The organism is Actinoplanes sp. NBC_00393, assembly GCF_036053395.1.
Lineage (GTDB): Bacteria > Actinomycetota > Actinomycetes > Mycobacteriales > Micromonosporaceae > Actinoplanes.
In genome coordinates this window covers 10022357-10080027 of record NZ_CP107942.1, presented here as the reverse complement: position 1 = coordinate 10080027, position 57671 = coordinate 10022357, and the positions used below count along the sequence as shown (strand labels likewise).

The 57671-nt window shown below is 69.8% G+C and carries 50 protein-coding genes, 2 tRNA genes and 1 pseudogene (2 of these 53 running past the window's edge); 24 read left to right on the top strand and 29 right to left on the bottom strand.

Features of this window, described 5'->3' with window-relative positions; translation table 11 throughout:
- The 4 genes from OHA21_RS46815 to surE all read left to right on the top strand — a co-directional run.
- On the top strand, positions 1–268 hold the 3' end of the coding sequence (locus OHA21_RS46815; protein WP_328466645.1) for a cation diffusion facilitator family transporter. It extends 647 nt beyond the left edge of the window; the window shows 268 of its 915 coding nt (coding positions 648–915); its start codon lies off the left edge, out of view; it ends in the stop codon at positions 266–268.
- A 52-nt stretch (positions 269–320) separates the two neighbouring features.
- On the top strand, positions 321–629 hold the full coding sequence (locus tag OHA21_RS46810; RefSeq protein ID WP_328466643.1) for a hypothetical protein: 309 nt from the start codon (positions 321–323) through the stop codon (positions 627–629).
- A gap of 62 nt (positions 630–691) precedes the next feature.
- Positions 692–1624 carry a 1-phosphofructokinase family hexose kinase gene (locus OHA21_RS46805; protein ID WP_328466642.1) on the top strand — a complete coding sequence of 311 codons (933 nt, stop codon included), beginning with the start codon at positions 692–694 and terminating at the stop codon, positions 1622–1624.
- 26 nt (positions 1625–1650) lie between these two features.
- Positions 1651–2487, top strand: a complete 837-nt coding sequence (gene surE / locus OHA21_RS46800) for a 5'/3'-nucleotidase SurE (protein ID WP_328466640.1) — start codon at positions 1651–1653, stop codon at positions 2485–2487.
- Here surE and OHA21_RS46795 read toward each other — a convergent pair.
- A complete protein-coding gene (locus tag OHA21_RS46795) occupies positions 2481–2828 on the bottom strand; it encodes an STAS domain-containing protein (RefSeq protein WP_328466638.1) in 348 nt (115 codons plus the stop codon). The two genes, surE and OHA21_RS46795, sit on opposite strands and share 7 nt — an antisense overlap.
- Before the next feature lie 290 nt (positions 2829–3118).
- Here OHA21_RS46795 and OHA21_RS46790 point away from each other — a divergent pair, with 290 nt between their 5' ends.
- From OHA21_RS46790 to OHA21_RS46775, 4 genes are all read left to right on the top strand, one after another.
- Positions 3119–3556, top strand: coding sequence for a hypothetical protein (locus OHA21_RS46790; RefSeq protein WP_328466636.1), 438 nt, complete (start codon positions 3119–3121; stop codon positions 3554–3556).
- Positions 3557–3718: 162 nt separating this feature from the next.
- Entirely contained in the window at positions 3719–5155 is a 1437-nt protein-coding gene (locus OHA21_RS46785) for a serine/threonine-protein kinase (protein ID WP_328466634.1), read from the top strand.
- Positions 5156–5191: 36 nt separating this feature from the next.
- On the top strand, positions 5192–6052 hold the full coding sequence (locus tag OHA21_RS46780) for a MerR family transcriptional regulator (protein WP_328466632.1): 861 nt from the start codon (positions 5192–5194) through the stop codon (positions 6050–6052).
- 83 nt (positions 6053–6135) lie between these two features.
- The gene (locus tag OHA21_RS46775) at positions 6136–6765 is read left to right on the top strand and encodes a hypothetical protein (RefSeq protein WP_328466630.1); all 630 of its coding nucleotides are present in this window, start codon (positions 6136–6138) and stop codon (positions 6763–6765) included.
- Between the two features lie 41 nt (positions 6766–6806).
- Here the strand turns inward: OHA21_RS46775 and OHA21_RS46770 are convergent, their stop codons facing one another.
- The 3 genes from OHA21_RS46770 to OHA21_RS46760 form a co-directional block, all read right to left on the bottom strand.
- Positions 6807–8591: a bifunctional metallophosphatase/5'-nucleotidase gene (locus tag OHA21_RS46770; RefSeq protein ID WP_328466628.1), complete on the bottom strand. Its 1785-nt coding sequence runs from the start codon at positions 8589–8591 to the stop codon at positions 6807–6809.
- A gap of 71 nt (positions 8592–8662) precedes the next feature.
- On the bottom strand, positions 8663–10288 hold the full coding sequence (gene argS / locus OHA21_RS46765) for an arginine--tRNA ligase (protein ID WP_328466626.1): 1626 nt from the start codon (positions 10286–10288) through the stop codon (positions 8663–8665).
- Positions 10289–10432: 144 nt separating this feature from the next.
- The gene (locus OHA21_RS46760) at positions 10433–11647 is read right to left on the bottom strand and encodes an MFS transporter (RefSeq protein ID WP_328466624.1); all 1215 of its coding nucleotides are present in this window, start codon (positions 11645–11647) and stop codon (positions 10433–10435) included.
- A gap of 75 nt (positions 11648–11722) precedes the next feature.
- On the opposite strand from OHA21_RS46760, the gene OHA21_RS46755 reads away from it, so the two are divergent.
- From OHA21_RS46755 to OHA21_RS46745, 3 genes are all read left to right on the top strand, one after another.
- A complete protein-coding gene (locus tag OHA21_RS46755; RefSeq protein WP_328466622.1) occupies positions 11723–14002 on the top strand; it encodes a dihydroxyacetone kinase subunit DhaK in 2280 nt (759 codons plus the stop codon).
- A gap of 250 nt (positions 14003–14252) precedes the next feature.
- Complete coding sequence (locus tag OHA21_RS46750; RefSeq protein WP_328466621.1) at positions 14253–14531, top strand: hypothetical protein; 279 nt, start codon at positions 14253–14255, stop codon at positions 14529–14531.
- Between the two features lie 489 nt (positions 14532–15020).
- Positions 15021–15479, top strand: coding sequence for a protein-tyrosine phosphatase family protein (locus OHA21_RS46745; protein ID WP_328466620.1), 459 nt, complete (start codon positions 15021–15023; stop codon positions 15477–15479).
- Positions 15480–15582: 103 nt separating this feature from the next.
- Here OHA21_RS46745 and OHA21_RS52870 read toward each other — a convergent pair.
- Positions 15583–16086, bottom strand: a pseudogene (locus OHA21_RS52870) (DUF6250 domain-containing protein); the annotation flags it as partial.
- Between the two features lie 390 nt (positions 16087–16476).
- On the opposite strand from OHA21_RS52870, the gene urtA reads away from it, so the two are divergent.
- The 8 genes from urtA (at position 16477) to OHA21_RS46705 (ending at position 24242) form a co-directional block, all read left to right on the top strand.
- Complete coding sequence (urtA, locus tag OHA21_RS46740) at positions 16477–17742, top strand: urea ABC transporter substrate-binding protein (RefSeq protein WP_328466618.1); 1266 nt, start codon at positions 16477–16479, stop codon at positions 17740–17742.
- Positions 17743–17820: 78 nt separating this feature from the next.
- Entirely contained in the window at positions 17821–18705 is an 885-nt protein-coding gene (gene urtB, locus OHA21_RS46735; protein ID WP_328466617.1) for an urea ABC transporter permease subunit UrtB, read from the top strand.
- Complete coding sequence (urtC, locus tag OHA21_RS46730) at positions 18702–19805, top strand: urea ABC transporter permease subunit UrtC (RefSeq protein ID WP_328466616.1); 1104 nt, start codon at positions 18702–18704, stop codon at positions 19803–19805. Before urtB ends, urtC begins: the two co-directional genes overlap by 4 nt.
- Positions 19802–20605 (top strand): urea ABC transporter ATP-binding protein UrtD, encoded by an 804-nt coding sequence (urtD, locus tag OHA21_RS46725; protein ID WP_328466615.1) that lies wholly within the window; start codon positions 19802–19804, stop codon positions 20603–20605. The genes urtC and urtD overlap by 4 nt, the downstream gene beginning before the upstream one ends.
- A gap of 1 nt (position 20606) precedes the next feature.
- Positions 20607–21290: an ATP-binding cassette domain-containing protein gene (locus tag OHA21_RS46720; protein ID WP_328466613.1), complete on the top strand. Its 684-nt coding sequence runs from the start codon at positions 20607–20609 to the stop codon at positions 21288–21290.
- A 56-nt stretch (positions 21291–21346) separates the two neighbouring features.
- Positions 21347–23038, top strand: a complete 1692-nt coding sequence (locus tag OHA21_RS46715; RefSeq protein ID WP_328466611.1) for a purine-cytosine permease family protein — start codon at positions 21347–21349, stop codon at positions 23036–23038.
- A complete protein-coding gene (locus OHA21_RS46710) occupies positions 23038–23658 on the top strand; it encodes a TetR/AcrR family transcriptional regulator (RefSeq protein ID WP_328466610.1) in 621 nt (206 codons plus the stop codon). Before OHA21_RS46715 ends, OHA21_RS46710 begins: the two co-directional genes overlap by 1 nt.
- Positions 23655–24242 (top strand): TetR/AcrR family transcriptional regulator, encoded by a 588-nt coding sequence (locus OHA21_RS46705; RefSeq protein ID WP_328466609.1) that lies wholly within the window; start codon positions 23655–23657, stop codon positions 24240–24242. The genes OHA21_RS46710 and OHA21_RS46705 overlap by 4 nt, the downstream gene beginning before the upstream one ends.
- 20 nt (positions 24243–24262) lie before the next feature.
- On the opposite strand, the gene OHA21_RS46700 is transcribed toward OHA21_RS46705, so the two are convergent.
- Positions 24263–25123 carry a GDSL-type esterase/lipase family protein gene (locus tag OHA21_RS46700; protein ID WP_328478958.1) on the bottom strand — a complete coding sequence of 287 codons (861 nt, stop codon included), beginning with the start codon at positions 25121–25123 and terminating at the stop codon, positions 24263–24265.
- 149 nt (positions 25124–25272) lie between these two features.
- Positions 25273–26190: a glycosyl hydrolase gene (locus OHA21_RS46695; protein ID WP_328466607.1), complete on the bottom strand. Its 918-nt coding sequence runs from the start codon at positions 26188–26190 to the stop codon at positions 25273–25275.
- A gap of 74 nt (positions 26191–26264) precedes the next feature.
- Between OHA21_RS46695 and OHA21_RS46690 the strand changes: the two genes are divergently transcribed.
- Positions 26265–28349 carry a bifunctional polysaccharide deacetylase/glycosyltransferase family 2 protein gene (locus OHA21_RS46690; protein WP_328466605.1) on the top strand — a complete coding sequence of 695 codons (2085 nt, stop codon included), beginning with the start codon at positions 26265–26267 and terminating at the stop codon, positions 28347–28349.
- 52 nt (positions 28350–28401) lie between these two features.
- Here OHA21_RS46690 and OHA21_RS46685 read toward each other — a convergent pair whose 3' ends face one another.
- Both OHA21_RS46685 and OHA21_RS46680 read right to left on the bottom strand, forming a co-directional pair.
- Entirely contained in the window at positions 28402–29913 is a 1512-nt protein-coding gene (locus tag OHA21_RS46685; RefSeq protein ID WP_328466603.1) for a M1 family metallopeptidase, read from the bottom strand.
- A 90-nt stretch (positions 29914–30003) separates the two neighbouring features.
- Positions 30004–31467: a glycosyl hydrolase gene (locus tag OHA21_RS46680; protein WP_328466601.1), complete on the bottom strand. Its 1464-nt coding sequence runs from the start codon at positions 31465–31467 to the stop codon at positions 30004–30006.
- Between the two features lie 168 nt (positions 31468–31635).
- Here OHA21_RS46680 and OHA21_RS46675 point away from each other — a divergent pair, with 168 nt between their 5' ends.
- Positions 31636–32658, top strand: coding sequence for a hypothetical protein (locus OHA21_RS46675; RefSeq protein WP_328466599.1), 1023 nt, complete (start codon positions 31636–31638; stop codon positions 32656–32658).
- On the opposite strand, the gene OHA21_RS46670 is transcribed toward OHA21_RS46675, so the two are convergent.
- Both OHA21_RS46670 and OHA21_RS46665 read right to left on the bottom strand, forming a co-directional pair.
- Entirely contained in the window at positions 32642–33796 is a 1155-nt protein-coding gene (locus OHA21_RS46670; protein WP_328466597.1) for a hypothetical protein, read from the bottom strand. The genes OHA21_RS46675 and OHA21_RS46670 overlap by 17 nt on opposite strands.
- Positions 33797–33813: 17 nt before the next feature.
- Positions 33814–35826, bottom strand: coding sequence for a prolyl oligopeptidase family serine peptidase (locus OHA21_RS46665; protein WP_328466596.1), 2013 nt, complete (start codon positions 35824–35826; stop codon positions 33814–33816).
- Between the two features lie 155 nt (positions 35827–35981).
- On the opposite strand from OHA21_RS46665, the gene OHA21_RS46660 reads away from it, so the two are divergent.
- On the top strand, positions 35982–36974 hold the full coding sequence (locus tag OHA21_RS46660; RefSeq protein ID WP_328466594.1) for an endonuclease/exonuclease/phosphatase family protein: 993 nt from the start codon (positions 35982–35984) through the stop codon (positions 36972–36974).
- A 222-nt stretch (positions 36975–37196) separates the two neighbouring features.
- Here the strand turns inward: OHA21_RS46660 and OHA21_RS46655 are convergent.
- From OHA21_RS46655 to OHA21_RS46640, 4 genes are all read right to left on the bottom strand, one after another.
- A tRNA-Ile gene (locus OHA21_RS46655) sits at positions 37197–37270 on the bottom strand.
- 47 nt (positions 37271–37317) lie between these two features.
- On the bottom strand, positions 37318–37491 hold the full coding sequence (locus OHA21_RS46650; protein ID WP_328466592.1) for a hypothetical protein: 174 nt from the start codon (positions 37489–37491) through the stop codon (positions 37318–37320).
- A gap of 23 nt (positions 37492–37514) precedes the next feature.
- Positions 37515–38777 carry an NAD(P)/FAD-dependent oxidoreductase gene (locus tag OHA21_RS46645; RefSeq protein ID WP_328466590.1) on the bottom strand — a complete coding sequence of 421 codons (1263 nt, stop codon included), beginning with the start codon at positions 38775–38777 and terminating at the stop codon, positions 37515–37517.
- Positions 38778–39007: 230 nt separating this feature from the next.
- Positions 39008–39080, bottom strand: a tRNA-Asn gene (locus OHA21_RS46640).
- Between the two features lie 207 nt (positions 39081–39287).
- On the opposite strand from OHA21_RS46640, the gene OHA21_RS46635 reads away from it, so the two are divergent.
- Positions 39288–39623: a hypothetical protein gene (locus OHA21_RS46635; RefSeq protein WP_328466588.1), complete on the top strand. Its 336-nt coding sequence runs from the start codon at positions 39288–39290 to the stop codon at positions 39621–39623.
- 60 nt (positions 39624–39683) lie between these two features.
- Here the strand turns inward: OHA21_RS46635 and OHA21_RS46630 are convergent, their stop codons facing one another.
- The 14 genes from OHA21_RS46630 to OHA21_RS46565 form a co-directional block, all read right to left on the bottom strand.
- Positions 39684–40691, bottom strand: a complete 1008-nt coding sequence (locus tag OHA21_RS46630; RefSeq protein WP_328466586.1) for a sugar phosphate isomerase/epimerase family protein — start codon at positions 40689–40691, stop codon at positions 39684–39686.
- Positions 40692–40865: 174 nt separating this feature from the next.
- Positions 40866–41756: a sugar phosphate isomerase/epimerase family protein gene (locus OHA21_RS46625; RefSeq protein ID WP_328466584.1), complete on the bottom strand. Its 891-nt coding sequence runs from the start codon at positions 41754–41756 to the stop codon at positions 40866–40868.
- A gap of 559 nt (positions 41757–42315) precedes the next feature.
- Positions 42316–43509: a Gfo/Idh/MocA family protein gene (locus OHA21_RS46620; RefSeq protein WP_328466582.1), complete on the bottom strand. Its 1194-nt coding sequence runs from the start codon at positions 43507–43509 to the stop codon at positions 42316–42318.
- A 9-nt stretch (positions 43510–43518) separates the two neighbouring features.
- On the bottom strand, positions 43519–44556 hold the full coding sequence (locus OHA21_RS46615) for a substrate-binding domain-containing protein (RefSeq protein WP_328466580.1): 1038 nt from the start codon (positions 44554–44556) through the stop codon (positions 43519–43521).
- A 23-nt stretch (positions 44557–44579) separates the two neighbouring features.
- Positions 44580–45587 (bottom strand): ABC transporter permease, encoded by a 1008-nt coding sequence (locus tag OHA21_RS46610; protein WP_328466578.1) that lies wholly within the window; start codon positions 45585–45587, stop codon positions 44580–44582.
- Positions 45584–47212 (bottom strand): sugar ABC transporter ATP-binding protein, encoded by a 1629-nt coding sequence (locus OHA21_RS46605; protein ID WP_328466576.1) that lies wholly within the window; start codon positions 47210–47212, stop codon positions 45584–45586. The genes OHA21_RS46610 and OHA21_RS46605 overlap by 4 nt, the downstream gene beginning before the upstream one ends.
- Positions 47209–48441, bottom strand: a complete 1233-nt coding sequence (locus tag OHA21_RS46600; RefSeq protein WP_328466574.1) for an ROK family transcriptional regulator — start codon at positions 48439–48441, stop codon at positions 47209–47211. The genes OHA21_RS46605 and OHA21_RS46600 overlap by 4 nt, the downstream gene beginning before the upstream one ends.
- 1575 nt (positions 48442–50016) lie before the next feature.
- Positions 50017–51165, bottom strand: a complete 1149-nt coding sequence (locus OHA21_RS46595; protein WP_328466572.1) for a YihY/virulence factor BrkB family protein — start codon at positions 51163–51165, stop codon at positions 50017–50019.
- A 133-nt stretch (positions 51166–51298) separates the two neighbouring features.
- On the bottom strand, positions 51299–52108 hold the full coding sequence (locus tag OHA21_RS46590) for an ABC transporter permease (protein ID WP_328466570.1): 810 nt from the start codon (positions 52106–52108) through the stop codon (positions 51299–51301).
- 1 nt (position 52109) lies between these two features.
- Positions 52110–52865, bottom strand: a complete 756-nt coding sequence (locus OHA21_RS46585) for an ABC transporter permease (protein ID WP_328466568.1) — start codon at positions 52863–52865, stop codon at positions 52110–52112.
- Positions 52865–53788 (bottom strand): ABC transporter ATP-binding protein, encoded by a 924-nt coding sequence (locus tag OHA21_RS46580; RefSeq protein ID WP_328466565.1) that lies wholly within the window; start codon positions 53786–53788, stop codon positions 52865–52867. The genes OHA21_RS46585 and OHA21_RS46580 overlap by 1 nt, the downstream gene beginning before the upstream one ends.
- Before the next feature lie 10 nt (positions 53789–53798).
- Positions 53799–54326: a hypothetical protein gene (locus OHA21_RS46575; RefSeq protein ID WP_328466564.1), complete on the bottom strand. Its 528-nt coding sequence runs from the start codon at positions 54324–54326 to the stop codon at positions 53799–53801.
- Positions 54323–56188 (bottom strand): DNA primase, encoded by a 1866-nt coding sequence (gene dnaG, locus OHA21_RS46570; protein WP_328466562.1) that lies wholly within the window; start codon positions 56186–56188, stop codon positions 54323–54325. The genes OHA21_RS46575 and dnaG overlap by 4 nt, the downstream gene beginning before the upstream one ends.
- Positions 56189–56199: 11 nt before the next feature.
- Positions 56200–57414, bottom strand: coding sequence for a deoxyguanosinetriphosphate triphosphohydrolase (locus OHA21_RS46565; RefSeq protein WP_328466560.1), 1215 nt, complete (start codon positions 57412–57414; stop codon positions 56200–56202).
- Positions 57415–57458: 44 nt separating this feature from the next.
- Between OHA21_RS46565 and OHA21_RS46560 the strand changes: the two genes are divergently transcribed.
- On the top strand, positions 57459–57671 hold the start of the coding sequence (locus OHA21_RS46560) for a methyl-accepting chemotaxis protein (protein WP_328466558.1). It continues 1374 nt past the right edge of the window; the window shows 213 of its 1587 coding nt (coding positions 1–213); the start codon lies at positions 57459–57461; the stop codon falls past the right edge of the window.

Here is a 57671-nt window from a genome sequence, read left to right as displayed (position 1 = left end):
GGCCCCCGAGCATGTCGACATCACCGCCGTCCGGGAGCGGCTGGCCGCGGTGCCCGGTGTCTGCGACGTCCACGACCTGCACGTCTGGACGCTGACCTCGGGCATGGACGTGGCCTCGGCCCACCTGAGCCTCTCCCCCGCGGCCGAGCTGGGCGCCGTCCTGACCGTGGCCCGCGAGGCGCTGCACGAGGACTTCGCGATCGACCACGCCACGCTGCAGGTCGAGCCCGCCGGAGCCGGACGGCACTGCACACCGACCGGCTGGTGAGCCCGCCGGGCGGCTATGGCGATCATCACAGTTCCCACGAGATGATCGATCCATGTCGACAGTCATCCACCAGCCCAGGGTCATCTGGGACGGCGCACGGGCGTTCGTGCGCGCCGCCTACGCACCCGAGTTCGCCGATTTCGCCGGCCAGGTCCACGATCTGCTCGGTCCGGAGATCCATGCCGCCCTCGTCGACACCCGGACGCGGCTGCTGACCGAGTCGGCCCGCACCGGCGGCGACCGCGGCGTGTTCGACCTGGAGGCCGGCCGGTGGCGGGTGCGGCTGGAGGAACTGCTCCACGCCCGGCCGGAGTTGTCGGGAGCGGTCCAGGATCTGACTGGTCGCGGCTTCGAGCCCTAGAGGGGCCTATGTTCTTTTTGCGATCTGCCACGCCGGATGCGCAAAAAGATAACAATGCGAACATGAGTGACGGCCGGGTCATGGTCTTCGCGCCGGCCCCCCAGCTGACGGTGACCATCGAACAACACCACGACGAACCCGAACTGCACGTGCATCCGGGTGGCCAGGGCATCTGGCAGACCCGGATGATCACATCGCTCGGGGCGCAAGTGACGCTCTGCGCGGCTGCCGGGGGCGAGGTCGGCCGCGTGCTGAGCCCGCTGCTCGAGCTGCCCGGTGTCACGCTGCGGCTGGTGATGCGCGAGCACGGCAGCGGGTGGTACGTGCACGATCGGCGGGGCGGCACCCGCCAGGAGATAGCCGAACGCCCGGGCACCCCGCTGTCCCGGCACGAGCTCGACGAGCTCTACAACCTGACGCTCGCCGAGGGCCTGCGCGCCGGGATCGCCATCCTGAGCGGCCCGGCCCACCCTTCGGTGATCAAGCCCGAGGTGTACGGCCGGCTCGCCGCCGACCTGCGTGCGAACGGCTGCAAGGTGATCGCCGACCTGTGCAGCCGGCATCTCGCGGCCGTGCTGGAGGCCGGCATCTCGGTGCTGAAGATCAGCCACGAGGAGCTGATCGCCGACGGCACGGCCACCGACGGCTCCACCGAGTCGCTGGTCAAGGCGCTGCTGAAGCTGCACGACGACGGCGCCGAGTCGGTCCTGGTGTCCCGGGCCGACATGGGCGCGCTGGCGCTGTTCAACGGCGAGGTCTACGGCGTGGCGCTGCCCCGGCTCACCCCGGCCGAGCACCGGGGCGCCGGCGACTCGATGACGGCCGGTGTCGCCGCGGTCCTGGCACACGGTGGCCCGATGGAGGAGGCGGTCCGGACCGGCGCCGCCGCGGGCGCGCTGAACGTCACCCGGCACGGTCTCGGCACCGGACACGTCGACGCGGTCCGGGTTCTCACCGAACGTGTCGAGCTGACCCCCTTGAAGAAGGCATCATGAGCGCCGGAGCGGGCAACGATTCACCCATGCGAATCCTTATCACCAACGACGACGGCATCGAGGCGCCGGGCATCCGGTGGCTGGCGCGGGCGGTCGCGCACGCGGGCTACGAGGTGGTGGTGGCCGCGCCGCTGAGCGAGTCGAGCGGCAGCAGCGCGTCGATGACCGCGGTCATGCAGGACGGCAAGATCTGCTTCGAGGAACGGGAACTGGCGGGGGCCAAGAACATCCCGGCGTACGGGGTGGCCGCCTCCCCGGCGTACATCGTGCTGCTCGCGCTGCGCGAAGCCTTCGGCGAGGTGCCGGACATCGTGCTGTCCGGGATCAACCGCGGCGCGAACGCCGGGGCCGCGGTGGTGCACTCCGGCACGGTCGGGGCCACCCTGACCGCCTCGCACGCCGGGATGCACGGGCTCGCGGTCTCCCTGGACGTGCTCACCCCGGCCGCCGCGTCGGCGTCCAGCGGGGGCGCCGCGATCGCCGCCCTGGACCGGATCGACGACGAACAGCACCACTGGGCCAGCGGCGCCGAGCTGGCCGTGCGCCTGCTGCCCTCGCTGCTGCACACCCCGCCCGGGACGATCTTCAACCTGAACGTTCCGGACCTGCACCTGGACGGGATCCGCGGCCTGCGACAAGCGTCACTGGCCCGGTTCGGCCAGGTGCAGATGAGCATCGCCGAGGCGGGCGACGGGTACGTGCGTACCGCCGTCCAGGCAGCCGAGGAGGATCTGGACCCGGGCAGCGATCTGGCCGCCCTGGCCGAGAACTTCGCGGTGGTCACCCCGATCCGCGCCCCGCACGAGGACACCAGCGTGCGGATCAACGTGGAGGCGATCCGGGTGCAGAATCCCGCTTACTGAGGGACAGCCACCGCTTCCTCGTAGGGCTGCGGGTTGCCGAAGAGGCCGAGCAGGCCGGTGACCCAGAGCTGCCGGTGCGCGAAGCGGCTGGGCCGGGTGACGACGAGCTTGACGCCGCTGACCCCGGCGAGCTGGAACGCGCCCACCAGGGCGCTGATGCCGACCGAGTCGATGAAGGTCACGTGCCGCATGTCGAGCTCGATCCGGGCGGGACCGCCCTCGGCCAGCTGAGCGGCCACAGCTTCACGAATCTCGTACGCGTTCTCGACATCGATCTCGCCCCGCGGCGAGACCTCCACCGTGCCGTCGGCAAGCGTCGACGTCGTTATCGACAGCGTCACGCCTCTTCCCTCCACCCGCCCGGCGTATCCAGGCGTTGCGTCTCTGTACAGGGGCCGACCGTCACCCCGCTGAGCAGGGCGGACGGCTCCCCCGGAAGGTTCGGTGAAACTGACCGAAAGGTTAGGCGCCGAACCTGTTAGTCACCTGAGTGACCCGTGTGAACGTGGTCAACAGTACTGCGCGACGTCAAATCGTTTCTGAACCGTGATGCCGTCCACACCGGAGTTTGCCCGTACCCGGTCCGGGGAAGGCACCCTGAGGAGAGGCCCACCGCAGGAGGTAACCGACGATGTTCTCGAGCAGGAAGAATCGTGCCGAGCGGACCGCCAGTCAAGCGTGGGAGTACCTCTCCACGGCGATGGCGACCGCGGGTGAGAACGCCCGGGAGGCCGGGCGGAGCACCGCGGACACCGCCAGCGGCACCGCCTCCAAACTCGGCAGGAAAGCGAGCCGGCAAAGCCGGAAACTGGCCGGAAAGGCCGGCGATCGCGTGACCTATGTCACAGACGAAGCGTGGCAGCGGGCGAACAACGCGGCGAACGCTCTGGCCGGCCGCAAACCGGGCCGTCCCTGGGGCCTGATCCTCGGCATCGGGCTGGCCGGCGCCGCGCTCGGCTGGATCGCGGCGAGCACCGCGCGGGCGGCGGTCGAACGGCAGGCCGAGAACGAGGAACTCGAACTGGCCGAGACGGCCATCGTGGTCACCCCGACCTACGACGAGACCTGATCGGGCGGGGGCGGCCGGCCGATTGATCAGGAACTCTGCCGCCGGCGGGAGGGTGCTTCCGCTGACCTCCCGCTGACGAGCGGGGATCTGTACAGTTGAGCGGCGTTCGGCTCGCTACCGCGGTACCCCTGTCAGGGCCGCCCCGATCAGATAGGTCCGCTGGTGCTCAGTGCTGGAGATCTCCTGGACAACCGGTACCGGTTGGACGAGCGAGTCGCCACCGGCGGGATGGGTGACGTCTGGCGCGGCACCGACGTGGTGCTCGGCCGCACTGTTGCGGTAAAGGTTCTGCGCACCGCGATGCTGGAGGACCCGGAGTTCGCCACCCGGTTCTACGGCGAGGCCCGGATGATGGCCGCGTTCCGCCACCCCGGTGTCGTCGAGGTCTACGACTACGCCAGCGACGGCGACTACGAGGGGCCCGAGCAGGTCGCCTACCTGGTGATGGCGTTCGTGGAGGGCGAGCCGCTCTCCAACCGGGTCAAGGAGGGCCCGCTCGAGGTCGCCGAGACCATGTCGATCGTGGCGCAGGCGGCCGACGCGCTGCACGCCGCCCACGAGAACGGGATCGTGCACCGCGACGTCAAGCCGGGCAACCTGATCGTGAAACCGACCGGCGCGGTGATCCTGGTCGACTTCGGCGTGGCCCGGTCGAACGCGATGACCAGCGTCACCGGTCTCAACGCGATCGTCGGCACCGCCCTCTACATGGCGCCGGAGCAGGTCGCCAAGGGCAACCTGACGCCGGCCACCGACATCTACGCGCTCGGCGCGGTGGCGTACCACTGCATCGCCGGCCGTCCGCCGTTCGACGGTGACAACGCGTTGCAGGTGGCGCTGCGGCACCTGGAGGACGAGCCGGACCCGCTGCCCGACCACGTGCCGGCCGACGTCCGTGAGCTGATCGCCCGGGCGATGGCGAAGCAGCCGGCCGACCGGTTCCAGAGTGCGGCGGAGTTCGCCGAGGCCGCCTTCGCCGCGGCCGGCCCGCTGGACTGGAAACGGCTCACCGGCACCACGCTCGTCGCCCCGGTCAGCCCGGCCCGCGGCGGCAGCGGCCAGTTCCCCACCGTTCCGCTGAGCCCGGCCGCCCCGCGCGCCGTACCGATGCCGCGCAGCGCCCCACCGCCGGTGCCGGCGGCGGTCCCGGCCGGCCGTGGCTCCCAGGCGCCCGGCCAGCGTGCGCTGATGTTCGCGATCCTCGCGCTCTTCGCGGTGGCCGGCAGCCTCGGCCTGATCTTCGCGCTGCAGAACCGGGACGACGAGCCGTCCAGCAACCCCGGCGGCAAGCAGGCCGAGGTCCAGCAGACGACGGACGCGCCGGCGAGCGAGATCGTCGAGCCCTCCCTCGAGCCGAGCACCCGCGCCACCCGGGAGCCGGTCCGGCCCCGGCGGTCGTCGGTCCGGCCGTCGGCGAGCCCGTCCTCGGCCTCCCCGAGCCCGAGCACCGCGCCGTCCTCGGCCCGCCCGACCGACCCCACCACGACCGACCCGACGAACACGACGACTCCGCCCACCGATCCGGAGGAGCCCGAGGAGCCGGAGCCCACGGCCACCACCACGACCCCGCCGACGGAGGGTGGCGGCGCCGCGGGTTGACTCTGACACCGTGTCAGGGAGGACGGTGGAGCGATCATGTTGAGTATCGGAGACTTCGCCGGCCTGGGCCGGGTGTCGGTGCGCATGCTGCGCCACTACGACGCCATCGGCCTGCTGCGTCCCGCCCATGTCGACCCGCACAGCGGCTACCGCTGGTACACCGCCGACCAGTTGAGCGTCCTCAACCGGGTGCTCGCTCTCAAGGATCTCGGCTTCACCCTGCAGCAGGTGCAGGCGATGGTCGAGGAGAAGCTGGACATCGGTGAGCTGCGCGGGATGCTGCGGCTGCGACGGGCCGAACTGGCTGCCCAGGTGGAGCAGGACACGGCCCGCCTGGCCCTGGTCGACGCGCGTCTCCGGCTGATCGAGACGGAGGGACACATGGACACCGGAGACATCGTCCTGAAGCAGATCCCGGCACTGCGGGTCGCGGAGCTGTCCGCGACCGCCGCCGGGTACGACCACCCGAGCTCCATCACCGAGAACCTGAGCCCGCTCTACCCGCGGCTGATGGAGCTGATGGAGCAGGCCGGGGTGCCGATGACCGGGTCGCCGATCGCCTACTACCGGCCGGCGCCGACCGGTCCGGGCGACGAGACGATCACCGTGCACGCCGCGTTCCCGATCGGCGCCGCCGAGGTGTCCGGGGCCGGGTTCGACGTGGTGGAGCTGGAGCCGATCGAGGCCGCGACCGCGCTGCACCGGGGCTCGATGTCGGAGGCGTTCCGCACCGGGCAGGCGATCGCCACCTGGATCGACGACAACGGCTACCGGACGTCCGGGCCCGGTTTCGCCCGCGAGGTGTACCTGGACTGCCCGCCCGGCGAGTTCGACAAGTGGGTGACCGAGCTGCAGGTGCCGCTCGACAGCACCACAATCGCAACCCGCGGAAACTAATCCTCAACTCGGCGGGGACGCGGCCGATGGGCTCGGTCGGCACGGCATCACAACCGTGCCGCTACCCCCGGGAAGGTCCGCACATGACAGTCCAGACTCCACCGGAGCCGGGGCACTACCCGACCGCTCCGCCGTGGGCCAGTCCGCCGGATCCCGTCCCGGCGGAGCCGGCCGAGCCGTTGTACGGCGGACTCGTCGCGCCGTACGGCGATCCGGAGAACAAGCACGGCCAGCTGCTGGTCCGCTTTCCCGAAGAGGTGCAAGCCATGGCCCGGCCGGCAGCGCCCTCGTGGCGTCCGGTCGTGGTCCTGACGTTCTTCTTCAGCGTGCTGGGCGTGATCTCGGCGATGCGGCGCTCCGGCAAGGCACGCCGGTACGGGCGTAACCGCGCCCCGTACTGGATCGCCTTTGTCGTCACGCTGCTGGCCGGCGCCGCGTTCTGGACCGTGCTGACCTTCAACGTCGCGCTCCCGGCCTACCTGAACCACCAGGAGCAGGCGATCACGGCGAACCTGGAGAGCGGCATCCTGGTCGACCGCCGGGCCGAGGCGGCGCTGGCCGCGGACGTGTCCGCCGTGCAGTGCACCCCGGAGGGCGACCGGGGTGAGGGTGGGCTGCGGACCTACCTCTGCACGTTCAACCTGGTCGAGGGCGGGAAGACCGCGCTGCGCGTTCAGGCGGACAGCCGCGCCAACTGGGAGCTGAGCGACTGACGGGATCCGGCGGGCCGGTCGTGCCGGCCCGCCGGGACCGGTCAGAATGTGATCGGTACGCCCGCGCGCACCAGCTGCCAGTTCTTGACGAAGAAGTCGGCCGGGTCGATCTGGCCCTTGGCCTGCGCCCAGTCGATCAGCAGCTGGCGGATCTCCTGCTGCGCGTTGTAAACCTGCGGCTTCACGATGCCGGGGAAGCTGCCGCCGCCGGACCGCCGGTAGTTGTTCACCGCCACCACGAACCGCGCGGCCGGATCCACGTCGGCCCCGCCGATCTGCAGCCGGGTGATCCGGCTGCCCACCGGCTGCGAGATGTCGATGTCGTAGTCGACGCCGGAGAAGACGTCGTAGTTGTAGTCCGGCACCGCCGGGTCACTGATCGTCTCCGGGTTCACCGGGGCGTCCGGCGCGAGGGTGACGAAGTACTTCGCCGAGTACTCCAGGTACGCCTTCACCTCGGCGCCGGTCAGCACGACCGCTTCCAGGGTGTTGTCGTAGATGTAGAGCCCGGCGACGTCCTTGATCTTGACGTCGCCCTGCGGGAACACCGCGGTCCGGCTGAACGGCGCCGCGATCGACAGGACCGGCAGCGACGCATACTCGGTGCCGGCCAGCGCCGCCGTGACGGTGTCGGTCTGCACCTTGTTGATGTAGTCGAGGATCGGGGTGTCCTCGTACCGGGAGGTGGCGGCGGAGAGCGTTTCCGTCGAGGTGGCGACGACCTGGTTCACGTACGCCACGGTCTTCTCGTGCTGTTTCCGGACGACGGCGAGCACCTTCGGGTCGGCCTCGACCGTGTTGGTGTTCAGCGTCGTCGCCGCCTTGGTGGTGATCTTCCACCGGCCCTTCTCGCGGACCAGGTCGAAGTCCATCTTGGTGAGCCGCTGACCCCATCGCGACGGCTCGGAGAGCAGCACCTCCTCGCCGGTCTTCAGGTTGGTCACGAACCGCTCCGGCACCTCCCGGTGAGCGTGCCCGAACAGGATCGCGTCGATGCCCGGGACCTGCTCGGCGATCAGCGCGGTCGGGTTCTCGTTCGGCAGCTCGGGGCCGTAACTCGAGGTGCCGCTGTCGCCGCCGTGCGCGGAGATCAACACGATGTCGGCGCCGCGCGCCCGCATGATCGGCACCCACTTCGCGGCCGACGCGATCATGTCGGCGAACTCGAGCTTGCCCTCGACGTTCGCCCGGTCCCAGATCGCCGAGCCCGGGTTGGTGAGACCCAGGATGCCGACACGCAGCGCCGGCCCGCGCCGGCCCACCGAGACCTTCTTGATCACGTACGGGGTGAAGGCCGGCTTGCCGGTCTTGACGCTGATCGCGTTCGCGGCGAGAGCCGGGAACCCGAGCTGGCGGATCCACAGGTTCAGCAGCGGCAGACCGTAGTTGAACTCGTGATTGCCCAGGGTCACCGCGTCGTAGTTCAGCACGTTCATGGCACGGGCCATCGGGTGCTTCTCGCCGGTCGTGGTGATCGGCTCCTGCTTCGCGTAGTACGTCGCCAGCGGGGTGCCCTGGATCGTGTCGCCGGCGTCCAGCACCAGCACCGGGCCGGTCGCCTCGGCGCGCAGCTTGTTCACCAGGGCGGCCAGCTTGGCGACACCGACGTCGTTGTGGGCGCTGTCGTCGTACTCGGCGTCCCTGTAGTAGTCCCAGTTGTAGACGTTGCCGTGGGTGTCCGACGTGCCCAGCACGGTGAGCCGGTAACTCTCCGGAGGCTTCGGGCGGCCGGCTTGCGCCGCCTCGGTGAAGACTAACGGCGCGGCGGTGGCCGCCGCGGTGGCGGCGAGCACGCCACGCCGCGAAACGCCGGTGGGAAGGGTCATCGAGAACCTCTCAGCATCAGATTCGGCGGCGCCTCGTGAGCGCCGAAACCAGCACCATAACCGCCGGTCGATCAGATCCGCTCCGGTGCTTCGATGCCGAGCAGCGACATTCCGGTGTGGAGCGTGCGCCCGCTCAGCTCCGCGAGGGCCTTCCGGCTCGCCCGCACCCCGGGCTCCGCAGTGGCCACCGGGCACCGCTCCCAGAACGCGTTGAAGACCGCCGCCAGGTCGTGCAGGTAACCGGCGAGCCGGTGCGGCTCGCGGGCTGCGCCGGCGGCCTGCAGGGCCGGCTCGAAACCGAGCAGGACCAGGCCGAGGGCCCGCTCGGCCGGATCGGTCACCCGGATCCGGCCCGGCTCGCGGGCGGCCCTGCGGGTCAGTGAGCGGATCCGTGCGTACGCGTACTGCAGGTACGGACCGGTGTTCCCGGTCGACGCGAGCATCCGGTCCCAGTCGAAGACGTAGTCGGCGCGCCGGTCGCCGGACAGGTCGGCGTACTTGATCGCGGCGATCCCGATCTCCGGAGCGGAGGCCCGGGCGACCGCCTCGTCGAGTAGTTCGGCGAGCCGGATCGTGCCGCCGGCCCGGGTCTTGAGCATCCTGCCGTCGGTGCCGAGGATCGAGCCGAATCCGATGTGTTCAGCGCTGACCTCCGGGGGCAGCCAGCCGGCCTCCCGCGCGACCGCGAACACCATCTGGAAGTGCATCCGCTGGGGTGTCCCCACGACGTAGAGCAGCTGGGTGGCGCCGAGATTCCGCACCCGGTGGCGCAGGGCGGCGAGGTCGGTCGCGGCGTACCCGAAACCGCCGTCGCCCTTGCGGATGATCAGCGGAAGCGGACCGCCGTCCCGGCCGGTGAAACCGGACGGAAAAGCGCAGAGCGCGCCGTCGCTCTCGGTCAGCAGGCCCTTCTCCCCCAGCTCGGCGACGATGCCGGCGAGATCGTCCTGATAGCAGCTCTCCCCGGCGAAGTCGCCCGGCCCGAGCGTGATGCCGAGCCGCTGGTAGGAGTCCAGGAACGCCTGCTCGGACAGGCCGGTCAGCCACCGCCACAGCTCCCGGGTCGGCCCGTCCCCGGCCTGCAGCGCCACCACCCGCAGCCGGGCCCGGGTCCGGAAGTCCTCGTCGGTGTCGAACTTGACTCGCGCCGCCCGGTAGAAGGCCGTGAGATCGCCGAGCGAGTGGTCGCGCGCGCCGCCCTCCTCGATCAGGTGCTCGATGAGCATGCCGAACGGGGTGCCCCAGTCACCGACGTGGTTGGCCCGGTGCACGTGGTGCCCCTGCCAGTCCAGGATCCGGGCCAGCGCGTCACCGATGATCGTCGACCGCAGGTGGCCGACGTGCATCTCCTTCGCGAGGTTCGGGCTGGAGTAGTCGAGCACGATCCGTTCCGGCCGGGTCGCCGGCGCGACACCGAGCCGGGGATCACCGGCCGCCGCCTCGAGCGCCGCCGTGATCATCTCGTCGGGAAGCGTGATGTTCAGAAAGCCGGGACCGGAGACCGTGAAACCGGTCCTCGCGGCCACCTCGGCCGCGATCTCGCGCGGCGGCCGGCCCAGTCTCCGGGCCAGAGTCAGCGGAGCGGCGGACTGGAAATCGGCGAACGGCGAGACCCGGACAGCCGGATCCACCGGCTCACCGGCCACCGCCTCCAGGGCGGGCGCAAGCTGGTCGTGCAGGAGTTTCTCGAGATTCACGGTCGATCCCATCGACGTCGGCGAAGACGGGTCGGGCCGGCCACGAACCAACGCCGGCGGGAGACGACCCGCCGGCGGAAAGCACAACTTCAGCGGCGGCCCACGGGACGCCGGCGTCGCACGCTGAAGTCGAACATGGCGCGACTATAGCGTCTCGTCGTGCGCGATCCGGGTCATCTGCGGCCAGAGCAGCACCAGGAACACCACCGAACCGAGGAAGGCGAACCAGAACGGCGCGGTGATCCCGAAATGCGTGGCCAGCAACCCGCCGAACGCCGAACCCACCACCAGGCCGCCGTAGACGCAGATCGTGTTCACGCTGTCCACCCGGCCCTGCAGGTGGGCCGGCACGGCACGCTGCCGGACGGTCCGCGAGGTCGTGCCCCAGATGAACGCGTGCGCGCCGAACAGGAAGAAGGTCGGCAACGCCACCCACGGCGACGTCGTGGCGGCCAGAGCCAGGTGGGTGAGCGTCTCGATGATCAGACCGATGCGCATCAGATTGCCCAGGCTGACCCGGGCGGTGAGCCAGCCGTACAGGGCGGTCCCGAGCAGACCGCCGACCGCGGAGACCGTCGTGATGAGACCGAAACCGATCGCACCGAGGCCGAGCCGCTCACTCGCGTAGAGGACCAGCACCGACCAGGCGGCACCGAAGGTCAGATTGAAGATCAGAATCGTCAGGCAGAGCGTGCGTACGGCCGGATGCCGCACAGTCCACCGCAGTCCCTCGGAGATGTCCCGCCGCACCGAACGCTTCGGACCGGTGTCGCCGTGCGGCGGCAGCTCGACCCGGGAGACCAGCAGGATCCCGGCGCAGACCAGCACCGCCTCGGTGACCAGCGGCCAGACCCGCCCGGCCGCGAACAGGGCGGCGCCCACCGGCGGACCGGCGAGCTGGTTCAGCGTGATGAAACCCGTCTGCAGGCGGGCGTTGGCGATCAGCAGGTCGTCCCGGTTCACCAGCATCGGGGTGAGGGTCGCGGTGGCGTTGTCGGCGAACACCTGAGTGGTGGCCAGAAGACCGATTCCGATCAGCGCGGCCGGGACCGGTAGGTGGCCCGTGGCGAGCGCGGAGATCATCGCGATCAGGACGACGAGCCGGACGGCGTTGGCGATCTTGACGATTCGCCGCCGGTTGTGCCGGTCCGAGAGCGCGCCGGCGTACAGACCGCAGACCAGCGGCGGCGCCCAGCCCAGCAGGGCGGCGAGCGAGATCAGGAACGGGTCACCGGTGAGCGACGCGATCAGCAGCGGGCCGGCCGCCGCCGCGATGCCGTCACCGAGATTCGTCGTCCAGGACGAGGCGAGAAGCCACCGGAAGCCGATGCCGAGCCGGGCCGGAACGAGAGCACGCACAAGATGTGCACTCTACGTCGTGCGCTCTACGTCGAAACGTGTGTCGGTACCGGCCCGGACGGGCAAGAAGGACGGGTGCTCATCAACGACCTGGCCGACGTGGTCAGCGTGGCGCTGGACGGGGTGACCCGGACAGCGGACGGCGTGGCACGACTCGCCGGCTCACCGGCCACCGCGATCCGCAACGACGTGGCCGCGGCGCGGGCCGCCGGCCTGGTCGCCGTGATCTCCGGCGGCGGCGCCGGCCACGACCCCGCACACGCCGGCTACGTCGGCGCCGGCATGCTGACCGCGGCGGTCTCCGGCCCGCTGTTCATTCCACCCCCGGCCGAAACCGTCCTGGCCGCGATCCGGGCCAGTGCCTCTCCCGCCGGCGTGCTGCTGATCGTCCCGAACTATCCGGCGGACCGGCTGAACTTCGCCCTCGCCGCGGAACTGGCCCGGGCCGAAGGCATCCGAGTGGAGGTGGTCCCGGTCGGCGACGACGTGGCCCGCGGTCCCTCGGCCCGCCGCGGCCTGGCCGGAACCATCCTGGTCCAGAAGGTGGCCGGTGCGGCGGCCGCAGAGGGTCGCCCCCTCGCCGAGGTGGCAGCGCTGGCCCGCCGAGCCGCCGAAACGACCGGCACTATGGGCGTGGCCCTCGGCCCATGCACGGCCACCGCCGCGGGCAGCGGTCCGCCACCAGACCTCCCCGCCTCGAACGTCGCCACTCAGCCCGACGCCGCCCCCGAATCGGACCCCTCCGCCCGGCCGCGCCCTTCCCTCCCGGCAGACCACCCCACCCGGCCGGACCCTTCCGCCCAGCCAGGTCATAACGCTCAGCCAGACCTCCCCAGCCAGTCGGATTCTTCCGCCCAGCCAGGCGCTCCCATCCGGAACGACCTTGATCGCCGGCCAAGCGCTCCCAGTTCGAATGTCGGCCTCCCACCCCAAGCCGACCTCGACCACATATCAGAAATTTCCGATTCGTCGGCTGCCGCATACCTACCGGACTTCGCCGTCGCGCCGGACACCGCATTCCCACAGGACACCGCGCTCCCGCCGGACCTCGCCGCCGCGCCGGACACCGCACTTCCGCCGGACCTCGCCGCCTCCCTCGATGCGGCGTTCCTGTCGGACCTCGCCGAACTCCAGCGCCTGGATTCCGAGCTGAGCCCTGCCACCGATCCGAGCCCTTCCGATCAGCCCGCCTTCTCCCCCGCTCCGAGCACTTCCCCCGCTCCGAGCACCTCCCCCACGGAGGCGCAGCCATTCCCCACAGGGCAGCCGTTCCCGACAGGGCTCGCGTTCGCAAAAGGCGAGGCGGAGTGGGGCCCCGGCGCCAACGGCGAACCAGGAGTCGGACGCGGGCCGCTCGGCTCCCCCTTCGAGGTGGCCGCCCGCCTGATCTCAGCGATCGTCGAGGACCGCGGAATCGCCCCGAACGGCCAGGTGGCACTACTGGTCAACGGCCTCGGAGCCACCTCGCCCACGGAACTGTCCATCATGGCCGAAGGCGCCGTCCAGGCCCTGCACACCTGGGGCATGACGGCCACCCGGGTCTGGTCCGGCAACTTCCTCACCACGCTGGACATGGCCGGCGTATCCCTCACCCTGCTGCCACTCGACGACGACCTACTGGCAGCGCTGGACGCACCCACCACCGCACCAGCCTGGCCACGCAACGTCGCCCCAGCCGAGCCCGGCCTGGTCACCGCCGACCCCCACAGCAACGCAACGCAAGGCGAACTGGGACTCGATCATCCAATGCGACGCGCGCTTGAGGCGGTCGCCGAAGCCCTGATTTCCGTACGCGACGAGCTCACCACCCTCGACCGCGCAGCAGGTGACGGCGACCTGGGCGTAAGCCTGGCACTCGGCGCCGCGGCAGTCCTGGCCGAATGCCCCACCTACCCCGGCGCCGACGGGCCGGCCGCCGTCCTGCGCGCCGCTTCGGCCACAGTCCGCCGAAGCGTCACCGGCGTATCCGGCCCGCTCTACGCCATCCTGCTACTCCGCGCCGCAGCCGCCCTGCCCGCCGCTCCCGGCCCCCATGACTGGGCGGCAGCCCTCCGAGCCGGCCTCGACGGCGTCCGCGAAGCCGCCGACGCCGAACCAGGCGACCGCACCATGGTCGACGCCCTGGCCCCGGCCGCAGTAACTTTCGCCGACCACCTGGACGCCGGCCGCCCTTGGCCAGAAGCCCTGACCGCTGCAGTCGACGCCGCAACCACCGGCGCTGACGCCACCGTCGACCTGCCACCCCGCCTGGGCCGCGCCGGTCACCTGGGCATGCGAGTACTGGGCCACCCCGACCCCGGAGCCCAGGCCGTAGCAATCTGGCTACGAGCCGCGGCCACCGCCCTCCACCCGTAGCCACACCGTCGCGCCGCACGAGGGCAAACCTGGATTAGCCCGACATAACGCACTCACCAACCCACCCTCACTCGGCCGCCGACCAAATCCCCAAACGCCATGAGCCCGAACGACGGCCGCTGCCCCAACCCCCCAGCCGCCGCCCACACCCATCTTGATCGCCGTGAGGCGCCTGAGCGCCAGCGCAGCAGTCTCGGCCGGCACCCAGACATCCATCCTGGATGGCAAGAGGCACCTCAGGGGCAGCCGCGTGAAGATCGTCGATCTTGAACCCGCAACCACCTCCAAGCATGGCGAATCGCCCAAGATCGCCGCCGTGAAGCACCAGGCGCGGCGGCAGCCGCAGAGAGCTGTCAATCTTGGGCCCGCAACCACCCCCGAGCGTGGCAAATCGCCCAAGATCGCAGCGGGACGCGGCGACGGCGGTCCGGCTGGTCGTCAGTGCTGTTTGGACGCGCTGCAAACAGCACTGAGGGACAGCTGGTCAAGATCAACAGCGCCCGGCGAGCGGGACAGTGCTGCCACGTGATGCCGGGTTTGTGTTCGCGCGCGCGTCTTGGGCGGAGTGCGAGTGTCTGCAGAGGTCTTGTCGGCCGGGTCAGAGTCTGGGCCGGAGTTGGCGACAGCGCGAGCCGGCTGCCGGCTCGGGGTGCTCATCCGGATGGGCGCGGGCGACGCACGTTGACTGGCTTGGGCCGCTGGACCCGGATGGGCGCGGGGACGCACGGCGGCCCGGCTCGGGGCGCTGGTTCTGGACGGGCGGCGCACGGTGGCTGGCCGGGGTGCTGGGCTCTGGACGGGCGACGCACGGTGACTGGCCGGGGTGCTGGGCTCTGGACGGGCGACGCACGGTGGCTAGCCGGGGTGCTGGGCTCTGGACGGGCGACGCACGGTGACTGGCTCCGGGTGCTGGGTCTGGATGGGTGCGGGAGGCAGATGGCGGCTGGATCCGAGGTGGTGGATGCGGCGGGCGGTGGGTGGCGGGGTGGGAGCCGGCAGGGCGCGGGATGATCGGGTTATGGGTGAGGCGTGGAGCGAGGGTGACGCCGGGGTGGTGCGGCTGCCGTCGGGGCGGCTGGTGCGTGGGCGGGGGCTGCGGGAGGCTATGCCGTCGGGGCATCCGCCGCGGTTCGGGGTTTATCTGCTCGGGTCGGCGCCGCCTGAGTTCGGGTGGGTCAGCCGGTGGGTCAGGTGGCCGGATTTCTGGTTGCCGGCCGATTCGGCGTACGCGGAAGAGGTTTTGATCGAAGCCTGGCGGCGTGCTGAGGGTGAGCGGGTCGAGGTGGCCTGCGGGGGTGGGCGTGGGCGGACCGGGACCGCGCTGGCCTGCCTTGCCGTGCTGGATGGCGTGCCGCCGGGTGAGGCGGTGGCCTATGTTCGCCGGCATTACCACCCGCGGGCGGTGGAGACACCGTGGCAGCGGCGCTTCGTCGGGCGCTTCCCCGGGCCGATGAGCGAACCGGCCGGGGAAGCTTGACTGACCAGGGAGTGACCAGGCCGGGAACGAACCGGCCGCGCGGCGGGCCGGAGGCTCGGGCGGCGGGTGGTTTCCAGACGGTGAAGCCGGTGTGGAAGTGGCTGGCCACCGTGCGGAAGGCGAACCACCCGCTGGGATAAGGCGCCGGGTCGATGTAGTCGAAGACCAGCTGGTCGTCGCTGTAGTAGCGGATCTTCTGGCCGTCCACCGAGATGCGTACGCGGACCGGCTGGTTGGCCGCGATCAGCGGCTCTGTGTAGTCGTAGATCAAGGGCCGGTCGCCCACATAATTCCGGAAGCGCGTCGTGGTGTTGAGGCTGCGACGGTGCCGCCGCTGCGCAGTTCCACCGCCATCTGCCGCTGACGACCCGCCACAGGTTCCGGCCGTCGAGGGTGGTTGGGCTGGTCCAGGACGTACGACAGGCGGGACAGTCGCCGGGCCAGGCGTGGTGCACGTAGTAGTTCGGGGCCGGCAGCAGCGGGATGTCACCGGGCATGATCGCCGGACCGTTCGCCTTCTGCTCCTTGCCGCGAACCACCGCCCGGACGGTGTAGTCGCCGGTTTGCGCCGGCGCGGCAAGGAAGCCAGGTGAGACGGGTGCCTCATTCAGCTGCCCCGAATCGATCGACTCAACTCTCCTGAATGTCAGGAGTCTGCCATCGTCGTCGCGCCTTCACAGAAGATGGCAGAACTTTGACATCTCCCATCTCTGAAACTCCGCGCTTTTCCAGGTAATTCGCGTCCCCTCGATGCCGCGGCTACAGAGTTGGAACAGTCAGGAAATGTCAGAGTAATGACTCCAGGTCACTCTGCTTTCACCTGCAGCAGCCGGCTGCACCTTGCTAGCGAACACCCGCGGGTAGCTCGGATCGCCGGCGACTCGCCCTGGACAGCAACCTCCGCACGATCCGCGTGCCGCGCCCCCGGCGTCACGCACCTTGACCAGGAACGGAGTTCTCACATATGTCCACCACCAGCAAGCGGATACGCACGCTCATGGCTACGGGAGCCATCGGGACGACCATGGCCCTCGTGCTCGCCGGCTGTGGCGCCAAGGCCGGCGACGAAACGGCCGCCGGCGGGACTTCTCCGGCAGCCAGTTGCGTCGACACCTCCGGCAGCACCGTCAAGCTCGGCTTCCTCAACTCCCTTACCGGTGGCATGGCGATCTCCGAGAAGACCGTCTCCAACGTGCTGCACATGGCCGCCGACGAGATCAACGCCGGTGGCGGCATCCTCGGCAAGAAGATCGAGTACGTCCAGGAGGACGGCGCCACCGACTGGCCCACCTTTGCGGAGAAGACCGAGAAGCTGCTCACTCAGGACTGTGTCGCCGCAATCTTCGGCGGCTGGACCTCGTCCTCCCGCAAGGCCGTCAAGCCGGTCGTCGAGAAGAACAACGGCCTCTTCTTCTACCCGGTGCAGTACGAGGGCCTCGAATCCTCGCCGAACATCTACTACACCGGTGCGACCACCAACCAGCAGATCATCCCGGCGATGGACTTCCTCGCCTCCCAAGGGGTGAAGAAGCTGTTCCTCGCCGGCAGCGACTACGTCTTCCCGCGCACCGCGAACGCGATCATCAAGCTGTACGCGGCCAAGCTCGGTATCGAGATCGTCGGTGAGGAGTACGTACCGCTCGACAAGGACGACTGGACAAGCCAGGTGGCGAAGATCGTGGCGGCCAAGCCCGACTTCATCTTCAACACCATCAACGGATCGTCGAATGTGGGCTTCGTCAAGGCGTACTACGACGCCGGACTCACCGCCGCGACGACGCCGATCATCTCGGTGTCGATCGCCGAGGAAGAGGCGCCGGCGATGGGCCACGAGGTCACCGGCCAGTACGCGTCCTGGAACTACTTCCAGTCACTCAAGACCGACACCAACCCGAAGTTCATCGAGAGCTGGAAGGCCTACCCCAACAGCAGCGGTGTGACCTCCGACCCGATGGAGGCCGCGTACATCTCGATGTACCTCTACAAGGCCCTTGTCGAGGCGGCCGGCTCGTTCGACGTCGACGCGGTGAATGCCGCGGCGAAGAAGAACACCATCACGTTCGACGCGCCGGAGGGCAAGGTCACGCTCGACGGCGACAACCACCACATCTCCAAGCCCGGTCACATCGGCAAGATCAATTCCAGCAACCAGTTCGAGATCGTCTGGGCCTCCGACAAGTTCATCGAGCCCGACCCGTACCTCGAGGGCTACGACTGGTTCCCGGCGGACGTCCGCAAGCAGCTCGTCGACGCAGCGGGCTGATCGCCCGCAGGGGTCGCATGCCGCGGGCGGCATGCGACCCCTCCCCCTCCGTAGAGACGCTAGAGAGAGCGATTGCACGTGGACGCACTGATATCACCGCTGCTGAACGGCAGCGCACAGGGCGCGCTGCTCCTGCTCGCCGCGCTGGGCCTCTCGCTCACCTTCGGCCAGATGGGCGTGATCAACATGGCCCACGGCGAGTTCCTCATGATCGGCGCCTTCGCCGCCTACCTCGTCCAGCAGGTCATCACCGCAAGCGGCCTGTCGATCCCGGTCGCGCTGCCGGTGGCGTTCGTCGTCGCCGGCCTGTTCGGCCTCCTGCTGGAGGTCACCATCATCCAGTGGATGTACCGCAGGCCACTCGACACCCTGCTCGTCACGGTCGGCGTCGGCCTGATCCTGCAGCAGGCGGCACTGCAGATCTTCCCGTCCCAGGGCGTCCCGGTGGAGAAGCCCGGCTGGCTCGACGGGCAGATGAATGTCCTCGGCTACGACTGGCCGCTGCGGCAGGTGTTCACCATCGTGCTCGCGTCGGTCTGCGTCGCCGCGCTGTCGGCGTGGCTCAAGTACAGCCCGTTCGGCCGCCGCATCCGGGCGACAGTGCAGAACCGGGACCTCGCCGAGACCTCGGGGATCTCCACCCGCACCGTCGATCGCCTCACCTTCTTCACCGGGTCGGGCCTGGCCGGAGTCGCCGGCGTGGCCGCGTCGCTCATCGGCGGCACGAACTCCCAGATGGGCGCGCAGTACATCATCCCGGCCTTCCTCGTCGTCGCCGCCGGTGGCATCGGCCAGCTCAAGGGCACCATCATCGCCGCGTGGGCGGTGGGCGTGACCCTCTCGTTCTTCGCCTACTGGACGACCGGCAGCCTGGCGCAGGTGTTCGCCTTCATCCTCGTGATCGTCTTCCTTCAGCTGCGCCCGCAGGGCCTGTTCACGGTGCGAACCAGGAGTCTGGCATGACCAAGTCGAAGTCTTGGCTCTCTCTCAGTGGCATCGGGGTGCTCGCCCTCCTGCTCCTCGCGGTCGCTCCCCTCATGCTCACCGACCACTGGCTCAACAACCTCGGCAAGTACTGCTGCTGGGCGATCGCCGCGGTCGGCATCGGCCTGGCCTGGGGTCGGGGCGGAATGCTCGTGATGGGCCAGGGCGTGTTCTTCGCCCTCGGCGCGTACTCGATGGCCATGCACCTCACGCTGGAGACCGCCGGTGACCGGATCCCGGGGTTCATGGTGCTCTACGACCCGCTCGCGCCGCTCCCGATGTTCTGGGAGCCGTTCCGCAGCGCGGCGTTCACCCTGGCGGCGATCGTGGTGCTCCCGGTGATCGTGGCCGGCCTTCTCGGCTACGCGCTGTTCAAGCGCCGGGTGAAGGGCGCGTACTTCGCGATCCTGACGCAGGCGCTCGCCGTCGCACTGGCCGTCCTGATCAGCTCCACGATCCGCGAGACCGGCGGCGACACCGGGCTCAGCGACTTCAAGTACTTCTTCGGCTACGTGCTCAACGACCCGGCGAACAGGGTCATGGTGTACCTCATCGCGGCCGCGCTCCTCATCGTGTGCCTGCTCGCGGTCTGGCAGCTCTACCGCAGCCGCTTCGGCGAGCTCCTCGTCGCCACCCGGGACGCCGAGGAGCGCGTACGCTTCCTCGGCTACGACCCGGCCAACGTCAAGCTCGTCGCCTTCATCGTCTCCGCGCTGATGGCGAGCATCGGCGGAGCGATGTTCGTGCCGATCGTCGGCATCATCACTCCGGCCGAGATCGGCGCCGCCGCCTCGATCCTCATGATCGCGGGCGTCGCGTTCGGTGGCCGCGCGTCGCTCTTCGGCCCCGCGCTCGGCGCGATGGCCGTCGGATGGGGACAGTCGAGCCTCGGCTCGACCTGGCCCGAGGGCTGGACGTACATCCTCGGTCTGCTGTTCGTCGTCGTCATCCTCTTCCTGCCCAACGGGCTGTCGTCGCTGCCCGCCAAGTTCCTCGCAGCGCGCCGGAGCCCTGTCGAAGAGCCCGAGCCCGCACCGGCAGCCGCACCGGCGGCCGAGCTTGAGGAGGTGCGGTCGTGACCGGCGCATCGCTCGTTGTCACTGACCTCCAGGTCGAGTTCTCCGGCTTCGTCGCGGTCGGCGGCGTCTCCTTCGACGCGCATCCCGGGGAGGTCCGGTTCCTCATCGGTCCGAACGGCGCCGGCAAGACGACCTGCATCGACGCCATCACCGGGCTCACCAAGGGCACCGGGTCGGCGAAGCTCGGCGACAAGGAGCTGCTCGGCAAGCAGGTGCACAAGATCGTACGGCTCGGGGTCGGCCGTACCTTCCAGACCGCGAGCGTCTTCGACGAGCTCACGGTCCTGCAGAACCTCGACATCGCCGCCGGGCGGCACCGCCCGTCGACCTCGCTACTGCGGGCCCGGCGCGGCGTCGATCCGTCGATCGAGCAGGCGCTGGAGGAGACCGGGCTCACCGGCGAACTCGCCACGCCGGCCGGCATCCTGTCGCACGGCCAGAAGCAATGGCTGGAGATCGCGATGCTGCTCGTGCAGGACGCGAAGGTGCTGCTGCTCGACGAACCCGTCGCCGGCATGAGCCAGGACGAGCGCACCGCGACCGGCGAGCTTCTGCAGCGCATCGCGGCGAAGCGCATCGTGCTCGTGGTCGAGCACGACATGGACTTCATGCGCCGCTTCGCCACCCGCGTGACAGTGCTGCACCAGGGCAGGGTGCTCTCGCAGGGCACGGTGGCCGAGGTTCAGGCCGACCCCAAGGTGCAGCAGGTCTACCTCGGCACCGCGGGCGCCGCCACCACGGCCGCGATGTCGGTCGTGCTCGAACCGGCAGCCGTGACGCAGAACGCGAAGGAGGACTGACATGCTGCAGCTCACCGACATCGAGGCCGGCTATGGGCGCACGCGGGTGCTGCACGGCGTGACGGTGCCGACCGGCAAGGTGGTGGCCGTGCTCGGCCACAACGGCGCCGGCAAGACGACCCTGCTGCGTCTCGCGATCGGCCTCATCAAGCCGTCGAAAGGCCGGGTGCTCTTCGAGGGCGAGGACATCACGTCGCTCGCCCCCAACCAGCGCGTCGCTCGCGGCATGGCGTACGTGCCGCAGGGTCAGCAGGCGTTCAGCCAGCTCACGACGCTCGAGAATCTGCAGCTCGTCGCCGACGGGCGCCGGCGCGGCAGGGCCCTCATCGACGCGCAGCTGGCTCGCTTCCCCGCGCTGGAGAAGTTCGCCACCCGGAAGGCGGGCCTGCTCTCCGGGGGGCAGCGCCAGCAGCTCGCGATCGCCCGCGCCCTCATCACCGAGCCGAAGCTGCTCATCCTCGACGAGCCGACCGAGGGCATCCAGCCCACGATCGTCGCCGAGATCGAGCAGACCATCATGCAGCTGGCCGGCGAGGGCATCAACGTGCTGCTCGTCGAGCAGCACATCGGCTTCGCCCTGGAGGCCGCCGAGCGTTACGTCGTGCTCGCCTCGGGCTCCGTCACGCAGACCGGAGAGGGTGGCAAGGCAGCCACCTCCACCGTGCGAGCCGCCATGGCGATCTGAGCAGGCATGACTCACACTCGCAATGTCGTCGTAACACCGGACAGCAAATATGCCCTGTGTCGACGGACAACGCGCGCGCGGCCGCAGAGGACAGCCTCGAGGACTACGCCTTCCGCTATGTGCCGCGCACCTTCCGGCGATGGAGCGCGGCCTCCGTCGGTGCGACAGCCCTCGGGTCCATCGCGTTCCTCGCCGACTTCTCGATCGGCGCGAGCATCGGCATCGATCACGGCACCGCCAACGCCGTGCTCGGCATCGTGTTCGCGTCGGTCATCATCGTCATCGTGGGCGTGCCCGTCGCCTACTACGCCGCCCGCTACAACCTCGACCTCGACCTCATCGCCCGGGGCTCGGGGTTCGGCTACTACGGCTCCATCATCACGACCGTCATCTTCGCGGGCTTCACCTGCATCTTCTTCGCGCTGGAGGGCGCCATCATGGCGCAGGGGCTGCGGGTGGCGACGGGGATGCCGCTGTGGCTCGGCTATCTCATCTCGACCGTCGTCGTGATCCCGATCGTCATCTACGGCATGCGGGCGCTGGAGCGCCTGCAATTCTGGACCACGCCCCTGTGGCTCGCCCTCGCCCTGCTTCCGCTGCTGTGGATCGTCGTCTCCGACCCCGAGGCGGTGAGCGCCTTCACGTCGTTCACCGGCAACTCCGACGGCGCGGTCAGCTTCGGCGCCGTGGTCTCCAGCGCGGCCGTGTGCTTCGCCCTCACCCCGCAGCTGGCGGAGCAGATCGACTACCTCCGCGCCATGCCGCCGCGCACGCCGTCGAACGCCCGCTCATGGTGGATGTCGTTCTCGTTCGCCGGCCCGGGTTGGGTCGTCTTCAGCGGCACCAAGCAGGTGATCGGGGTGTTTCTCGCCGTGTACCTGCTCGTGCGGGTCGAACCCACGCTCGGGCATCAGGCGACCGAGCCGGTCAAGCAGTTCGTCGAGATGTACCGGACCCTCGTCCCCGACTGGCTCGCCATCGTTCTCGCCCTGGTGCTCATCGTGGTCGCGCAGGTGAAGATCAACGTGACGAACGCGTACTCGGGATCGCTCGCCTGGTCGAACGTCTTCACCCGGATGGCGAAGCACTACCCGGGCCGTACGATCTTCGTGCTGTTCAATCTCGTGATCGCCTACGTGCTCATGATGCTGGACGTCTTCACCCTCATCTCCTTCGTGTTGAGCCTCTACGCGAACGTCGTCATGGCGTGGCTGGTGACGATCGCCACCGATATCGCGATCAACAAGTGGGTGCTGCACGTCTCGCCGCGCTTTCCCGAGTTCCGCCGCGGCATGCTGCACGACTGGAACCCGGTCGGGCTCGTGTCGGTGGGGCTCGCCTCGGTGCTGTCGCTGCTCGCCTTCGCCGGGCTGTTCGGCGCCGCCGTCAAGCCGTTCTCGGTGCTCATCGCGATCGGCGTCGCGTTCGTGGCCACGCCGGTCACGGCCCTGGCCACGCGGGGGCGCTACTACCTGCGCCGCCGCTCGGACGGCATCGACTCCCCCCGGTTCGACGCGGACGGCAACCCGTCGGGCGAGCGGCTCCGCTGTCATGTCACCGGTTACACGTTCGAGCGGCCGGATATGCTGGCCTCGGCCGAGAGAGGACCGCACGGCGAGGTGCAGTACGTCTCGTCGCTGGCGCTCACGCTCGACGATTCCGATCGATACGTGCTCCCGCCGGAAGTCACCGGGCCACCGCGCTGGGCGGCCGCCCGCAGGGCATCCCGACGACGGGGGGAGACGTGATGGAGGAGCCGGTCGACACCGCGACCGCGATTCTCGCGAGCGCCGCGGTGCTGCTGCGCGAGCGCACGTTCGACGACATCTCCTATCGCGCCCTCGCTGACGAGGTCGGCATCTCGGAGCGCACGATCTACCGGCAGTACCCGACGCGTGCCCACCTGCTCGCCGCTCTCTCGAACTGGATCGAGCGGGCCTTCTTCCCGCTGCCGCCGTTCGTGACCGTGTCCGATTTCTGCGCCGCCGTGCACGAGCGCTTCCGCGCCTTCGACGCGTCGCCCGCGTTCGCGTACGTCGGCGCCCGGGCCTCCGCGATCTCGCCGACGCTCGACATCGAGCCCGCCTACATCACGCGGGCGATCGAGGCGATGCTCGACGTGGCGACGCCGACGCTCAACCGGCGGGATCGGCGGCGGGTCGCGGCGTCCCTGCGCTATTTCTCGTCGGCGATGTTCTGGGCCCGGCTGCGCACGGGCTTCGACATGGATGCCGGCGAGATCTGCGACGCGTTCGACCACGCCGTGGGCGCCGTGCTCGCCAGGCTGCCCGACGCGACGCGGGCGGAGTCTCTGCGCGACGCGACGCGGGCCGAGCCTCTGCCCGACGCGACGTGGGCGGAGCCGTGACCGGGCCGGCGGACGTCGCGGCGCTGAGCGGCACGCAGGCGGCGATCCTGGCCGCCTACGCCGAACTGATCGAGGAGCTCGGCAGCGACGACGTGTCCTACCGGGTCATCGCGCGCCGGGCGGGCATCGCCGAGCGCACCGTGTTCCGCAACTACCCCACCCGCGTCGACCTGCTGCTGGCGACCGCGGCGTGGATCGAGGCGACCCTGTTCGCCCGCGAGGAGTCGCACTCGATCTTCGACGTCCCCCTGGCGATCCGTGAGGCGATGCAGCGGTACGACGCTCGGCCGGAGCTCGCGCACGTCGTCGCCGAGACGGAGATGCGAGGCGTGAGCGGCGCGGCGCCGTCGCCCGGCCGGGCGCAGCTCGAACGGCTGCTGGACGCCGAGGTGCCGTCCCTCGACGCGGCACAGCGCAGGGCGATCATCGCGGCGCTGTCACACCTCGATTCCGTCGGGACCTGGGTGACGTTCCGCCGCGAGTTCGGTATGGATCCGCGTGACATCGCCGACGCCGCCGCGTGGGCCGCGGAGGCGGTGCTCGACGGCATCCGCGACCGCGTCACCCCGGAACGCGACGGATAGACGGTCTGGCGACCTGGCTCTCACCAGCCGAATCGGCTCGGGAAGACCACATCGGCCAGTTCGTTCTGGCCCTCGACGTTGGGGTGGAAGTAGTCGACCTGGTTCACCAGGTCCAGCGAGAAGCGGACCCGGTGCGCCCGGCCGCCGTCCCACCGGCAGCGCTTGCCGTAGGCGCGGCACGCCTTGCGCAGCTGCTCGTTGTACGCGTCGATGCGGTCCCGGACCTGCCGGCGCCGCTGCTCGTCGGCGTCCGCCGTGGAGGTCGGCGCGGCCAGCATCGACGGGCAGATCCCGCCCTGGCTCCAGACCCGGGTCGCGCGCTCGTTGTCGCGGCCCAGCTCCCACAGCCGGTAGAGGTCCGGGATGCTGACCACCAGCACCCGCGACTTGGGCAGCCCCCGCTTCAGCCGGGCCAGCCCGCGATCGACCTCCTTGCGGAACTGGGCGGCCGATGTCATGTTCCGCACCGAGCCGGCGCACGCGTCGTTCGCTCCGATCAGGACGGTCACGTACTGCGCCTTCACCTCGACCGCCCGGGTCGCCTGCCCGGCCAGGGCGTCGGCCTCGGCGCCCGGCTCGGCGAAGTTGCTCGCCTCGCCCTTGATCTTCGGGTTGTCCTCGAGAATCCGCCGGTAATGGCTGTCCACGGCGGAACTGGTCCCGGTCGACCAGGAGTTGCGGCTGCACGCGACGAAGGCGAAGCAGCTGCCGAACCCGGCGGTGATCGAGTCACCGAGGGCGGCCATCGAGGACGGCAGCGCGGTGGCCGGCCTGGTCGTCGGATCATCGGTCGGCTCCGGCGTGGCGCCGCCCGCTCCCTCGCAGGCCAGCGCGAGGACCGCGAGCAGGGCCAGGGCGACGAGGTGCCAGCGGCGGAACATCATCCTCCCGGTATGTCGGGGAGCATCGACCCCGGCACGATATGTCATCCGCTGCCCGATCGTCGAACAAATGATCACGCTGAGCGATTGTCGGCACGCTTTCCGTCATTTTTCGCACAGAGGTCACTGACTGTCGCCATAGGCCGCGCTCAGACTGCGTTCCTAGCTTTCCCGGCGTGATCCTCGAAAATGGTGAAGAGCTCCGTGAACGCGTACTCGTCCTGGCTGATGCCACTGCAGGCGCCGCTGAGCCGGCCGTCGGCGCAGTCGCCGTTGTCCCGGTTGACCGACCAGAACCGGACGAAGCCCAATCCCTGTTCCTGGGCGTAGGTGAGCACCGTCCGGGCCGCGTCCAACGTGGTCACGGGCCCGGTGTCGTTGACTCCGAGCATCGGGGTGACGCCGAGCATCGGGGCGATCTCGCGCTCGGGCCAAACTGTCGCCAGATCGGCCTGGACCGCACGGATGGCCTCGACCATCGCCGTGCCCCAGTCGCCGTCGTAGTCGAAGTTCATCGTCATCGCGTTCACCGTGACCTCCAGGCCGGCCCGCTTCGCGCTGCCCAGCAGGGCGAGGCCCGCCTCGGTGAGACCGGCGCCCTCGACCGGCAGGGTGAGGCTGATCGCGGTGTCGCGGCTCTGCTGCAGGCTCGCCAGGGCCGCGGTGACGAGGTCCGGGTCGACCTTCTGCTCGATGTCGACGTCCAGGTGGTTGCTGCCGGTGGCGTCGAGCACCTCGGCGTACGCGATGGCCAGCTCCTCCGCCGAGCAGACGCTCTCCAGGTAGGTGCCGGTGGCGCCCCCGGTGGCGACGATCACCTCGCCGCCGATCGCGGCGATGTCAGCCGGCGCCGCCGTCTCCCCCAGCCCCAGGGTCCCGCCCCACGTCGGCGTGCACGAGCCCGCGCTGTCGGCCAGGACGAAGGCGAGCGTGAAGTCGGTGAGTCCGGTTCTGCGGTGGATGTCCTGGATGTTCGCGGTGCCGCTGACAACGTCGACGTAGGGCGCGACCACCGGACTCTCGCGGGCTGTGGCGTCGGCCGTGCAGCCGCTGACGAACAAGAGCACCGCAATAACGAGACTTATCAGCTTCATTCGCGAAGAGTTGCGCTTCTTTCTGTCACGAGCCTGAAAGGCATCATGTGAAACGCTGGCTCGTCCTCGCCGTACTGATCAGCCTTTTCGCCAGCATCCTGATGGTGAACGGTCTCGTGCAGGGCGAGTTCACACAGGACGGTGCGATCGAGTCGACGTCGCAGACCAGTCAGGTGCCGGACGAGGCGCTCACTGGCGGGCCGATCATCCAGACCGACGGGAGCACGACGACCACGGTGGCGGCCGGGGACAAGCAGATCGTGCTGACCTTCGACGACGGGCCGGATCCGGAGTACACCGCGGAGATCCTGGAGGTGCTGGCGGAGTACGACGTACCGGCCACCTTCTTCATGATCGGCTCGGAGATCAGCAAGTACCCGGACCTGGTCCGCCAGGTCGTGGACGAGGGCCACGAGATCGGCATCCACACCTTCACCCATCCCGAGCTGTCCGGCCAGAGCGACTGGCGGCGCACTGTCGAGATCGAGGAGACGCAGCTGGCGCTCGCCGGCGCGGCCGGGGTGACCAGCGTGATCTTCCGGCCACCGTACTCGTCGACGGTCGCGGCGCTGGACGACACCAACTGGGCCGTGATCGAGGAGATGGGTGAGAACGGCTACCTGACCGTGGTGAACGACCTGGACAGCCGCGACTGGGAAGCCGGCGTGACGAACGAGGAGATCGTCGAGGCGGTCACCCCGGAGAACGGCGAGGGCGCGGTCCTGCTGTTCCACGACGGCGGCGGCGACCGGTCCGGCACGGCCGAAGCGCTCGCCACGGTCATTCCGGCCCTGCAGGCGCAGGGTTACACGTTCACCACGATCGCGGCGCTCACCGGTATGGAGACGGTCAACCCGGTGGCGACGACCGGGGAGCACCTGCTCGGGGCGAGCCTGGTCGGCGCGGTCCGGATCGCCCGCGACACCACGGTCTGGTTCTCGGCGCTGCTGCTGATCCTCGGCGCGCTCACCGTGGGCCGCCTGGTGTTGATGCTGGTCATGGGCCGCCGGCACGCCCGGCGGTCCCGCTCGGGGACCGGTTGGGGTACGCCGTACACGGAACCGGTGACCGTGATCGTGCCCGCCTACAACGAGAAGGAGTGCATCGCCGACACCGTGCGGTCCCTGGTGGCGAGTACCCATCCGATCCGGATCATCGTGGTCGACGACGGGTCCACCGACGGGACCGCGGAGATCGCCGAGTCGCTCGGACACCCGAACGTGACGGTGCTCCGGCAACCGAACAGCGGGAAGCCGGCGGCGCTGAACGCCGGCATCGCGGCGGCGGACACCGAGGTCGTGGTGATGATGGACGGTGACACGGTGTTCGAGCCGGACACCGTACGCCTGCTCGTGCAGCCTTTCGCCGACGCCTCGATCGGCGCCGTCGCCGGGAATGCCAAGGTGGCCAACCGTGGCGGGCTGCTCGCCGCCTGGCAGCACATCGAGTACGTCGTCGGATTCAGCATCGACCGTCGCGCGTACGACGTGATGCGCTGCATGGCCACCGTGCCCGGCGCCATCGGCGCCTTCCGCCGGGACGCGCTGCGGCAGGTCGACGGCCTCAGCGACGACACCCTGGCCGAGGACACCGACCTCACCATCGCCATCATCCGGGCCGGATGGCGGATCGTGTACGAGGAGCAGGCGCGCGCCTGGACCGAAGCGCCGACCACGATGCCGCAGCTCTGGCGCCAGCGATACCGCTGGAGCTACGGAACGATGCAGGCGATGTGGAAGCACCGCCGCGCCCTGTTCGAGAGCGGCGCCGGTGGCCGGTTCGGCCGTCGCGGCCTGCTCAACCTGGCCCTCTTCCAGACCCTGCTCCCGTTGCTCTCCCCACTGATCGACGTCTTCGCGCTTTACGGCCTGCTGTTCCTCGACCCGTTGCAGACCCTGCTCGCCTGGCTCGCGATGCTGGCCGTCCAGGTGATCAGCACCGTCTACGCGTTCCGCCTGGACAACGAGAAGTTGCGGCCGATCTGGCTGGTTCCGTTGCAGCAGTTCGTCTACCGCCAGCTGATGTATCTCGTGCTGATCCAGTCGGTGCTCACCGCGCTCGGCGGCATCCGCCTGGGCTGGCAGAAACTGCGCCGCACCGGCGGGCTGAACGCCCTGGTCGGTGACCGCTGAGCAGCACCGCCCGGTCAGCGGTGGGCGGGTTCTCCGCCCACCGCTTCCCCAGTCAGTGCCGGTGCAACAGGTCGTGCGTCTCGCTGATCTTCGCCCACGACTTCGGGGCTGCCGGAGCCGCCTTGCGGGCCAGCGTCGCGGCACCCGCCACCGCCGGCTTCGACGGGGTGAAGAGCCAGGCCTCGAAGAGCGCGTCCAGGTCCTCACCGGAGATCTTCTCGGCCAGGGCGGTGAACTCCGCGGTGGTCGCGTTGCCGTACTTCTGCTCGGCGGCCCAGGTCCGGACGATCTCGAAGAAGTCCTCGTCGCCGACGGCCACCCGCAGCTGGTGCAGGGTCATCGCGCCGCGGTCGTACACGGCGTCGCCGAACAGCTGCGGCACCCCCGGGTCGGCCGGCGCGGTGGTCCAGATCGCGGCGTCATCGGGGTACGTCGCGTACAGATAGTCGAAGATCTCCTGCGCGGTGCCCTCCTCGTTCTTCTCCGACCACAGCCACTCCGCGTAGCTGGCGAAGCCCTCGTTGAGCCAGATGTGCTTCCACTCGGCGACCGAGACCGAGTCACCGAACCACTGGTGCGCCTGCTCGTGCACGACGACCGAGGTGTTGGAGCCGCGGCGGAAGAAACCCGCCGCGTACGTCGGCCGGGTCTGGTTCTCCAGCGCGAAGCCGAGCGTGTCGGGCGGCGCGACCACTCCGCCGAGCGCCTCGAACGGGTACGGCCCGAAGACCGTCTCCTCCCACTCGGTGATCTCGGCGGTGCGCTCGACGCTGGCCTGCGCGGCGTCCCGGAAGTCCTGGCTGAGCAGCTGGGAGTAGGCGTTGTAGATCGGCAGACCGCCCTCGCTGGTGTCGGTGGTGACGTCGTACTGCCCGACGGCGAGGAACGTCAGATAGGTCGCCTGCGGTTTCACCGAACGCCAGCTCCACCGGGTGTAGCCGAGCGTCTCGCGGACCGGCGGACGCGGCATGACACCGTTGCTGATCGCCTCGAGGCCGTCCGGCACCGAGACCGAGACGTCGAAGGTGGCCTTGTCGATCGGGTGGTCGTTGCTCGGGTACCACCACCAGGCGATCTCCGGCTCGCCGATGGCGAGGGCGCCGTCCGGCGTACGGATCCAGGCGGTGTATCCGGCGCCGACCTCGGTCGACGGCGTGCCCGAATACTGCACCACGACGGTCAGGGCGCCGCCGTCAGCGACCGGGCGGGCCGGGGCGACGACCAGCTCGTGCTCGCCGACCCGGGTGAAGGTGGCGGGACGGTTGTTGACCCGCACCGACGAGACGTCGAGCAGGAAATCCAGGTTGAAGCGGCTGAGATCCTGCGTGGCGGTGGCCAGGATCGTGGTGGTGCCGGTGAGCCGGTCGGTCGCCGGGGTGTAGCGCAGGCGAATGTCGTAGTGGGAGACGTCGTACCCACTGTTGCCGTAATCCGGGTAGTACTCGTCGCCGACTCCGGGTCCGCCCGGGGCCGGCGCGGCACGGTGGTGCGGCGCGGCAACGGGAACGGGCGTGGCCTGAGCGGCCACGCCCGTTCCGGCGATGGTCAACGCTGTGGCGGTCATTGCCACGAGCAGTCTTCGCACGGTCGAACTTCCCTTCCTAGGTCGGGGTGTTCCCCGGTCAACCTATCGAAGGATGTCGAACAAGTTGTGTCAGGACATCGCCACATCGTCGAACCAGACAGTGCCGGTGTTGTCGCCGGACTTGAGGTGCAGCTGGACGCTCGTCGCACCGGCCGGGGCGGTCGCCTCGACGACCAGCTTGGTCCAGCTGGTGTTGCCGGCCGGCAGGCGGTTGGAGAGGTTCTGGCTGATCCACTTGCCGTTGACGTCGAACCAGCTCAGGGCGATCTCGGTGGTGCCGGTGGCGGCGATGCCGCGGGCGAACGCCTCGGCGCGCCACTTGTAACCGGCCTGGACCGGGGTGATCGGCGCGGTCACGACCGACGGAAGACCGGCCGAGGTGCGGGTGGTGCCGGAGAAGCGGATCGACTTGGCGCCGTTGCGCGGCATCTCGGAGGTGACCACCCCGGCGCCGGCCTGCGGCTGGTTCTCCCGCCACGGCGAGTCGATCTCGGCGGCCTCGAAGCTCAGGTTCAGGAAGCTGTTCGGCATGGTGCCGGTGGTCCAGGCGGTGCGGACGACCGAGGCGGCGAGCTTGGCGGAGCCGTCGGCCCGGTAGAGACCGAACTTGTACTGGGCCGGCATCGTCGACACGGTCGAGTTGCTGGGGATGGCGCCGTTCGCGAAGTCGTTCAGCGTCCACGGGGCCACCGAGCCGACGCCCGCCTCGGTGGCGGCGCGGAACACCCGGGCCAGGTACGCGGCCTGCTCGCCCTCGCTGACGACCGCGCTGCTGACCCCGGTCTCACCGATCACGATCGGGGACGGCGCGACCGCGGCCTGGGCCTTGCGGATCTCGGCGAGCGAGCGCTCCGAGTTGCCGTAGAAGTGGAAGTCGTAGTAGTCCAGCGGGGTCGAGGTCAGCGAGGACTTGATCTTCGCCATGCCGGCCGCGCCGGTGGCGCCGTCGACCGAGAGCGTCAGCGGCATGGTCGGGGCGGCGGCGCGGATCGCCGGGATGACCTCGCGGACCCAGGTGACGGCGGCGGTGTCGTTCGGCTGGAACTCGTTCTTCACCTCGACCGCGATCACCCGCGGGTCGTCGGCGTACGGGGCCAGCACGGCGTTCGCCCAGGCGATGCTGTTGGCCACGTCGGAGTACCCGGCCCACCAGTCGAAGAGGGTGAGCTTGACGGAGAGGCCGTTCGCCTCCGCGATGCTGACGAACTTGCGCAGCTTCTCGGTGTACTCGACCTTCGGCTGCGGGTAGCCGAAGGCCTGCGGGAAGACGATCACCCGTACGTTGTCCGCGCCGAGGGCGGCAGCCTTGGCCATGTCCTGTTCGATGCGGGTGGCGTTGAAGCCGGTCCACATGGCCGACCAGCCCGCGTCGGACGGGTAGTAGTTGAGCGACTTGGCGGCCGTGACCTCAGCCATCCGGCTCGCGATGGTCGGCTCGGCGGTGGTGGCCGCCTGTGCCTGCGAAACCGGCAGCACCATGCCCGCCAGGAAGGCGAACATCAGAACGAAGACACGAACGCGGGTGCTGCTCATGCAGGATCAGGCCAATCGCTTGGTTGCTTTTCGGGGGTGGCCTTTCATTCGGCGGGTTTCACCTGGGTTGCAGGGCTTGGCTGATGGCAAGCAGGTTGCAAAACGGGAGCGCCGCCCCTGGCACGGCCGGAGCTGAACCCGGCAGGCGGCAACGGTGTTCACCCGGATATGCACACCTACCAATGGCCGACGTACCCACCCGCCGACTACCACCAGTACGGGCCGGACGCGGCGATCGCGGTGACCATGAAGTACTCGCGGCTCGGCTTCCTACTCGGACTGTTCACCCCGGTCCTGGTGGTCGACGGCCAGCCGGTCCCGGCACACTGGCGGCAGCCGATCGTGACGCCGGTCGTCTCCGGTCAGCACCACGTGCACGCGCACGTGCCGTACCTGCTCCCCCGCCGCATCGGCCGGGCCGACCTGGTCGTCACCGCGGTGCCGGGCCAGACAGTCGAGCTGGAGTACCGCGCGCCGCTCGTCGTCTTCATGCGGGGCGCACTCGGCGCCGGCCCGCAGAAGTATCCCGGGCTGGCGCTCTCCATCGTGCTGATGGTCTTCACCCTGCTGCTGGCGCTCTGCTCGATCGGCGGCACCCTGGCGATGAACCGGTACGCCGCCGTCTCCCTCGGCACGCTGCCGTCGGACTCCGCGCGGCCCATCCCGGAGCTGCCCGGTCTGCCGCCGTCCGCGCCGGCCCTGCCCAACCTGCCGGAACCCGAGGCGGAGCAGCCTGCCCGGCGGCTCACCGGCGCCACCTTCGAGGCCGGGGACGAGACGCTCACCATGCGGTTCCAGGACTGGCCGTTCACGTTCCGGACGCCGCCCACCTGGGACTGCCTCGGCGCTCGTACCGATCTGCCGGACGCCACGGCGTACATCTGCACGGACGGCGGGAAGCGCCTCGCCGTGATGCTGCGTGCCTGCGCGGCGCCCTGCGGCGCCGCCCAGATGAAGACCCTCACCGGGAACTGGTTCCGGGCCGGCGAGAAGCCGCGCCGGTTCGACGCCACCACGAAGTACCTCGAGGCCTCCAACCGGAGCCGCTACCAGCTGGTGATGAGCCACTTCTTCGCCGAGGACCGCGGCGACCAGCCACAGTGGCAGGTCGCGCTGGACGCCACCGCGCCGGCCAAGGACCGCGCCGACGTGCAGAAGATCGTCAACGACATCCTCAGCCGGACTTCCTGACCGACCGGGCGCCGAGGAAGAAGATGCCCGGTTGCCCGGCGGTCTCGAAGCCCGCACTGCGATTGCGACGGAGCGTGGAATTGCGCACGGTCATGATGCCGGTGCGGTCGTTGCTCACGAAGAACACCGCACCGCCGCCCTCGGCCGCCCGGTTATTCTCGATCACGGTCCCGTCCAGGGTGAGCGCGAACCGGTTGCCGTCCAGGTAGATGGCGCCGCCGCTGCCCCCGCCGGGAGTGCCGGCCCGGGCCGGGTTCGCACCCGTGCCGACCGCCTCGTTGTCCTCGAAGCGGCTGTTCAGCACCGTCCAGGAGACGCCGATGCTGCTCAGCGCCCCGCCGTTCGAGCAGACCCCGCCGGTGAAGGTGCTGCCCACCACGTACACCGGGTCGTCGCCACCCTGGTCGAGCACGCGTACCGCCGCGCCGCCCAGATCGGGCCCGGCGCGATCGCACCGGTTCGCGGTGAACCGCGAGTTCAGGATCCGCAGATGCCCACCGCGTACGAAGATCGCGCCGCCGCCACCGCCCTCGGCCGCCTCCCCCGTGCTGTCCCCCTTGGTGAACGCCATGTTCTGGATCGTCAGCCGAGGCGTGTCCTGATCCTGGCAGTGCGAGGTGGTCCAGCCCTGCGCCTGGTCACACGTGTTCTGGTAGAGGATCCGATGCTTGCCGCCGCCGGACAGCGTGACCCGGCCGCCGCCGTCCAGCACGACCTTGGCGCTGGAGTTGCGTACCTTGGCGGTCCTGGTCATTTCGATGGTGACCGGATCCGGTCCGCAGTCGAAGGTGATGATGCCGCCCGCCGTGACGGCCCGGACGACCGCGGCTGAGGTGCAGCTCTGCGGACTGCCGTCGCCGACCGTCCGGGTCGGGCGGCTGGTGTCGACCGGTTTCGCGGCGGCGGGGATGGCAGCCCGGCCCTTCGGATTGCCCGGCTTCGGCAGCGTGCGTGGCGGTTTGCTGGTACTGCTCCGGACCGGCTCGCTGCTCGGTTTCGTGGTGACTTGCGCAGGCACGCTCGGCGCCGGCACGCTCGGCGCCGGCACGGCAGCGGGTTGCGGCTCGGGGCCGGCCTGGCAGCCGGCCAGCAAACCCGCGCTGAGCACGGCAGCAACAAGGGTCCGGCGACGCAGCATCGGCAGATGGTACGCGCTCAGCGCCCCAACTCGCGCCAGAGGAACTCATAGATCAGCGCCGAGATCGTCGCGCTCTGCTCGTTGTCGGCAGCCGCGCCGTGACCGCCCTCCACGTTCTCGTAGTAGGACGTCCGGTAGCCGTACTCGCGCAGCAACGCCGCCATCTTGCGGGCGTGCCCGGGATGCACGCGGTCGTCCCGGGTCGAGGTGATCAACAAAACCGGAGGGTACGGCTGACCCGGCCGAACATTCTGATAGGGCGAGAACTCGCGCAGGTACGCCCAGTCCCCCTCGACGTCCGGATCGCCGTACTCGCCGATCCACGACCGGCCGGCGAGCAGTTTCGTGTAGCGGCGCATGTCGAGCAGCGGCACCGACGCGACCACCGCCCCGAACAACTCCGGGTAACGGGTCAGCATGACGCCCATCAGCAGCCCGCCGTTGCTGCCACCGGAGATCCCGAGTTGCGCCGGCGTCGTGATCCCCCGCGCCACCAGGTCGGAGGCGACCGCCGCGAAGTCCTCGTAGGCCCGCACCCGGTTCTCCCGCAGCGCAGCCCGGTGCCACGCCGGACCGTACTCACCGCCACCACGGATGTTCGCCAGCACGTAGGTGCCGCCGCGGGCGAGCCAGCCACGCCCGAGGACGCCGTTGTAGCCGGGAGTCATCGGGACCTCGAACCCGCCGTACCCGCTGAGCAGCGTCGGCCCGTTGTCTGCTCCGCCCACCACGAAATAGGGAACACGCGTGCCGTCAGCGGAGACGGCGAAATGCTGGCGGACCGCCATGCCGTCCGTCGCGAAGAACGTGGGCGCCTGCTTGAGAACCGCGGCCGGCCCGTCGACCGTCCCGAGACTCAGGGTCGCTGGCTGCAGGAAGCCCGCCGAGGAGATCAGGTACGAGTCGTCGTTGTCCGGGTCGGTGTCGACGATCCAGGTGTGGTCCAGCTCCGCCGCCCCGGCCACCGGCCGGCTGCGCCAGCCGTCCGGACCCGGCGTGAGGGCCCGCACGGTGGTCCGGACATCAGTCATGGTGACGAGCAGCAGATGGTTGCGCGTCCAATGCCAGGAGCTCAGCGACGTACGCTCGTCCGGCTCGAACAGCACGGTGATCTCCTGCTGCCCGTCGAAATCCGTCACGAGCAGCGCCCCGGCCGGGTACGTCACCTCACCGACCGTCCACGATGACCGGAGCTGAACGAGCAGCCAGTCCCGGTGCACGTCGATCTCGGCGTCCTCCGGCACCTCGATCCGCACCAGCGCCCCGGTCGCCGTCCGCAGGAACTGCTCACCGCGGTAGAACTCGATACGCCGGACGACGAGGTCCCGCTCGTACCCCGGCGTCGACTGATGCCCCGCACTGACCAGGACGTCGTCCACGTCCCCCGCGAAAACCAGCTCGGCCTCGGACAAGGGCGTGCCACGCCGCCACCGCTTGACCACCCGCGGATAGCCGGACGAGGTCAGCGACCCCGGCCCGAAGTCGGTGGCCACGAAGATGTGGTCCACGTCGATCCAGCTGACGTCGCTCTTCGCCTCGGGCAGCGTGAACCCGTCCTCGACGAACACCCGCTCCCGCAGGTCGAACTCGCGCACCACCCGAGCGTCCGCGCCACCCCGGGACAGCTTGATCAGGCAACGGTCGTACCCCGGCTTCAGCACGGTGACGTCATGCCACGTCCAGTTCTCCCGCTCCGCCACGTTGAGCGCATCGACATCCAGCAGAACGTCCCACTCCGGCTCATCCCGCCGGAACTGCTCGAGCGTGGTCCGCCGCCAGATCCCCCGGGGATGATCAGCGTCGCGCCAGAAGTCGTAGTAGAAGCCGTCCCCACGCCACCCCGGAAACGAGATCCGGTCCTTGCTGTCGAGCACTTCCCGAACCGCATCCCTGACCCGGCCGAACCCGGGCTGAGCCGGCGCTTCCAACGTCTCGGCGTTGCGCTCGGTCACCCACCTCTGCGCCTGCGGCGCATGAAGATCCTCGAGCCAGAGGTACGGATCATCAGCTTCCCGGTCCAGCGCAGCCACCTCCGCTCGCGATCACTGCCTCGACGATGGCACCATCCCTCGGCCATTGCCACCGATTCTGCTCTCGTTGATCAGCCGTCGGCACCCGGGCGCTTGACTCCGGACCCCCCGAGATAAATTGACGCTTCGAAAATCTTGAATAACGGGGAGTTTCAATGCGTCTGAACAAACGGATCGCGGTGGCCGCCGCGACCATGCTGCTCGCGGTCGGCGCCGCCATCACGCCGGGAGCTCCGGCCTCGGCAGCAGTGAACGTCAAGTACAACGTCTGGGTGTGGAACGTCGCCGGCGCCAAGCTGCACGGCGGCAGCACCACCAACGGCCTGATCGACGCGGCCGCAAGCTCGATCAAGAACCGGGCCGCCGACTTCGTGGCGTTCAACGAGATCTGCGAAGGCCAGTACTACGCGCTCATCGCCCGCCTGCGCGAGCTGAACTACCCGACCGACGACAGCAACTTCGCGCGATTCACGCCCAGCTCGAACACGGAAGGCTGCGCACCCGGCGCGGGCAACACCCAGCCGTTCGGCAACGCCGTGTTCAGCCGGTTCCCGCTGGGCGGCGCCCAGCGCTGGACGCTGCCCTCAGACACCGGGCCCGAGGCGCTCAGCCTGACCTGTGTGGCACCGACCGCACAGCCGAAGATGCACTTCTGCACCACGCACATCTCGACGAACAACGACACGGCGCCCAACGGCAAGAAGTACAACGAGAACCAGCTCGACTTCGTGCTGAGCAAGATGGAGGCCTACAACAGCGCCGGTGACACGGCCATCATCGGCGGCGACTTCAACGCCCAGCCGAACTACGGCCGCCTCAACAACTGGTACTCGCCCACGCTGAACATCGCCAACAACAACGGCAACACCGGCGCGTACCGGGAACTCGACGACAACGACTCGGGCAACTGCCTGGGCTACGGCGAGTGGACCGCCACGGGGACGCCCGGCGCCACTCCGCCCTGCGGCGGCCTGGGCAAGATCGACCTGATCTTCGCCCGGAAGAACCGGCTGGTAGGCGCCTACAGCAGCGACTCGCTGAGCATCTCGACAGCCTGCTCCGGCGTTGCGGGAACCTCGGCGTACCCGGCCGGTTCCTGCTCCGACCACCGCATCGTCACCGGCACAGCCACCGTCTCCATCGGCTGATCCCCGAGGTCGGGCGCGACCGGTCCGGTCGCGCCCAGCCGCGCGGCGCAGTGAACGCCCGGCGAGGTCTGCGCGGCCCGGCAGTAACGCCCGTACCGCCCCGAAGCAGCAGGCCGAGGCCGCGTCCTCATAGGTAGGCCGGACGTCGTACCACCTGTCACCGGCTCGCCTGGGGCGACCACCGCAACGTGGGGTCCGGGGGTCGCTCCCAGGCAGGTACCGTGGGCCGGGCGGGACTCGAACCCGCGACCGAGGGATTATGAGTCCCCTGCTCTAACCCACTGAGCTACCGGCCCGTACCGGCGGCGATCCTATCCCGTGCCCCGCTCCGGCAGCTAGCGATCTACCGCGGCACCAGGGAATTCGGTTGCAGGATGATCTGGCGGCGGGGATCGGAGACGAAATCCGGCGGCTGCAGATCTTCGATCCGCGGTAGGCCTTCGTCGCCGACCGAGGGCTCCTCCGGTCCGTCCTGCGTGGTGAATTCGGCGTAATTCTCCGGGTTGAGATCGCTCATGACGCCCCTTAAGAACCTAGAACCTAGACCCCGGCCCGGGCGCCGAGTGACGCCAGGACTGATCCGGCTGCGCGCCAACCGCCGGCCATCGCGCCTTGGCTGGAAGGGCTGTCGCGGTGGTCGCCGGCTACGAAGAGGCCGTCGCCGAGGTGGACCGGCTTGCGGAGCCGGGCCTGGGGGGCGTTGGCCGCGGGCAGCGCCTGCGGGACGGTGACGACGTTGAGCAGCTCCCAGTCGTCGGTCGGCGCGCCGTAGATGCGGGCGAGTTCCACCCGGATGACGGTTTCGGAGGCGCTGGAGGGCGCCGAGACGCCGACGACGGTGGCCGCGATGAGGCTTTTGCCGCTGGGGGCGTATTCGGGGGCGGCGTTGCTCATCACGACGGTGTTGGCGATGATCTCCCGGCGGTCGCCGTCGAGCAGCAGGATCGGCTCGTCGACGGGTGCCCGGTCGGCGCCGAAGTAGAACGTGGTGAGGCCGTGCACCTCGGGGCGCGGCAGCCGGGGCAGCAGGGCGGCGGCGGTGAGCGGGTCGGTGGCGACGATCACGGCGCGGCAGCGGATCTCGCCGCCTTCGGTGACGACCATGCCGGGCCCGATGGACAGGGTGCGGGCGCCGATCAGCAGCTGCGGGAAGGGCAGCGGGCCGGCGATCGCGGCGGGCAGGGCGGCCATGCCGGCTGCCGGGACGCCGATCCGGCCGCGGGTGAAGGAGCGCAGCACCATCGCGGCGACGTGGCTGGACGTGTCGAGGGTCCGGTCGGCGAAGACGCCGGAGAAGAACGGCCGGAGCACCTCTTCGATCATCCGGTGCGAGAGCCCGGCGTTGCGCAGCATCTCCTGCGTGGTGGTCTCGGGCGTGTCGAGCAGCCGGTCGACCGGCAGGGTGGCGCACCGGGTGGCGAGGGCCGCGAACTTGAGCCGGTCGGTGAAGGTCCCGACACCGGAGGTCAGGGTCTGCGGGGTGGCGAGCGGGTCGCGCAGCGGGTTCTCCAGGCGGTGCAGGCCGCCGCCGCGGCGCACCAGCACGCCGGAGGTGAAGTACCGCAGGTCGAGCGCGTCCACGTCGACCAGCGCAGAGAGCCGCGGATAGGAGGTGTTGAGCACCTGGAAACCGCGGTCCATCCGCCAGCCGTCGAAGACGTCGGTGGCGACCCGGCCACCGAGCCGGTCGGATCCTTCGACGAGGAGCCATTCGACGCCCGCGCGGTCGAGCCGCCGGGCAGCGGACAGCCCGGCGAGCCCGCCGCCGACGATGACGACGTCCACCTCAACCGGCTGCGACATGAACACCTCACAGATTGCAAGCAACGCGAGACTCAGCGTAACCACGCATGTGCGACCTGGGAGGCGAAAGGCTCAGGGGCCACAAGATCAAAAGAAGCGGGGGTACGCGCGACGCGCTCCCGGTCGACAAGGATCACATCGACGCGTACCCGTAGGTTCACGTAGAGTCAGCCGAAAGCGGGCCCGCACAAACAGAAAATCCCAGGTCATCAGACCTGGGATCCGGAGAGCTCCCCGAATTGGACTCGAACCAATAACCTGCCGGTTAACAGCCGGCTGCTCTGCCAATTGAGCTATCGGGGACTGCTGCACTGCTCCTGCCGCCGGGCTTCCCTGGCGACGGAGAACAGACTACATGACCATCCGGGCGCCCCACCAACGGGATACCCCCGGCGGGTCGTGCCGGGATGACGTGTGTGCGAAACCGGCGCCTGGGGAGTATCGGTCCGCCAGGATGGGTATGCACCCCCGCAGACGCATGCGCGTCATCGAACGGAAGGAGCCGCCATCATGCGCGGAAAGCTGATGTTCCTCACCGGTCTCGCGGCGGGCTTCGTCCTGGGCAGCCGTGCCGGCCGGGAGAAGTACGAGGAGATCCGGGCCAACGCCCAGAAGGTCTGGAGCCACCCCACGGTCCAGGAGGCCGCCGGTGTCGCCCAGGCGCAGGCGAACAAGCTGTACTCCGAGGGCAAGGACAAGCTCCAGTCGTCCAAGCTCGGTGAGAAGCTGCAGACCACCAGCACGACCAGCGGCACGAGCTCGGACAGCACGGACGAGCTGCTGGCGCCCAGTGACACGCTCGCCGGGTCGAAGAGCACCAGCACCGGCACCGGCACCACGTACTGACGCCGGTTTCGCCGCAGGGCCGCTCCGCTGTCGCGGGGCGGCCCTGCGGCGCGTCGTGGGTCAGGAGTTGGAGGAGAAAGCGGCGTCGAACGCGGCGGCCGGCGCGTCGAAGGCGAGCCCGCGGACGAACTTCAGGGCTTCGGGAGCGCCGACGAGCCGGTCCATCCCGGCGTCCTCCCACTCGATCGAGATCGGGCCGGCGTACCCGACGCTGTTCAGCGCCCGGAAGCAGTCCTCCCAGGGCACGTCGCCGTGGCCGGTGGAGACGAAGTCCCACCCGCGCCGCAGGTCGGCCCAGGCCAGGTGGGAGCTGAGCCGGCCACGCCGGCCGTCACCGGTACGCACTTTCGCGTCCTTGCAGTCCACGTGGTAGATCCGGTCGTGGAACTCGAGGATGAAGTTGACCGGGTCGAGCTCCTGCCAGACGAAGTGCGACGGGTCCCAGTTCAGCCCGAAGGCGGGCCGGTTGCCGATCGCCTCCAGGGTCCGCCGGGTGGTCCAGTAGTCGTACGCGATCTCGCTGGGGTGCACCTCGTGCGCGAACCGGACGCCGACCTCGTCGAAGACGTCGAGGATCGGGTTCCACCGGTCGGCGAAGTCCTGATATCCCCGGTCGATCATCTCGGGCGGGACCGGCGGGAACATGGCCACGGTGTGCCAGATCGACGAGCCGGTGAAACCGACGACGGTCTGCACCCCGAACTTCGCGGCGGCACGGGCGGTGTCCTTCATGCGTTCGGCCGCGCGTCCGCGTACCCCCTCGGGTTCTCCGTCTCCCCAGATGGCCGGCGGCAGAATGCCGCGGTGACGCTCATCGATCGGGTGGTCGCAGACCGCCTGGCCGACCAGATGGTTGGAGATCGCGAAGCACTTGAGGTTGTGCTTGGCGAGCTGCTCGTGCTTGCGCTCGACGTAGTCGTCCTCAGCGAGCGCGCGGTCGACCTCGAAGTGATCGCCCCAGCAGGCGATCTCCAGGCCGTCGTAGCCCCACTCGGACGCGAGCCGGCAGACTTCCTCGAACGGCAGATCGGCCCACTGGCCGGTGAAGAGCGTGATGGGTCGTGCCATGGTTCCTCCCTCGGGGCTGGTGTGGCCGGCCGGCGAGGGAAACCGGCCCACGAGGCATCGTCGCAACAGCGGTGACCGGGCCGTGCAGGTTTGCGCCTCCCGCTCGGCCCACCGGTCGCAGCGGTGGCCCCACCGCGACTCTACGGCGGCACCGGCGGGCAGCGAAAGCCTCGATCAGGGCGCGGCGCAGGGCTGCTGTTCCGGCACCAGGCCGATGGCGGTCAGCTCCGCCACGACGTACGCGAGGTCGTCCGCCGCCTGCTCATCGCCGCCCGGGGTGTCAAGATCCACGTACTCGGTCCGGGCGGTGTCGGCGGCGAGCAGATGCCGCAGGACCGGCTGCCAGGCGCCCGCCGGGTCGGTGATCCGGGCGGTGATGACCGAGAGGCCGGCGTCGGTGAGCCGGTCGATGCCGTCCGCCGGGTCCGGCCAGTCACGCAGCACGGTCGTCAGGTCCAGGCAGACGCCGAGCCGGTCCTTGTCGACCCGGGTGAGCGCGGCGACGGTCTGCTCCGGACTGTCCAGAACCGAGCCCGGGCCGGGCTGGAAGCCGGCGCGGACCGCACGGCCGACCCGCCAGGCGAGGTCGGCGAGACCGCCGGAGAGCCGGCGCAGGTTGCGGGCGACGGCCTGCTGCCGCGCCTCGTCCCAGTCCTCCCGACGGCCGAGACCGCAGGTGGCGACGGCGCCGCGAACCTCTTCGAAGGGCAGCAGGTCGACCAGGATCCGGGCCAGGTCGACGGTGTGCCGCAGGCGGGCCGGCTCACTCCAGTCGGGGGCCGGCTCCGCGGCGCCGGGCACCCCGCTGAGCGTGACCACCTCCAGGCCACGAGCGTCCAGTTCGGTACGCAACCGGCTGCGGGCCCGCCCGTCGTCAGCGAGATCGGCAGCGAGTGGGTACGGCAGCCGGAGCGCGACCCCGAGTGTGCCGCTGCCGAATCGGCTGCGCAGCGCGGATGCGGCGGCGTCGAGGCGCTCGACGGCGGCGGTCAGCGACTCCGCTTGATTTAGGCTGATGCCACAACTCAGGTGCACGATCCGGCCGGAGGGATGTCGCAGCCGCATCAATAGCCTCCCCGGACGAGGTCACCCGTGCAGGTGCACGTGCATTCGCTCGTGCTAACGCTTCCAGTATGGACCATGCAGGCGGCGGTCCTAGATCGACCGACGCCACGGGACCGGGGTGCCATTGCCGCCTCCATCCGTGGAAGTCTTGCCCTCGGATACGAGCGTGCGGCGTGAGACGGATCACCGGCGCACCTCCCGTGCGACCGGTGAGCGGCCAGGACATCAAATAAAGCTGCCTAATACATCGGCCGACACCGATGCCTTAGCCCGCGGTGACCAGCGGGTAGCTTTCCCTGCGACCTCCGGGAAAGGCCTTTCCGGGCTGGAACTGCGTTCATGTTTTGCACAAACGGACACGCAACCGCCGAACGGCGTGTGCGTTCGCCGCGTGCCGCAGCACGCCGAAGCGGGTGCGCGGGCAGACCCGCCCGCGCACCCGCATCACCCGCCGTGGACCGGCCGGCGTGGGGCGCAACCACACCGTCCCTCACCGATCCCGGCGGACGCATTCGCTGCTGGTTAACAGGGCTGCTCTCAGAGCCGGCAAGCAGCCCTGTTAACCAGCTGGACTTGCCTCCAGGGCGGACTCGACCTCTGTCCAGGCACCGCCGGCGGCGGAGCGCTCGACGGCGTCCAGGACGAGTTGCACCTGCAACGCGTCGGCGAACGACGGCGCCGGGTCCTGCCCGGTCGCGATCGCCTCGATCAGGTCGCGGACCTCGTGGGTGAAGGAGTGCTCGTAGCCGATCAGGTGCCCGGGCGGCCACCACGCCGCCATGTACGGGTGCTCCCCCTCGGTCACCAGGATCCGGGTGAAGCCCTGCTCGGCGGCCGGCTGAGTGGCGTCGTAGACCTCCAGCTCGTTCATCCGCTCGAAGTCGAAGGCCAGCGAGCCCAGCGAGCCGTTGAGCTCCACCCGCAGCGCGTTCTTGCGGCCGGTGGCGAAGCGGGTCGCCTCGTACGTGGCGACCGCTCCCCCGTCGAGCCGGGCCAGGAACAGCGCCGCGTCGTCGACCGTGACGTCCCCCAGGGTGGCCCCGTTGCCGGCGGCGGAGAGCCCGGACGAGGCCGACGGCAGCGGGCGGGACCGGACGAACGTCTCTGTCAGCGCCGACACCGCGGTGATCGTCTGGCCGGTGACGTACTGGGTGAGGTCGACGATGTGTGCGCCGATGTCGCCCAGGGCCCCCGAACCGGCGATCTCCTTGCGTAGCCGCCAGACCAGCGGGAACTGCGGATCGACGATCCAGTCCTGGAGGTAGGACGCCCGCACGTGCCGGATGGTCCCGATCCGGCCGGCCGCCACGAGCTCGCGCATCAGGGCGACGGCCGGGACCCTCCGGTAGTTGTAGGCGCACATTGCGCGTACCCCATGGGTTTGTGCCCGGGCTGCGGCCGCGGCCATCTCGCGTGCCTCGGCCACCGAATTGGCCAGGGGTTTTTCGCAGAGCACGTGCTTGCCGGCGGCAAGCGCGGCGAGCGCGATCTCGGCGTGGGTGTCACCCGGGGTGCAGATGTCCACCAGATCGATCTCGTCGCTGTCCACCACCGACCGCCAGTCGGTGGTGTGCCCGTCCCAGCCGAGCTTCGTGGCGGCGTCCGCGACCTGGTCCGCGGAACGCCCGCACACCACCGACATCCGTGCGCGGAGCGGGAGGTCGAAAGCGTGATTGACAGTTCGCCAGGCCTGCGAGTGCGCGGCCCCCATGAACGCGTAGCCGACCATGCCGACTCGCAGGTCCTGCGACATGTTGTCCCCTTAGAAACCGAGCTTGGCGTACTGGGCGGCGTTGTCCTTGGTGATCGTCTCGGAGGCGAGCATGATCTCCTTGGGCACCTGGAGCTCGACCAGATCGCTCATTCCCTTGCCCTGGCTGATCAGGCGGGCCAGCGAGATCGCCGACGACGCCATCGAGGGGCTGTAGGTCACGGTCGCCTTGAGCACCGTGTCGTCCTTGGCGATCGAGTCGATCGCCGCCTTGGAGCCGGCGCCGCCGACCATGAAGAACTCGCTGCGGTTGGCCTGATCGATCGCGGCCAGCACACCGACGCCCTGGTCGTCGTCGTGGTTCCAGAGGGCGTCCATCTTGGGCAGTGCCTGGAGCAGGTCGGTGGCGGCGGCCTGACCGCCGTTGACGGTGAAGTCGGCGGCCCGCCGGTTGGCGACCTTGAAGCCGTAGACCGCGAGCGCCGTCTTGAAGCCCTCCGAACGCTCCTGGGTCAGCTCCAGCGAGTCGATCCCGGCGATCTCGCCGATGATCGGGTTGGCGGTGCCCTTCGTCTTGAGCTGCTCGCCGATGTAGGCGCCGGCGGCCAGGCCCATGCCGTAGTTGTCGCCCTTGAGCTGCAACCGGTACGCGTCCTGCGAGGGGAAGGCCCGGTCCAGGTTGACCACCGGGATGCCGGCCCGCATCGCCTCCTCGGCGGCGGCGTTCAGCTCCTTGCCGTCGTACGGCAGCATCACGATGATGTTCGGCTTCTGGGCGATCATCGTGGAGATCGCGGCGCGCTGGGTCGCCGCGTCAGCCCCGGCCTCGGTGACCTTGAGCTCGACGTCGGAGTACTGCTGGGCCTGGGCCTTCGCGTTGTTGGTGATGGCGGCGATCCAGCCGTGGTCGGCGGCCGGGGCGGAGAACCCGATCACCACTTTCTCGCCGGGAGCGGCGTTCTCGTTCCCGGCGTTAGTGTTGACCTGGGCGTTGCCGCCGGTGTCGTTGCTGGTGCAGGCGGTGAGCAGGACGCCCGTGCCGACGGCTGCGCCGCCGAACAGAATGCGCCTACGGGACAATGCGGACATTATTGCTCCCGTTCTAATCGTTTTCATCGCTTGAAGAGCTGGCTGACGGAGCGGTAGTTGAACTGCTGGATCAAGACGGCGGCGACGATGATGCCGCCCTTGACCATGTTCTGGACCTCGGTCGGGAGGTTGTTGATGGCGAAGAGGTTGGTGATGGTGGAGAAGACCAGCACCCCGAAGACGGAGCCGACGATCGTGCCGCGACCGCCGCTGAGCAGGGTGCCGCCGATGATCGCCGCGGCGATGGCGTCCAGCTCGTAGAGGTTCGCCGTGGCGGCCTGCGCGCTGGTCGCCTGCGCGGTCAGCATGATCGCCGCGATGCCGCAGCAGAGTCCGGAGAGGACATAGAGCAGCAGGGTCTGCAGTTTCACGTTGATGCCGGCCAGCCGGGCCGCCTCGGGGTTGCCGCCGACCGCGACGGTGCGGCGGCCGAACGTCGTCCGGTTCAGCAGCACCCAGCCGGCCACCGCCACCACCGCGAAGATGATCACGAGCAGCGGGATCCCGAGGATCCGGGTGGTGGCGATGCTGTTGATCGTCTGGTTGGTGGAGATCTGCGTCTGCTTGCCGGAGATCTGCGCGGCGAGACCGCGGGCGGCCACCAGCATGGCCAGCGTGGCGATGAAGGGTACGAGTTTCCCGTACGCGATCAGCACCCCGTTGACCAGTCCGACCGCGATCCCGACGATGATCGCCGTGAAGATCATCCCGACCGCGCCGAAGCTCTGAGTGGCCACTGTGGTGCACCAGACCCCGGCCAGCGCGATGATCGCGCCCACCGACAGGTCGATGCCACCACCGATGATCACGAAGGTCATCCCGATCGTCACCACGCCGATCGCGGACGCCTGCTGAAGGATGATCAGGAAGTTCTGGCGTACCCAGGCCGGGTCGCTGTACAGCTCCGGCCGCGTGATGATCCCGATGATCACCAGCAGGACCAGGACACCGACCAGACCCAGGTTGCGTATCGTTCCCTCGTCGAGACGCCGTGGCTCGCGCTTCTCGGCGGGCAGGGTTTCAGTGATCATGCGGGCTCTCCCTCCAGCAGCGACCCCGCCATCACGAGGTTCAGTACGGTGTCCTCGTCGATCTCCGCGGCCGGCGCCTCGTGGATCATGTGGCCTTCGCGCATCACCAGCACCCGGTCGGCCAGCCCGAGCACCTCCGGCACCTCGCTGGAGACCAGCAGCACACCCACGCCGCGCTCGGCGAGATCCCGGATGACCTGGTAGAGCTCGGCCCGGGCGCCCACGTCCACACCCCGGGTCGGCTCGTCGAGCAGCAGCAGCCGGGTCTCGCCGAGCAGCCAGCGGCCGACCACCACCTTCTGCTGGTTGCCGCCGGAGAGCGTGCGCACCGGCCGGGTCACGCCCGGCGGGCGCAACTCCAGCGACTGCGCGGTACGCCCGGCCGCGTCCCGCTCGCCACCCGCGTCGGTGAACCCCGCCCGCGCGAACTTGGCGAACGACGCCAGCGTCATGTTCTTGTAGATCGGCTCGTCCAGCAGCAGCGCCTGGCTCTTGCGCTCCTCGGGGGCCATGCCCATGCCGGCGCGTACCGCGGACTCGACACTGCGGATCGGCTTGCCGGCCAGCTTCACGGTGCCGGCATCCGGCCGGCGAGCGCCGAAGACCGTCTCCAGCAGCTCCGACCGGCCGGAGCCGACCAGCCCGGCGACTCCCACGATCTCGCCGGGACGAACCGTCAGGCTCACGTCGGCGAACTCGCCGGACCGGGTCAGGTTCTCCACCACCAGCAGCGGTTCCTCGGTCAGCTCGGCCGGTTCGCGGGGCGGGAACACGTACTCGATCGAGCGGCCGGTCATCTTCCCGACCAGCTCCCGGGTCGGCGTGGTCCGGGCCGGCAGGTTCGCCGCGGTGGTCCGGCCGTCCTTCAGCACGGTCACCCGGTCGCCGATGTCGCGGATCTCGTCCAGCCGGTGCGAGATGTAGATGACCGCGATCCCCTGCGCGGTCAGCTCCCGGATGATCCGGAACAGGTTCGCCACCTCGTCGTGGGCGAGCACGGCGCTCGGCTCGTCCATCACGATCAGCCGGGCGTCATGGGAGAGCGCGCGAGCCATGCTCACGACCTGCTTCGCCGCGGCCGGCAGGGTGCGGACCAGGCGGCGCGGCGAGATCTCAGCATGGCCAAGGCGGGCCAGGATCGCTTTTGTTTCGTACGCCGAGACGCGCCGCTTGGTGAACCCGAAGCGGCTCGGCTCGTGACCCAGGAAGGCGTTCTCGGCCACCGAGAGGTCGTCGACGAGATCCAGCTCCTGGTAGATGGTGGCGATCCCGGCGCGCATCGCGGCCTGCGGTGTGGCCGGGGCGAACGGCTCGCCGCGCCACGTGACCTCGCCGGCGTCGGCGTGGTGCACACCGGCCAGAACCTTGATCAGCGTGGACTTGCCGGCCCCGTTCTGCCCCAGAAGGCAGTGCACCTCGCCGGCGCGCACTTCGAGGCGGACGCCGTCGAGTGCCCGTACACCTGGAAAGACCTTGACCACGTCGTGCAGCCGCAGCACGACCTCGCCGGTCTCCCCCTGGCCGCCCGCGCTCGCCGCGCTCTCCTGCCCCGCGTCTTCCTGCGCCACGCTTGCCTCCGCCGCGTTCTTCTCGGCCGCGTTGTGCTCCGGTGTCGGGGTGCTCATGACGCCTGCTCGAAGGCGGCGTCGCTGGCCAGCACGGCCGCGCCGGTCACCCCGGCCCGGCTGCCCAGCTCGGAGAGCACCACCGGCAGGTTGCCGGTGGCCAGCGGGAGGGAACGGCGATAGACGACGCTGCGGATCTCGGCCAGCAGGACGTGCCCGAGCTGCGCCAACCCACCCCCGATGACGATCATCGACGGATTGGCGAACGACACCAGCGTCGCAAGCACCCCACCGACCCGCCGGCCACCGTCACGGATCAGCCGGATACAGGCGATGTCACCCTCGGCCGCGCCGTCCGCGACGTCCTTGGCGGTGATCACCGCCTCGCTCTCGCCCCCACCCCGCGCCGCCCGGCCCGACCCGGACCTCGCCGGACGAGCCGCTGCAAGACGCTGAGCCAACGCCGGCGACTCACCGGACCGCGCTGCCGCCAGCGCGTCCCGGGCCAGCGCCGCCCCACTGAACAGCGCCTCCAGACATCCGCTGTTACCGCAGGAACAGGCCGGCCCACCAGCTTCGACCTGAATGTGCCCGATGTCGCCGGCACACCCGTCCACCCCCCGGAAGACCGCACCGGCCAGGTGGATGCCGCAGCCCACACCAGTCCCGATCTTCACGAACAGGAAGTCGTCGACGGAGTGCGCGACCCCGCCGTGCCGCTCCCCGATCGCCATGATGTTGACGTCGTTGTCCACCACCGCCGGGCACCCGTGCTCACGGGCAAGCAGTTCGCGCACCGGATACCGATCCCAGCCCGGCATGATCGGCGGTGAGACCGGTACGCCGTCGCGGAAGCTGACCGGTCCCGGAACCCCGATCCCGACCGCGTCGAGCCGCTCGTACACCCCCTCGATCTTCGCCTTGGCGAGCAGATCGTTGAGCCGGTGCAGAGTCGCCCGCGGCCCGGAACGAATGTCGGCCGCCTCCCGGTACGCCGCCAACGGCTCCAACCGCCCATTGGTCACCTCGACGTCGATCGAGGTCGCCCCCAGGTCGACCGCGGCGAACCGCAGCCCCGGATGCAGCTCGACCAGCGTCGACCGCCGGCCGCCGCGCGAGGCAGCCATCCCCGCCTCGGCGAGCAGCCCGGACGCCACCAGCCGCTCCACCTCGGCAAGCAGCCGAGGCCGGCTCAGCTCGAGGCGATCGCCCAGCTCAGCACGGGAAACCGGGCCCTCGTCACGGAGCAGCCGCAGAATCCGCAAATGGGGTGCATCGGTCAGGTACAACGAACACCTCCGATGAAGTGGTGCCCGTCACACTAAGCCTGTTCCGTCACTTCGGTCCATACCTTCTGCATGATCAATACAAACTTTTGCGTTGCGAACGCAAAAGTCCGCCTCGAGCCCCGCGAAGCCGCTCCCCCAGAGCCGGACAACGGGCCAGAGTCCGGGCGAAACGCCCCGGCCGGGCGAGCCGCACCGCCCTTGGCCGGGACTCCGCGCCGCGGGCGAGGAAGCGCAGCGGCCGAAAACCAAAGAGGCACGCACAGGTCTCGCTGTCAGCCGGGCTGGGCGGCTGACCACCAGCGTCGCCTCCCAGCCGCTGAAGCAACACTCACTGTCAGCCCGGCCGGACAGCTGACCACCAGCGTCGCCTCCCGCCCCCTGAAGCAACACTCACCGTCAGCCCGGCCGGACAACTGACCACCAGCGTCGCCTCCCAGCCACTAAAGCAACACTCACCGTCAGCCCGGCCGGACAGCTGACCACCAGCGTCGCGTCCCAGCCACTGAAGCAACACTCACCGTCAGCCCGGCCGGACAACTGACGGCCAGCGTCGCCTCCCAGCCACTGAAGCAACACTCACCGTCAGCCCGGCCGGACAACTGACGGCCAGCGTCGCCTCCCAGCCACTGAAGCAACACTCACTGTCAGCCCGGCTGGGCGGCTGACGACCCAGCGTTGCGACCGGACATCGACGTCGGAAGATGTCCCGGCAACTTCTGTGTTGAAGTTCGCCGGGCGGCCCTGCACGCAAGCCTCGGCTGTCGCTTCCAGCGGGATGACAGCGCTACCGCGCGGCTGGGCCTGGATTTCGCGCCTGGGTGATCATTCGGCCGCTTGGTGGTGCAGTCTCGCAGCCCGGCAGGCACCGCTGGTGGGCGGCTGATTGATCGAGTAGGCCGAATCAGCGGCCTCGGCCGCACGTTGGCGCGGTCACCCATCGATCTACCAGCCGGCACGGCCCGCTCGGCCTACCAGACGGCACGGCCCGCTCGGCAATCCGTAGGCGTTGTTCACCGGTGGGCACTGCAGCGGTGACACGGTACAGCTCGACCAGCGCAGGTGCTCATAACGTCGCGCAAAGTCGCGCCGCACAAGGCCAGCTCTCGCAACGCTGGGCGCGAAGCTATGGCCGCGCAAAGCTGGGTCACAAAGCCGGACAGAGTGCGGCGGCACGAGGCCACGCCGTGCGAGGCTGCATCACGCGAGGCGGGGCGGCGGGAAGCCAACCGTACCAAGCTGCGCCACGTGAGGCCGGGCAGCGCGAAGCCCCGCCGTGCCAAGCCGCGCCGTGCCAGGCCGGGCGGCGCGAGGCCGGGCAGCGCGAAGCCGGACAGCGCGAAGCCGGACAGCGCTAGGCCGTGCAGCGCGAGGCCGGGCAGCGCGAAGTGGGGCCGTACCAAGCCGCGCCGTGCCAGGCCGGGCGGCGCGAAGCTGGGTCACACAAGCCAGGCCGTGCCAAAGCCGTGCCAGACGGCGTCGCGCGAGGCCGGGCGGGGCGGAGACGGGCCGCACAGGTGGGGGGAAGGAAGCGGCGTGCCACCGTGGGAGCGGTGGCACGCCGATGTTTCGGGTGGGTCAGTTTTGGCTCAGGCCGTGCTCGCTGCCCTTCTTCAGCTTGCGCGTGTCGCGCAGCTCCAGGAACGGCTCGTCGTCGGCCGGGTGGCCGGCGGCCATCGCGCGGCCGCGTTCGAGTTCGGCGTCGAGTTCGGCGCCGAGCATGATGGCCATGTTGGAGATCCAGAGCCAGACCAGGAAGGCGATGACACCGCCGAGCGTGCCGTACGTCTTGTTGTAGTCGGCGAAGTTGGCCAGGTAGACGGCGAAGGCCGCGGAGGCCGCCACCCACAGGATGACGGCGAAGATGCCGCCGGGGCTGATCCAGCGGAAGCCGCCGGTCTTCGCGTTCGGCGAGGCCCAGTAGAGGACGGCGAACATCAGGCTGACCAGGGCGACCAGGACCGGCCACTTCACGATGTTCCACGTGGTGACGGCGACCTCGCCGAGGCCGATCCACTCGCCGACGACGCGGGCGATGTCGCCAGTGAAGATGACGATGGCGGCGGAGGCGACCAGCATCACGCCGACCAGGGCGGTGACGCCGACGCGGATGGGCAGGGTCTTCCAGACCGGGCGGCCCTCGGGGACGTCGTAGATGGCGTTGGACGCGCGCATGAACGCGGCGATGTAGCCGGACGCCGACCAGAAGGCGACGGCCAGACCGATGATGGCCGCGAAGCCCGCGGTGCCCTGGTCCTTCACCTGGCCGAGCACGGTGTTGACGAGGTTCTGCAGCTGGTCGTTGGGCGCGATCTCGTCGATCGCGTCGGTGACCGCTTTCTGGCCGTCGGTGCCGACCAGGCCGAGCAGCGAGACCAGCACGATCATCGCCGGGAAGATCGACAGCACTCCGTAGTAGGTGAGGGCGGCGGCCCAGTCGGAGATGTTGTCCTCGGAGAACTGCTTGAAGGTCCGGCGGACGGCCGCCCAGACCCCTTTGGCGCGCAGCTGCGACGGCTTGTCCGGCCCGGCGTCGGGGCTGGGCGCCGCGAGATCGGCGTCCCGGTCCTCACCGGTGCGGGTCGTCGCGGCCGCGGCCGCGTCGTAGTCGGCGGCGCCCTGTCGCCGCGCGTCCGCAGCCGGCGAATCGTCGCCCGCAACGGGCTCGGAGTGGCTGGCCGAGGCGTGCCGGCCCGGCTCCTCGTCGGACTTGTGGCGAAGTTTCATCGCGGGGCTTCCCTCCGGGTGAAGCGACGGCTCCGGGCCGCCTGCACGTCACAAGTTCCCCGCCGCGACGTGCGATAACGACCTGAATGCTTGTTTCCCGGCAACGGGCGGACCTAACCTCCGCGGCGGGGGCTCACTTGCACAGCATGCGCTCCATCCGGCGGCCGGCGACAGCCAAACCGGCCGCCAGCAGGACGAGCAGGTACACCACGTCGAGCAACTGGATCCACCCGATCGTGCCGGTGGTGATGCCGCGGAGCAGGTCGACCGACCGGTACAGCGGGGTGATCTCGACCAGCCAGCGCAGCACCGCGGGGTACGCCGTGGCGGGCACGAACGTCCCGGAGAACAGGAAGAGCGCGAACTGCGCCGACCCGATCAGGTCGAAATCCTGCCAGCTGCGGATCAGCGTGGACGTCGTCATGCCCAGCGCTCCGAAGGCGAGGCCGATCAGCACCGTGGCCGGGAAGGCGGCCAGCGCCCGCCCCGGCGTGGTCAGGTCCATCACGACCATGATCACCAGGAAGGCGGCGGAGTAGATGCTGCCCCGGATCATCGCCCAGCCCAGCTCGCCGAGCGCGATCTCGATCGGCCGCACGGGCGTGGCGAGCATCCCCTCGTACAGCCGCATGAACTTCATCTTCCCGAAGAAGTTGAAGGTGGTCTCGGAGAGCGCGCCGCTCATCGCCGAGGCCGCCAGCATGGCCGGGGCGACGAACTCGGCGTAACCCACCACGATGCCGCCGGGCAGCGGGATGTCGCCGATCAGCTGCCCCACCCCGATCCCGATCGAGAACAGGTAGAGCACCGGCTCGAGGAAGCCGCCGAGCATCACCAACCAGTACGCCGAGCCGAGGGCGGCCACGTTGCGCTCGGCGACCGCGGTGGACCGCCGGCCCGCCCCCTCGAAGGACACCAGTTTCGGCAGGACAAGAGTCAGCACGTCACACCACCAGCCGTCGCCGGAACCGCCGGACCGCCAGCGACCACCCCACCGCGCCCCAGGCGAGCAGGTAGAGGAACTGCCACAGCCCGTCCCACCCCGGGGAGAGACCCAGCGTGGCCGCCCGTGAGAGGTCCACGCCGTGCCAGAGGGGCAGCGCGTATGCCACCCAGCGGAGCGCGCCGAGCGACTCGATCGGGAAGAACACCCCGGAGAAGAGCGACATCGGCAGGATCGCGAAGCGCATCAGGATCGCCAGGTAGCTGTCGCTGGTGACGCTGGCGCTGTAGGCCATCACCGGCGCTGCGACGGCCAGGCCGGTGAGCGCCGCGATCGGCAGGACCGCCACCGCCCAGAGCGAGTGCAGGGTGCCGAAGAGCGCCGCCACCAGTAGGAACGCCGCGGCGGCGACCAGCACGCGGAACAGCATGTAGGCCAGATGGCCGGTGACGATGTCGGCGACCCGCAGCGGCGCGGCGGCCTGCGCAAAATACACCTTCAGCCACTCGAAGTAGCTGAGCACAGGCCAGGTGGACTCGCCGATCGCGGTCTGCACCGCGGCCGAGGCGATCAGGCCGGGGACGATCCAGTCCAGGTAGTCGACGCCGTCGACGCCGGCGGTGACGTAGCCACCCACCCCGATGCCGAAGCCGAGCATGGTGAGCAGCGGCAGCACCAGCGTGGAGAGCGCGCTGGCCCGCCACGTCCGGCGGTAGTTGACCAGGTGGTACTCGAAAACATAGGCCGAGGCGGTCATCAGTCCACCAGCGTCCGGCCGGTGAGGTGCAGGAACACGTCCTCCAGGCTGCTGCGCCGGACCAGGGCGCTGGCCGGGCTCAGCGAGCGCCGGTGCACCTCGGCCAGAGCGTCGTCGCCGTCGGGCACGTAGAGCAGGACGCGGTCGGGCAGCACCTCGATCCGCTCGGCGACGCCGGCCAGCTTCTCCGCATAGGCGCCCTGGTCGTCGGTGGCGAAGCGGAGCTCGACCACCTCACGTGTCGAATAGCGCTCGATCAGCTCGCGGGGTGAGCCCTCGGCGGCGATCCGCCCGCCGTCCATCACCACGAGGCGGTCGCAGAGCTGCTCCGCCTCGTCCATGTAGTGGGTGGTCAGCACGAGCGTCACGCCCTGCTGCTTGAGCCGGAACAACCGCTCCCAGACCAGGTGCCGGGCCTGGGGATCGAGGCCGGTGGTGGGCTCGTCGAGCAGGACGATCTCGGGCTCGTTGACCAGCGCGCGGGCGATCGTCAGCCGCCGTTTCATCCCGCCGGAGAGTGGGTCCACCTTGCTGTCGGCGCGCTCGCTGAGCTGCACGAACTCCAGCAACTCGGCAGCGCGGGCGCGGGCCACCGCGCGGGGGATGCCGAAGAACCGGGCGTAGGTGGTCAGGTTCTCCCGGACGGTGAGCTCGGTGTCGAGGTTGTCGAGCTGGGGGCAGACGCCGAGCCGGGCCCGGATCTTCGGCCCGTCACGCCGTGGGTCCAGCCCGAGGATCTGCAGCACCCCGCCGGTGGGTGGGGAGACGCACCCGATCATGCGCATGGTGGAACTCTTGCCGGCGCCGTTGGGCCCGAGGAAACCGAACGCCTCCCCGGCCCGCACGTCGACGTCGATGCCGTCGACCGCGGTGAAATCGCCGAACCGTTTGACCAACCCGCGCGCATGGATGAGGGAGTTCACCCCCGGAACCCTACGGAGGGGGTACGACAGAATTCCGTGCCGCGCCCACCAGCTCGTCGGTCGCCTCGATCACCTCGGGGCCGTCCAGCGGTGTGCCGGCGTCGTAGCGGACCGCCCAGCTCAGCCCGTCCTGCCCGCTCACCCGGCGGCCGACCACCCGGACCGCGCCGGTGGGCAGCGTGTGATGCGTCGTGTACGCCACCGACCGGGTCACCCGGGTGCGTACCTGATCCGGCAGTTCACCGGGCTCGAGCAGCAGGAAGGTCACCACCGGCCCGTCCGTCAGCACGGTGTAGCCGTCCCGCTCCGCGGTCACCTCGGCGGGCGTGATCCGCAGTTCCCGCCCGGACCAGGCCGCCTTGTGGATCTCGTGCCAGCCGAGCCGGTCGGCGGCGCCCGGAAGCCAGAGGCCGTAGTTGGTGGCCACCACGACATCAGTGGAATCGCCGACCGCGGACCACGCCAGCACCCGTTCCTCCGCCGCGAGCGGCGGCCGCGACTCCGCCGGGAGGGAGGGGCGCCGTCGGAAGAGCTTCACAATCCACCTGCCGCCTGTTCACGCAGGGCACGAGCCTGCTGTTCCAGCGAGAAGAGCTCCCCGGCCAGAGCGAGGTACTGGTCCTTGTTGGCCACCGGGTTGACCCGCTGCACCTTGGACTTGAGATCCCGGATCCGGGTGGCCAGCGCCCCACCCTGGAGGCGGGCGAGCGTGATCTGCACGTACCGCGGGTCGACCTGGCCGTCGACGTAGAGCGGCTCGACCGCCAGCTCGCTGACCAGCACCTGGCCGCCCAGATCGGCACACGCGTCGCGGACCTTCTCGATCCAGACCGCGCCGCCGGTCGCCGAGGACGCACCACCGGCGTGGGTGATCGCCTCCCGGACCGCCTGCAGGACCGAGTCGCCGTAGTTCTCCGGGCCGAGTGCGTCGAACATCGGCCCGGCCAGCACCGGCTCCTGCAGGGCGAGTTTCAGCGCCTCGCGCTCCACCAGGCGCTGCGGCGAGTCGACCGATGACTGCGGCGCCCGCTGCGGCGGCTGGTCGACGCCCGAAGACCGCAGGGCGTTGTTCACCGCCCGCTGCACCGGCTCCAGATCCATGCCGAGATCACCGGCGAGCTTTCGCGCGTACTCCGGACGCTTCTCCCGGTCTTTGATCTTGGCCACCAGCGGCGCCGCGCGCCGCATGGCCTCCACCCGGCCCTCCACCGAATCGAGATCGAACCTGGCGAGGGTCTGCCGCAGCGCGAAGTCGACCAGCGGCTCCCGGCCGGCGATCATGTCGCGGACCGCGAGGTCGCCGCGCGCCAGCCGCAGCTCACAGGGGTCCATGTTGTCCGGTGAGACGGCGATGAAGGTACGCCCGACGAACCGCTGATCCTCCTCGAACGCCCGCAACGCCGCCTTCTGCCCGGCCGCGTCCCCGTCGAAGGTGTAGATGATCTCGCCGGTGAAGCTGTCACTGTCCATCAGCAGGCGCCGCAGCACCTGGATGTGGTCGACGCCGAACGCGGTCCCGCAGGTCGCCACCGCGGTCGGCTCACCGGCCTCGTGGCAGGCCATCACGTCGGTGTAGCCCTCGACGATGACTGCCCGGCCGCGCTTGGCGATCTCCCGTTTCGCGTGGTCGAGACCGTAGAGCACGTGCGACTTCTTGTAGATCGGCGTCTCCGGCGTGTTCAGGTATTTCGGGCCGTCGTCGTCCTCGAAGAGCTTGCGGGCGCCGAACCCGATCACGTCGCCACTGACGTCCCGGATCGGCCAGAGCAGCCGCCGCCGGAACCGGTCGATCAGCGAGCCGGACCGCGCGGGCTTGCAGAGGCCGGCCGCGGTCAGCTCCTCCGCGGTGAAGCCTTTCATCCGCAGGTGTTTGGCGAGGGCGTCCCAGCTGTCCGGGGCGAAGCCGCACCCGTACTTCTCGGCGGCGTCGCGGCCGAAGCCGCGCTCGGCGAGGAACTCGCGGGCCTTGCGCGCGCCCGGCGTGCCCAGCTGCTCGCGGTAGAAATCCACCGCAGCCACGTGCGCGGCCAGCAGCCGCTGTTTCTGCCCGGCCTGCGGGCGCGGCGTGGACGGCGCGCCGGTCTCGGTGTCGTAGCGCAGCTGGATGCCGGCCTTGCCGGCCAGCCGCTCCACCGACTCGATGAAGGTCAGATGCTCCGCGTCCATCAGGAACTTGATGGCGTCGCCACCCTGCCCACAACCGTGGCAGAAATAGACATTCCGGGCGGGCGACACGTTGAACGACGGAGTCTTCTCGTCGTGGAAGGGACACAGTCCCTTCAGGTTCCCGCCCCCGGCCGACCGCAGCGTCACCGTCTCGCTGATCACGTCGACGATCGAGCTCCGGTCACGGACCAGTGCGATGTCCTCGTCCTTGACCCTGCCCGCCACGGCATACATCCTGCCTCGCGCTATCGGCGGGCCGCCACCAGGGTCCGGTGCCAGGCCACCGCGGCGGGATCGGTCAGCGAGGCCACCTGGTCGATCACCACGCGCAGGGCGGCGGCATCATCAGCGGCGGCCGCATGCTGCGGCCGGAAGAGCGGATCCAACCTTTCCGGGGTACGAGTGAGCGCGTCCACGAGTTCGGTGAGGATGGTGCGCTGCTGCTCGTACCAGTCCTCGGCGGCCCGGGTGCGCATCACGTAGCGCAGCGCCATGCCCTTCAGCAGCGCACACTGGTCACGGACCGTGCGCGGCACCACGAGGTCGGCGTCGTACCGGCGCATCGGGTCGGTGCCGAACCGGCTGTGCGTGGCGCCCACCGCCGACGAGACGAACCGGCCGGTGAGCACGCTGGTCATCCGTTTGAGGGCGACCTGCGCCTGGTACCCGCCGTCGTAGTCGGCCACCGCCGCCACCGCCGGGTCGGCCAGCAGCAGGTCCAGGGCGCCGGCCAGCTCGCCGGCGGTCTGCGCGGAGTAGGTGGCGGCCACGTCGGCGCAGAGCGCGGCCCGCTCGTCCGGATCGTGCAGCAGCGGGCGCAGGGTCAGGTAGCCGCCGTGTATCCCGTCCTCGACGTCGTGCACCGAGTACGCCACGTCGTCCGCCCAGTCCATGACCTGCGCCTCCAGGCAGCGGCGCTCGTCGGTGCGGGGCTGCCGGAGCCACTCGAAGACCGGCCGGTCGTCCGGGTAGACACCGAACTTGCGGCTGCCGGGCTTGCGGAACCACGGGTACTTGGAGCAGGCGTCGAGGGCGGCCCGGGTCAGGTTGAGCCCGGCGCCGGGGACCTTGGCCTCCAGCCGGGTGAGCACCCGCAGCGTCTGCGCGTTGCCCTCGAACCCGCCGCAGTCCTGGGAGACGGCGTCCAGGGCGGCCTCGCCGTTGTGCCCGAACGGCGGGTGGCCGAGGTCGTGGGCGAGCCCGGCGACGTCCACCACGTCCGGGTCGCAGCCCAGCCGGGCGCCCATCTCCCGGGAGATCTGGGCGACCTCGAGCGAGTGCGTGAGCCGCGTACGCAAGAAGTCGTCCGACCCCGCCGTGTGCACCTGGGTCTTGGCCGCCAGCCGCCGGAACCCCGCCGAGTGCAGCACCCGCGCCCGGTCCCGCTGGTACGGCGTACGCCCGTACCCACTGTCCTTGGCGGGCTCGGATGCCCACCGTTGGGCGTCGGCGGCCGTCATGATCCCACCCTAAGCCGGTTGTCCAGGTTGCCGATGGGGCAACCGTGGAGTCCGATTCGCGCCGTCGCGGCGTCAGCATCGTCGGCCGTCTGCTGTTCCTGGGCGCCGCGGGACTCGCCTCGGTCGCCCTGGTGACCGTCTTCGCGATCCGCAACCTGGAGGATCAGAGCGCCGCGAATACGGAGATCGCCGCGATCAGCTCGGCGATGAGCAATCAGTGGAACGCGGACATGATGCACGACGCGCTGAAGGCCGAC

Bases quoted from the DNA above. Each gene is read 5' to 3' on its own strand.
- OHA21_RS46700 (WP_328478958.1), bottom strand. From the start codon at position 25,123: ATGTTCCGCCGCTGGCACCTCGTCGCCCTGGCCCTGCTCGCGGTCCTC.
- urtC (WP_328466616.1), top strand. From the start codon at position 18,702: ATGACCAAGTCGAAGTCTTGGCTCTCTCTCAGTGGCATCGGGGTGCTC.
- surE (WP_328466640.1), top strand. From the start codon at position 1,651: ATGCGAATCCTTATCACCAACGACGACGGCATCGAGGCGCCGGGCATC.
- OHA21_RS46585 (WP_328466568.1), bottom strand. From the start codon at position 52,865: ATGACCGCCTCGGCCTATGTTTTCGAGTACCACCTGGTCAACTACCGC.
- OHA21_RS46745 (WP_328466620.1), top strand. From the start codon at position 15,021: ATGGGTGAGGCGTGGAGCGAGGGTGACGCCGGGGTGGTGCGGCTGCCG.
- OHA21_RS46770 (WP_328466628.1), bottom strand. From the start codon at position 8,591: ATGACCCTTCCCACCGGCGTTTCGCGGCGTGGCGTGCTCGCCGCCACC.
- OHA21_RS46775 (WP_328466630.1), top strand. From the start codon at position 6,136: ATGACAGTCCAGACTCCACCGGAGCCGGGGCACTACCCGACCGCTCCG.
- OHA21_RS46780 (WP_328466632.1), top strand. From the start codon at position 5,192: ATGTTGAGTATCGGAGACTTCGCCGGCCTGGGCCGGGTGTCGGTGCGC.
- urtA (WP_328466618.1), top strand. From the start codon at position 16,477: ATGGCTACGGGAGCCATCGGGACGACCATGGCCCTCGTGCTCGCCGGC.
- OHA21_RS46675 (WP_328466599.1), top strand. From the start codon at position 31,636: ATGCACACCTACCAATGGCCGACGTACCCACCCGCCGACTACCACCAG.
- OHA21_RS46720 (WP_328466613.1), top strand. From the start codon at position 20,607: ATGCTGCAGCTCACCGACATCGAGGCCGGCTATGGGCGCACGCGGGTG.
- OHA21_RS46650 (WP_328466592.1), bottom strand. From the start codon at position 37,491: ATGAGCGATCTCAACCCGGAGAATTACGCCGAATTCACCACGCAGGAC.
- OHA21_RS46595 (WP_328466572.1), bottom strand. From the start codon at position 51,165: ATGAAACTTCGCCACAAGTCCGACGAGGAGCCGGGCCGGCACGCCTCG.
- OHA21_RS46565 (WP_328466560.1), bottom strand. From the start codon at position 57,414: ATGACGGCCGCCGACGCCCAACGGTGGGCATCCGAGCCCGCCAAGGAC.
- OHA21_RS46680 (WP_328466601.1), bottom strand. From the start codon at position 31,467: ATGAGCAGCACCCGCGTTCGTGTCTTCGTTCTGATGTTCGCCTTCCTG.
- OHA21_RS46635 (WP_328466588.1), top strand. From the start codon at position 39,288: ATGCGCGGAAAGCTGATGTTCCTCACCGGTCTCGCGGCGGGCTTCGTC.
- OHA21_RS46630 (WP_328466586.1), bottom strand. From the start codon at position 40,691: ATGGCACGACCCATCACGCTCTTCACCGGCCAGTGGGCCGATCTGCCG.
- OHA21_RS46790 (WP_328466636.1), top strand. From the start codon at position 3,119: ATGTTCTCGAGCAGGAAGAATCGTGCCGAGCGGACCGCCAGTCAAGCG.
- dnaG (WP_328466562.1), bottom strand. From the start codon at position 56,188: ATGTATGCCGTGGCGGGCAGGGTCAAGGACGAGGACATCGCACTGGTC.
- OHA21_RS46810 (WP_328466643.1), top strand. From the start codon at position 321: ATGTCGACAGTCATCCACCAGCCCAGGGTCATCTGGGACGGCGCACGG.
- OHA21_RS46685 (WP_328466603.1), bottom strand. From the start codon at position 29,913: ATGACCGCCACAGCGTTGACCATCGCCGGAACGGGCGTGGCCGCTCAG.
- OHA21_RS46710 (WP_328466610.1), top strand. From the start codon at position 23,038: ATGGAGGAGCCGGTCGACACCGCGACCGCGATTCTCGCGAGCGCCGCG.
- OHA21_RS46625 (WP_328466584.1), bottom strand. From the start codon at position 41,756: ATGCGGCTGCGACATCCCTCCGGCCGGATCGTGCACCTGAGTTGTGGC.
- OHA21_RS46660 (WP_328466594.1), top strand. From the start codon at position 35,982: ATGCGTCTGAACAAACGGATCGCGGTGGCCGCCGCGACCATGCTGCTC.
- OHA21_RS46605 (WP_328466576.1), bottom strand. From the start codon at position 47,212: ATGAGCACCCCGACACCGGAGCACAACGCGGCCGAGAAGAACGCGGCG.
- OHA21_RS46615 (WP_328466580.1), bottom strand. From the start codon at position 44,556: ATGTCCGCATTGTCCCGTAGGCGCATTCTGTTCGGCGGCGCAGCCGTC.
- OHA21_RS46645 (WP_328466590.1), bottom strand. From the start codon at position 38,777: ATGTCGCAGCCGGTTGAGGTGGACGTCGTCATCGTCGGCGGCGGGCTC.
- OHA21_RS46610 (WP_328466578.1), bottom strand. From the start codon at position 45,587: ATGATCACTGAAACCCTGCCCGCCGAGAAGCGCGAGCCACGGCGTCTC.
- OHA21_RS46670 (WP_328466597.1), bottom strand. From the start codon at position 33,796: ATGCTGCGTCGCCGGACCCTTGTTGCTGCCGTGCTCAGCGCGGGTTTG.
- OHA21_RS46805 (WP_328466642.1), top strand. From the start codon at position 692: ATGAGTGACGGCCGGGTCATGGTCTTCGCGCCGGCCCCCCAGCTGACG.
- OHA21_RS46620 (WP_328466582.1), bottom strand. From the start codon at position 43,509: ATGTCGCAGGACCTGCGAGTCGGCATGGTCGGCTACGCGTTCATGGGG.